Below are 51,029 nucleotides of genomic sequence, written 5' to 3'. Positions count from 1 at the left end.
TCTCATCAACGGCGGCCTTGGTTTCTTCGGACAGGCTGCCGGCCTTCTTGGCCTCGGCCAGGGCGTTTTCGGCCTGTTTACTGAAATCGCTGGTCGCCTGTTTGAGCTCGGCGGAAACCTGCTTGAGCAGGTCAGCGGTATTGTCTGCCATGGGATTGTCTCCGGTTACTTGAGGGCTGCTGCCGAGAACCGCGACATGGCGGCCTGTAGTTCGGCAAAGTGGGTGGCCAGATCGGCCTGGTTTTCGGCAGCGCTGCGCGTACCGGAGGGGGCAGCGCCTGGCGTACCACCCTTGAGTTCTTGAATGAGGGACCGCCGCTCGGAGCGTGGCATGCCCTGTTTGGCCAGAATCGCGTCCAATCGGCGAGCTGCGATCTGGTGCGGCGCCCTGGCTTGCGGGTCTTCCTGCGCGGCATCCGATGGGAGAAGGCCGTCAGCGAAGCCGGCGTCGACAGCCGCGCTGCCGCCCATCCACGTCTCGACGTCCATAAGGGCGCGCATCGCTGCGGCCTCATCGCCGGTCCTGACCGAGTAGATGTCGGCCAGGGTGCCGTCGATCTGGTCGAGGAAGTCAGCGACTTCGGTGAAGTCGTTTCGGTCCCCCGCCGCAATGGTCCAAGCGTTGTGGATCATCATGAAGCCGGCTCGGGCGATCTGGATTTCATCGCCAGCCATGGCAATGAACGATGCCGCCGAGGCTGCCAGGCCAAGCACCTGTACGGTCACCTTGCCCTTATGCTCGCGCAGCAGGTTGTAGATCGCCAAGCCTTCGAAAACATCGCCACCGGGACTGTTGATCTTCACGGTGATGTCTTTGTCGCCGATGGTGCGAAGTGCAGCACTGACACGCTTGGCGGTGACGCCCTCGCCCGTCCACCAGTCCATGCCGATCGGGTCGTACATGGTGATGGTGGTGGAGTCGTCACCGGCCGCCGCCTTGATCGCTGGATTCCAGCGCTCCATGGCCTTCGGCAGTAGGTCGGACTCGACGCGCGCGTGCGGTCGCACCGCCGGCGCCGCCGGTAGTGTCTTGAGAGTCATGGGTTACTCCAGGTCAGGCCGCTTTGAGCAGCGGCATCGATATCAGCGCGTGGGCCATCATGGGTCCGTCTGGGTTCCCGGCTTCCAGAGCCTGGGATGCCAGCTCGACCGCCTTGTCGATGGCCTCTCGGTCATCGTTGTTGCGCGCCGAGACCAATCGCAGCATGAATGCCGAGGCCGCCGGCGAGACACCTGCACTCGGCTTCCCGAGCTGATCCAGGGGCACCAGTGCAGACTGGACCGTGTAGGTGTCGCCACCCGGTATAGGCGGCAGGTTCTCCAGTCGGCGCACCTCGTTGCGGGACATCCAGCCATTTTGCAGGGCCGTGTTGTACCAGGCGCCGCGGCCGGCGCTGTCCGCGCGCAGTAGGCCTTCCACCGCAAACTCAGCGAAGTAGTCTTCAGCATCGGCTTCACCGATCAGGCAGCGAGTGATCTCCTGCTCGATGTTGACCAGCAACGGCCGTAGGCTGTTGGTGAGGAAATGCAGGTTCTGCGCCTCAACCGAGGCAGCCCAGCTCGACTGCTTGTCCATGTGCCCAACCATGAACGGTGGCACGCGGAACCAGCGGCACATTTCCTCGATTCCGAATGACCTGGACTCCAGCATCTGGGCCGCCTCAGGGTTCATCGTAATGCCCTGGTACTTGAAGCCCGCTTCCGCCACCATGATCTTGCCAGCGTTCTTCGATCCCATGAACGCCTGCATGCTGGCCCGCAGCTGCTCGCGCTGTTGGGGCGTGATCTTGGCGTCGCTGCTCAGGATGCCGGATGCCTGCATCCCCTGTGCGAACACCTTCGCCGCTGCCTCCTCGATCGCCATGGCCGATCCGAAGATCTCGCGCCCGGTGGTGACCGGAAGCATCCCACACACCCCGTCCAGGCCAAAGCCGCGGATGTGCATCAGGTTCTTCTCGGGAATGTCGCGATCCACGCCATTCTCGTTGTACGTGTACTTCAGGCGCCCGTTTTCCTGCCGCTTCACCCTCATGGACTGGGGCAGAAGCGGTACCAAAGCAATGATCCTGCTGCCGATCATCTTCTTCTCGACGAATGCATTACCTCGCAGGCAAATGCTCGCAACCACCAGCAGCATGAAGCGCTGCGGGGTCATCTCGGCGTTCGGGATACGGCACAGCACGCGGTACAGGGGATGGTCTCTGGCAACCTCCCGAGAACCGTCGGGGAGGCGCCGGTACAGCTTGAGCGGCAACGTGGAGACGGATTCGGACAGCAGCCTCACGCATGCCCACACCGTGGACAGCTGCATGGCTTTGTCGACCGATACGTGCTTACCAGATGCAGAGCTGCCGAACCACTCTTGCCAAAATGCGCCGTCCTTCAGGCCGATGGGCACCCCGAGCCAGTTTTGCAGCGCAGCCTTCACCCGGCCCGGTTTCTTGTCGGCCATCAGATTCCTACCATGATCGGGTTATCAAAGAAGCCCTGGAGATCACCAGAGCCTTCGGGGTTCAGGGCCATCAGGGACACAGCGTCAAACGTCGACATCAGCGGGTCGATCTTTGCCGAGCCGCTGGCCTGCTTCGTGATGGTGATTGCGTTGCCTTGCGGGACGATGCGGGCATTACCGACACACCAGTTCATCATCGCCCTACCGCAGTGAACGAGTTCACCACCGGCAACCTTGCGTTCAGTGGTTTTGATTGCGCCGTTGAGCTTCCAGCCCTGCGAGATGGCCACGATCTGCTCCATGGTGATCGCTCGCTCTTGGGTGGTCAGCTCGTCGACGATGTCACCGATGCCGGCAGAATCGACGCCGATAGCCAGTTTCTCCGGCAACAAGCCGCGATCCCTGATGTCGCAGATGATGTCGGCAACCTGCTGCACATCGTCACCAGGTCGATCAACAACGGTCAGGTCGCCGGCCTTCTCGAAGTCCCTCAGTGCGCTGGCGATATCCTTCCGCCGCTCGAACACGATGTTGTGCGCCCAGGCGTGGGCCCAATGGAGCCATCGACGAGTAAGAGGCTCGCGGCCAAGCACGGTCAGACCAAGCAAGTCGTCAAGACCACCACCGTCTATGCCAACCGTCACCACTTCGGAGCGCTGCAGCAGGCTCTCCAGGGTCAGGCCAGCCTCAGCCGCCGATTCCCAGTGGTCAGCGCCTGCCCAACGGTCTGACCGCAGGTCCAGGCCGATCTCGACGTTGAGGTGCTTCGCTAAGAAGCCGCGTATGGCCCCCTCGCCCTCTGCCTGCGCCTCCTGATACTTCTGCTCGATCACCTCTTGGTCGACAGAAAGCCCCCAGTTGGGGTTGGTCACGTGAGCGTTTGCAAGGTCGCGGTGCTCGTTCCGCTTGATCATCTCTTTCGGGAACTCGTATATGACCGGAAGGAAGCGCCGGTCCTCGATTTCGCCGTCGCGAACTTTGCGCGCGTACTCCAGCTTGGCCTTGAAGGCGCCAGCCGGCGGCTCGTCAGACTGAGTCGTGCAGTAGAAAACGAACCCCTCTGGGCGTGACGCCAGACCACCGGTGGCCTCAACCAGCATCTTCGCCGACTTGGCCTGCTTGCCGAACTCCCAGAGTTCGTCGATGAACACGCCGGTGGCTTTCTTGCCGGTGACGGTGGCCGAGTCAGCCGCCACCACCTTCAGCGTTGCCTTGTTCAGGTTATCGGTGACGATCCGGTTGTATTCCTGCACATGGAACCTAGCCTGCAGATCCTCGTCTGCATCGATCATGTCCCGAATCGGTTTGAACGCGTTGTCTGCCGCTTCCTTCGTCGGCGCCAGGATCAGGAACTCTCCGGAAGGCCGGGTGTTCAGGATCAGCGCCGTCAGCATGATGCCCGCGGCGATCGTCGATTTGCCGTTCTTCTTGCTAACCATCAGGAAGTAGTTGGTGATCAGCCGGCGGCCGGCTTCCGCGTCATAGGCGCCGAACAGCGCGGCCACCACGTCGAGCACCCAACTACGGCAGGTCTCTCCCATCAATGGGCTGCCGTCGGCATCAACCATTCGAAGGTTGCCGAACACGTCGAGAGCATCTTCCGCCTGCTCGGGGAAGATGGGCTCCAACGGAACGAGCGCCTGTCCACGGACGATCCGGCTTTCCCAGTCGGGACACGCGGTAGTCCATTTCTTCATTTGACGGCCTTCAGGTGACGCTCACGCAGCCCGAAGCGGTTGCCACTAGCCCCCACCTTCGCCGCATCTTCGAGCTTCTGTTCTTTCTTGCCCATGCCGGATTTCTTCCCGTGGAAGTACGGCAGCGCCGACTGGGCCGCGTTGCGCCGGTCAAAGATCTTGGCTTGGGAATCATTCATCAGAGCCAGCAACCAAATGAGCGGGTCGTCAGTAATGGGCAAGTTGACCAGGTCACCGGACTCGTCGCCCATCGGCGTGGAGTCAAAGGCTTCGCCCTCTGTCTCCGGCTTAACATTTCGAGGCGCCTTTAACTTTTCCAGCGCGGCAGCAACGTCAGGGTCTTTGGCGAGCCGAGAACCTGCTGCCGAAGCGCTGCCCGCCGCGTAGCCTGCGGCTTCCGCCGCTTCGCGATTCGAGGCACCAGCAGCCTTGGACTCGACAAAACGGCGCTTTTTCGATGTTAACGCCATTAACAAAAACCTCTGAAACGGGGAAAAATTTCACGCGTGCGGGGACGGGTGGTCTGGAAGCGAAAAGCCATGAACTCTCGACCCACCCCTCCCCCTCGAATCGGGGAACTGACGTGCCTCAACCGAAATGAGGCACGCCACTGACGTGCATCAACCGTTCTGGCCGGCGGCCTCCTCGGCAGCCTTCACCACGTCATGGCACGCACGGCAAAGGGTCTGCCAGTTGCCCCGATCCCAGAACAGCTTCATGTCGCCCCTGTGCGGGACGATGTGGTCAACCACCGTGCCTGCGGTCACCCTCCCTTCGCGCTGGCAGTACAAACAAAGCGGGTGAGCTACGAGCCAGCCGGCCCGTGCTACTTGCCACTTGTACCCATAGCCGCGCTGGGCAGCTGTTCCCTTGGCCGTCCGCCATGAGTCCGGGTTGACCGTAGCCAGCCTTGATGGCTGGGCCTGCATGGCTGGCTTGAGGGAGGTCAGCCGGGCCATCAGAGGCCACCGATAACGGGGGCGCCGCTTAGGTAGACCTGGGGCGCAGCGTCAGGGTCAAGGCCTTGGTCATCCGCCAGAGCTTCGATCAGTGCCAGGTTCTGGCTTGCGATCGTCTCCAGCAGGCCGGTCTGCTTCTGCTGCTGTTCCAGGATCTGCTGGAGCAAAGAGATTGCTTGCTCGTTCACGGGCCACCCTCATCCATTTGTTGATCCATTCGCGCCGGGCGGCGCATCCACTACAGGGCATCACATACCACGCCGAGTCAGTCCGTAGACCTCCAAGGCGCCTGCGATCTTCTCGCCCTCGACTTGGCTGATGGTGTTGACCACCTCGACGCAAGCCGCGGTGTTGGGCTCCATGCGAATGGTGATGGAGGTGATCTTCGATGCGTCCAGGCCAAGCACCTCGCAGACGGCCTGGCCAAGCTCTTGGCCCAGAATCAGTGGTTTCATTTCCATGGTGGTTCCTCGCGCCACGAAATGGCGCACGTAGATTTCGTGGCGCGGATCATTCAACCCGCACAATCTTGGCGACGTTGCCCTTAGCCCGGCACACCAGCATGGCGGCCAGCAGGTAGAACGCAGTGTTGAACCAGGACACGTCGGCGAACTCGTCATGCAGCACCATGCGGCCTATGAGGCTCACGCACTGCATTCCCGTGACCGCGCATGCGGCCCAGGCCATCAGGGACACGCCCAGCTTGTAGCGGGCATCGGGATACGGCCGGTAGCGCAGACCGATCATCACGAAGATAACGGCGCACAACACGGCCTGGATTACGGCAGCCATTCAACCCTCCTTCCTGGCCCGGAGGCGGAAGAACCAAGCCCACCACCTTGGCGGTTGGCCGGTCTGCATCCACTCGATGAGGCCAGAGAACGTGATCACGCATAGAGCGCCGCACACGAAGGCGCTGAACCCTGCTGTCTTGGTCCAAGCCCAGCCCATCAATTCGGCAGCACCGAAGTAGCCACCGATCCAACCAGTCAGCAAGTAGCCGACCCGGCGCCAAGTGCTCATGTCCTTGGCGAAGACGACGTAGAAGAAAGCCCCACCGAAGGACCCGACCAGCGTGGCGAGGTCCAACTGCGGGAAGGCAGCACCCAGGCCGACGCTGGCAAGTAAGCCGGTCACTGCAAGGGCGCCGGTACTTGGCTCGGCCATATGGGTGCTCCACAAAAAAAGAAACCCGCTCAAGGCGGGCATTGGGTCAGCGGCGATGCAGCATCCCGCCCGGCTTGAGTTCGTCACCCAGCAGATTGCGGACTGCGTCAACCAGGTGAGAGCCGAGGTGCAGCTGTGGATCGGTGTTCAAGTTGAATTTGATTTGGAACTTGGACGGGTCGATGGCAGAGTTTTCGACCGTCGACTTGGCGATGAAGACTTGCCCGTCGATCACAACGAAAGGTTCGCCTGGTTCGTTGGCGCGCTTCACCACTTCCAACTGGCCGGCACCTTCCTTACTCAGAACAGTCTGTGCGACCCGGATCTGCCGGGCAGTCTCGCCGTGGAAGATTACCTTGCCCATGCGCAGAGGCTGGACTGCCTGACCGGCATCGACAAGCAGATCTGCGGGCTCGCAGCTGGTCACGCGGCTCGTCAGGCTTGTGATAGGACGGGCTTCCGCGATCCCATTGGTCAACGCCGAGGCGGCCGTGGCGTCCGCCTTCGTTGCAACCTGACAGCTTAACGCACTCACCTGTGTCTGAAGGCTGGCAACCGAAGCTGACAGGGACGTGATTGCCGCGAGAGCTTGATCGGACATTTGCTTGCTCCAGAAACGAAAAAGGCCCGCCGTGATGGCGAGCCTTAATGCGGAAAAGTTAAATCAAACGGTACCCAATGCGAAGCCGGTGACATCCTCGATCTTCCCACGCCATAGGAACCCCTCCCCTGACGGGGGAACCGATCCGCTTCCGTCTAGATGCCTGGCGTTTTTCAAATGAATGAAGGGGTCTACACCATCTTCGCTGGATTTGAACCGATCGCCACGATGCTCACCCCACGCAGCAAACCCCTTTCGCAATTCCTCGTTGGGGCCGTGTGGCCAAGCGCCTGAAAAACTGGCGGCAAAGCTGGTGAAGAATTCGCTAGTCGAGATCAGTGTGCCGGTGATAGTGCCTCCCGGAGTGGTCAGGGTGACCGAAAAAGTCAGCGAGTGGTTGTGAACGGTATCAACGAGGGAAGTCAGGAACGGATCTTTCATCAGTCAGTCCTTTGTGGGTGATGGTGGCGATTGAATACTACATCGGCACTAAGTCACAAAGCACATCCTAATATCGATCAGCTCACTTGAACGGAAAAACCCCAGCACAATGGCCGGGGTTTTCGGTATCGCGTTGCTTGCAAGCTGGACACGCTGCTATGAAAACAGGTGCTTATCCGTCCGGAAAGAACTTTTTACGCGGCTTCGCGAAATTGTTCCAAGAACGAGTCAACCCAGGCCACCCCCTGCTTGACGATTTCGCGGGCTGATCGCTCGGACATCCTGGACATTTCGCCGATTCGAACCATCGTCCACTTCGATCCGAAGTAAAGCCACACGAAGTCGCCCATCTGCTGGTTGCGCTTGGTCAGCTTGGCCACCGCCAAATCAATCACCAGAGCATGATCGTCGGTCAAGGAGTACTGGCAACCACCGCCAGCCGCTGCCGCCGTGATCGACGGCGAGACGTAGCGGGGAACTCCCATGCCATCCATGCGCCAACTGCCCCATTGCTCCAGCAGCCACTCGGTATCGCCCAGCGGTTTGTCCATGTAGGTGCGTTTCTTCATGCAGCCCTCCGGGGCGTTGGGTCAGTGTCCAGGCCGAACAGTTCGCGCAGCAGCTTGTCAGCGTATTTGTTCTTGGCGTTGCCTTCGGTGATCCAGCCCTTGGCGAACTGCTCGAACCCCACATTGGCGCGGGCGGCGTGCCAGTCGGCAACGATATCCATCAGGGCTGCCGAAGCGATCCGGCCGTTGTTTTGCTCCAGTAGCATGCGGTTTCCCACCTTGAGGAACTTGCACTCAACAGCGGTCAGGCTCTTGCGCGGCAGCGCCGCAGTAACGTTGCTCATCGCATCATCTCCAAATCCTCATCCACAACCCGCACGCACTCGTCGAACACCTCCTTCGGCACCCGGGCGTTCAGTTCGCGCAGGATGGCCTTGTCGCGGGCCTGCCACGCTGGGCAGTCGCGGCGGGCCTCAATGCGCAGGGACCGCATGTGGACCATCAGGCGCTGGCGGTCCCGGTTGATGTGCTTGAGCGCCGCCTTTGCCCGGTGGTACCAATCAGGGTCGGCGTACTTGCCTTCCGTTACCGCCCTGCCCTTTGCCTGGCCGATCTGGCATTCCAGGCGGATGCCGTCGCGGGCCAGGGTTTCCTCCAGCGCCTCGCACTCGACAAGAGTGGATGGCGGTTCAACTGGCCCGCGCGGGGCATTGCTGGACACCGGGGTATTGCCAGTGGCAACAGGCTGCTCGGCGCCAGCGCGCTTGGTGACGATTACGGACACGACCGAGGTTGCAGGGGTGCGTGCCGGCGGCTTGCAGCCTGGCCACAGATCAGAAAGTTTCATGGTGCTTGCTCCCCTTACGGTGCTTGGAGATATTCACGACGCGGCCCATCTCGACCTCGTCGTCACTTGGCGGACGGCCGCCGAACGGCACAAAGCGAACGTATTGGCCCTGGGCCTGGACAAGGCAGGTGCCAGGCTTGCCGTGGCGGCACTTGCCCACGATCAGCTCGGTGACGCCGTTCTGGCCTTCCTCGCTGTCAGGGTCACGGTGCACAAGGATCACGGCGTCGGCGTCCTGCTCGATCTGGCCAGAGTCGCGGAGGTCGCTCGGGCGTGGTCGCTTGTCGGGGCGGTTTGCAGGCCCGCGGTTCAACTGCGCCAGCACGATCACCGGCACACCGAGCTCCTTGGCCAGGTTCTTGAGGGCGGTGCTGATCTTGCCCACTTCAAGGGCGCGGTTTTGGCCACCCTCGGATACGATCAAAGTCAGGTAATCCACCACCAGCACATCTAGCCCTTCACGCTTCTGGCACTGCCGAGCGATAGAGCGGATGCGAGGCATGGTCATGCCGGCCTGGTCGTTGGCGTACAGCTTGGCGCGATTCAGCAAGCTCACAGCGCTGGTGATCTTCGGCCAGTCGTCATCCTGCAGGGTGTTACCCGCGTCGATGCGCGACAGGTTCACGGCGCCAAGGGAAGCAATGCCCCGCGCGGCCAGTTCTTCCTTGGTCATTTCCAGACTGAACATGAGGCCAGCGTGGCCCAGCGAAACAGTGATGTGCTGGGCGATCTGCTGGCCGAGGATCGTCTTGCCAGACCCGGGCAGGCCGGCCACGACGATCATGTGACCAGGTCGAAGACCGCACAGGATGTTGTCCAGATCTGGTATGCCTGTACTAAGGCCTCGCGAGACAGTGCCGTTGAACCGTGCGTCGATGCCGTCGATCACTGCGGGCAGCACGTCTCCGATGCGGTGATACTCAGGCTCTGCGCTGTCGAGGTTGCGCAGATCTGCGGTGGCCTGCTGCGCCAGCGCAATCACTTCCTCAACGGGCTTGTCGTCGTGGACACTGCCCCGTATCAGCTCAGCCACCTCTACCACGCGGCGCAGCGTGGAGCGCTCCAATACCGTACGCAGATAGGCCTTCCAGTTCGCCGTGCTGGGCGTGTTCTTGGCGATGGTACCGGCGTAGTAGATCGTGCTCTCGCCGCTGGGTAGCGTCGGGTATCGCGATCCAACCGTAACAGGGTCGACCGAGTAGCCGGCGGCGTGAGTATTGCAAATAGACTGATACAGCGCAGCGTTCTCCAGGTCACTGAAGTCCTGGGTGGTCAAATTGCTGGTGATATCGTCATACAGGCTGACATCGAGCATCAGGGCGCCCAGTAGCGCGTGCTCGGCCTCAATGCTGAACAGGTCGCGACTCATGCTGCACCCCGCACTGACTTCCAGCGCAGCACCAGCACTTCACCCCCGTTGTCGCACAGGCGGTCAACCACTCGGTCGCCGATGAACTTGCGCACCTCGGGGAGACTCAGGTTCGAGATCATGATGGTGGGCAGCTTGCGACCATAGCGGCCGTTGATGACTTCGAAGATCACCTGGCGCTCGAAGTCGGTACCGTGCTGGGCGCCTACTTCGTCCACCACCAGCAGGTCGTAGCTGCACAGATCGGCGTAAACCTCAGCTTCGCTCCGGCCCGACTTACCGAACGTCTCCTTGACGCTGCGGATGATATCCGACGCGGTGGTATACAGCGCATTGGCACCGCCAAGGTCATCAGCCTGGATCACAGCCTGGATGATCGCAGAGGCCAAGTGCGTTTTCCCGGTACCCATGGTGCCCAGCAGGATCAGCGAGCGACCCGCTTCCCAGTTCCGATCGAACTTCTCGGCATAGTCTCGGCATCGCGCCAGCACACCAGGCTGCTCGCCCGGGGCGAAGTCAGTGCGGTAGCTGTCGAAGCCCAACCCACGGAACCGCGGTTGCACTTTGCTGGCCATCAGCAACGCGTTGGTCGTCCGGCTATCCAGCAGATCCACAGCCTGCTGGCGCACCTGCGGGTCAGCAGAGTGACGGGCATCAAACTCGCAACGCGGGCACCCAGTCCAGATCGCCGGGCCGGTGAACTGCTCCACCAGCTTGGCGTCGTAGCCGCCGTGATCAGCGCAGATGGTGCGCTGAGTTTTCAGGATGAAGTCGTTCATGGGTACTGCCTCGCAATGCGATAGGAGCCATCGGGCTGGCGCTCAAGGCCTTCCTCGTGGTCGATCTGGTCCAGGTCTAGGTGTGGGGATTGGTGATGCGCGCCGGCATTTGGAAGCTCGTCCTCCCAGCGCTTGCCGTTCAGCCACGTAGCTGCGTGCGGGATGAACTGGCCGCCATCCTTGGTCCAGTCTGAAGACTTGCTCCAGGCAGCCAGGGCGGTACCCATGCGGTTGAACAGTGCGGTGTCCACCTTGAGCTTTTTCCAGGCCTTTTCAGCATTGGCCTTTCCGACCTTGCGCGGGTAGATCTTCCAGAAACGATCGAACTCGACCTGCTCGGGAGCGTCAGCGACCGTTGGTGTTTTCTTTATTGATTGAGTAATAGAATCCTTTATTAAGTAGTTGTCGGTTTGCCCACAGTTCGGTAAACCCACACTTCGGTTAACCGAATATTCGGAAACCTGTAGGTTCGGTTCGTAGTGGACGATGACGCGACGGCCGAGCACCTTGCCGGTCCCCTCCTCGCGCACGACTTCATGGCTTACGAGCCCCAACTCCTTGAGACAGGCCATGGCCTTTGAGTAGCGCTCACGACCGATTGCGAACCTGTCTTGCAGGTGTGAACCAATGACCTTCCAGTCACTGGATCGGGTCTGTAGGTAGGTCCAGATAGCCAGGGCATCGGGATTGATGATCATGGCCACCACATCGTTGCTCAACGAACTGTACGGCGCCTGCTTGGCGTAGAACGTTGTGGGGGTAGCTTTTTCCACGTTCACTGGCTTGCTCACAGCTGCAGCTCCTCACAGACGCGGCGCACGAAGGCGTCGTAGCTCTCGGCCATCTCGAAGCCGTTGTCTTCCATCGCCTGGCGCCCGGCCTTGGCCAGTTCGTAGATCGTCCAGCGCTCGCGCTCTGGAAAGCCCTTGAACTGGGTGTAGGTTGGCCATGGTCCAGTGATGATCGTCGCGCCAGCGCGCTGCGGGAGCGCCTGGGCGGGGCTCGGCCCTTTGTTCATTGAAGAGTCTCCGATGAGGGACCAGAACTACCCGTCACCGGATCAATGTGAACGAGCTTGGCTTCGGCGAAGGGTGAGCCCGGCCCGAACAGCTCAGGCAGATCTTCCTTGGGTGCCGTTCTCAGCCAGTTGGATACAGTGGCAAAGCAAGCCTCGAACAGTGGGCCGCCCTCCCCCCAACGGTCAGAGGCCCGATCTGCGCTGTTTTCCAGGCGTTCGACGTAAATCAGATCCGAGAGGCCGCGATCCAATCCACTGACCTCTATTCCTTGGCGATGAACAGGGTTGACGCTGAGCAGATCAAACAGCGTGTCAAGGCCAATCTTCTCGAAAGCCTCGCCGCGGTCCTGCAGCAGCATATTTCCGATGCCAGTCAGAAGCCCCTCGACCTGATCAAGCTCTTGTCGACGGTGGTCACTAGCGCGCTGCTTGAGCTCAGCGAGCTGCATAGTGGCGCTAGGCATTTCAACCTCAAAGATCCCAGCTTGACGGCTGAATGTCCGGCGCTCGGCCCAAATTTCCTTACGGTGTTGCCCAGCATTGCGAGCTACGTGCTGGATCAAGATGAACTTCACCTTTTCAGAAACATCCGGCTTGGCACAGATCTCCGCCATCTTGCGGACTTTCGCAGCGTTCAGTTTCAGCATGGTTGTTCTCCAGCAGCGCCGAACAGGTCGGCCAGGTCAATTTGGTAAACGGCCGCCCATGCGGCAGCAGGCCAGGAGCGAACCCAGCCGAATCGAGGGTCTTGGACTTTCGGGGCTGCCACGCCGTGGCTGTCACACCACTTCTTGAGCGGGCGGAAACCCTGGCCACCGAAGCTCCGCTGGGCAGCCTTTTCAACTGCCGTCACGGTGGCGTGCTGGCAACCACGACCCAGTTCGTTCTCCAGGTGCATGACTTTGCGTACGGCGGCTGATGCGGTGGCCATAGCCGTGGCTTCGCGTCGAGTGCCGATCTCTGCCTTGGTGGCGATCGCATGGTCACGCTGTTCCAGCGCCAACTGCTCAGAACGCTTGGAGGCCAGCAGGTGTTCCAAGGCCGTGATGTAGTCGGTGGGGAGCGCGGGAGCCGGCGCAGGTGCTGGCCTGAAATACCGCTCCACCAGCTGCTCCTGAACCTCCCATGCCAGGTCGTCGGTAAAGGCCTTCACCAGCATGAGGTAGCCGCGCTCGGTCATCAGGACGCCCTTCGGCGCGTATGGGCTGAAGGTTGCTTCAGGGAGGTCAGTACGAATTTCGTCCCGACCTACTTCGAAGCAATGGCGCCCATCAACAAACCGCCGGCGGTTCTCCGTAAAGTTGCGCTTGGCAGTGCCTTCAGGCCGGCCATGCACCTGATCGATCATTGCCAAGGTGACGACGCGCAGGCCGTGATATTCGACGACGGGCAGCTGCGTTTTGTGGATGGTAACCAGGTTCATTCCACACCTCCCACATCCTTTGCTTCGTGAAAGGCAGCCGCATTGCGGTGCGGCCACAAGAAATTTCTCGTGTCGAAAACGACTCGTTCAAAAAGGCGCTCAAGCTCCCCAGCTACGGGGTTGTCGAAACCTCCGAGCGAAGGCACAACATGGGCCCAGTACAAGGCTTTGATGGCCCGGAAGGCCTCGCGAGCCTCGTTGAACTTCGCGACCTCTTCTGCTGAGAGGGTCACGTCCTGCACCAGGCAGCCTGCAGCTGGGATCACCGTCAGCTCGGTTCGTACTGTCAGCACGCCGCACCTCCCGCGCCACGAACTGGCGAGGCGGCATTCTGTGGCGCGCCTTCCAACTGAGGGTCAACGCCGGCATGAGCCGCATAAACAAGCGCCAGCGCTGATTCAGCGGCATAGAAGACGAGCGTTGCATGGTGGGTGACGGCTGGCTCCTGCATCAGCTCACGCAGGCCGGCCACAACGGCCTCAAGACGATCGGTGGCGGCGCCCAGGGATTCATGAATGGGAATATCGCCAGCAGCCTCAAGCACATCGTGTAGGCCATACGTGGCGAAAGGGCTCGAAAGAGTTTCGGCTTGAGGTCTCATTGCTCACCCCCGCGGCCCGCAGCGGCGGCGACGCTCTTCTCAACCGACCAGACCAGTGCGCTGACGGTCTCTCCGAGGAAGCTAAGCGCCGCCATTCCGTCGCAATACACAAGTTCGCCCATGTTCGCGCTGTCGTGAATGTGGCGGGAGATCTGACTCAGACCTGAAGCAAGCGTGCGGGCCGCGCGCAGCGCATCTTCTGCGTTCGTACCAGCCGCCACGCTGAGCAACTGCACCCCTCGGTTATCGACGGGTGCTTCAAAGAAGCCGATCTCGGCAGTGAGGATGGGTTGCGCCAGTGATGGCGCGGTGGTATTTTTCGGGTGCGACATAGCGCATCTCCTATTTGCATAGCGATGTGTATCCAAGACCTCCTGGCAGAGGTCGGTTAAAGAACCCGCCTGGCAGCGGGTTTTTTGTTGCCCGGAGAAAACTCAGCCGGACAACAAAAACTGGGATGGGGCGTGCTGGCTCATGCTGTGTTCCTTTTTATTGGGCAGGCAAAAGCCAACCATTGGAAGTCCCTGAAGAGGGACTAGCGGGGGCCTTCCTTTTGCACTTCAAATGTGCGTGTTCGGAAGATACCCATTAAACGAGGGCCTCAGGAGGGCCAAATTTCTGCCCGTGATGAATACTGGATGGATTCACAGAGGGTTTGCCCGTCTGAACGGCCAAGGCCAGATGGCGTATCGTTTCATCCAAGGTCGGGCCGCAGTCAGCCTCCCGATCATGCCGGGCAGGGAACAAACGGAACTCGACGGCAGCAAAAGAACCGTCATCTTGCTGCGTGACGTAGACCGTACGTCCAATGCGGATAGCCTTACTCAAGGCACCCTGTGTCATTCCAAGTAGGGATGCGGCGAGTGGCTGCCCGTGACCCTTGGCAAAATCTTTCAGGTTGACCATGGTCATGGCCTGCCTCCAGTTAGTACTTTGCCTGGATAGTACCTTTGGCATTTATTGATAGCAATACCTTTGGCATTTGTGCAGTATTACTAACGGGAATATTATTGGACGATGAAAAAGCCCATCACCCCGGATCGCAAGGAAGAGTGCCTTCGCCTGAAGGCGATCTTCAACGCCAAAAAGAAAGAGCTGCACCTCACACAGGAAAAGCTCGCAGAGCTGCTTGGCATCAACCAAAGCTCGGTCAGCCATTATCTGAATGGCGTCAACCCGCTTAACGCGTCAGTAGCCGCAGCTTTCGCCAAAATTTTGGGGGTGTCCGTTTGGGATTTCAGCCCGCGCCTAGCGGAGGTCATTGAGTCGTTCGCGGCCATGCAGGTGACTGCGACTGCCGAGTCATTCAAGGAGACCTGGTCACGGGCCGCGAAGGTTTTGGACGCGGTACCCCATGAGCAATATGTGCTTATCCCACAGTTCCTTGATGACAATTCTTTCGTGCCTGGGGTGAATGACGAGTACATCGGGCTGACCGAAGGAATGGTATTCAGGAGGGGCTGGGTTCGGAGCATGGGCCTAGCAATTTCGCAACTCCGTATTCTCTACGCGGCCGACGACAGCATGGCGCCTCACATCTGCAAAGATGACGTAATCATGATCGACACATCTGCAAAGCAGCTTTGTGATGGTGAGGTCTTCCTAATCAGGCGACCCGATGGACGGACTAGCGTCCGGAGAACCGCTCAGCTCATCTCAGGTGATTGGGCTTTGCGATCAGATAACCCTGACAAGCAAATGCACCCTGATGAGGTGGTCGGAAACGAAGCTGCTGCAGGCCTCCCAGTGGTTGGGAGAGTCGTGTGGCGAGGCGGAGGCATTAGAGTCAGCAAATCGTGACTTGATCAAAGGCCGCTCGGAAGCGGCCTTTTCTTCATCCGCCGAAAATAATATTACCAAAGGCATTTACAAAATAAATTGCCTTTGGTAATTTTTATTCATCGAGAGCGCATGGAGCATTGCCAAATGACCACCAACACCATCACCGCCAGCGGCTGGACCGGACGCCTCGACATGGGCCTGGCCCCGCGCGAACTGGAAGCCACTTTGCTTGCAGCGGCTGACCTGACCGTGAAGCAGGTTGCCCAGGTGATGGGGATTGCTCCGAAGACCGTCGAGAAACGCCTGGAAGCTGCTCGCCTTAAACTCGGCAGCAAGACGATCCGCGGCCTGGTTCTCGAGGCGTTCAAGCGCCAGATCATCAGCCCCGCCGTCATGGCCCTTATCGCCCTTCTGACCACCCATGCGGTACTCGGTGACGATCAGGCAATGCGGGTTCGCCGTGGCGGCAACAGCGGCGAGCGAAAGATTGAAATCCGTGTAGCAACCCGGCGCGCCGAATGCGCCTTGGCGGTGGCGTGACGCTGCCCGCCTGATCTGATCCAACCCTGATTTTGCGAAAGCCAACAACCGCGGCAGGCCACCGGCTTGCCCTAAAAATGGAGTTTGACCATGTTGATCCTGACCCGTCGTGTAGGCGAAACCATCCGTATCAACAGCGACATCGCTGTCACCGTTCTCGGCGTAAAAGGCATGCAAACCCGGATCGGGGTCGAAGCCCCGGCCGGCGTGCCCGTGCATCGCCAGGAGATCTTCGAGCGCATTCGCGCTCAGGGCGACGGCCTTACCTCCAATGCGCCAAGTTCCGAGGCCGCGCCAGCGGCGGTCGATCCTCGCGACCTGTTCATTGCCGCCAACCCGATCGGCGCCAGCGAGGCTGAACTGGAGAAAGGTCCGGTGAGTGGCTTCGTCGATGACCGCACCCACAGCGACTATCTGATTTTCTTGGCCGGCCTCCAGGCCGCCACCGGGGGTGCGTATGTCGGCTCCTGATCGCATCACCCTGGTGCTGCGCGCACCTGAGGGCGGAAGTCTGGAGCAGGTCTTGCCGTTCGCCCTGCTCGGCGCCCATGTTTCGATCGAACGCGGCCTGGCAGTGATCGCAGGCGCCAGTGAGGGTGATCTGCAGGTGGACGTTGAGCGCCTGGAGGAAGCGCTGAGCGTGGATCAGCACTTGTCCTTGGCTGCGCCGGAAATGGCGAACCTGCTCAAGCAAATCGATGTGAAGGTAGGTGGGTTCATGGCTGTCTCCGGGCACGGAATGACGCCCAGCGAGGAGATGTGGAGCGAGGCGGAGGATGCACTGGCTGAAATTGAGCTGGTGCTCAATCTGTCCCAGGGTAGGCCGCAAGCGCCTTCTCATCTGATAGACGGACCATCGACAGAAGAATTTAAGGCTGAGGAGAAAAAAATCTCACAGCCTCCAACTGATGGCGCCAGATTCAACATCGACGCCCACGTTCGCATGGCTGCTGACGCAAAGCGCTATCGCTTTCTGCGTGACCGCGAGCGCATCAAAGACCCAGACGAAGACCTGCTGGTGGTGCGCGGCGACAACTGGCTATCAGCCGAAGAGCTGGATCAGGAGATTGACACCGCACTGCGCGTGCAGGCCATGCAGCAGCAGGTGGTGCAGGAGCGGCAGCCATGACCCAGGCCGGCCTGCTTCTGCTGCTGTGGGATGCCCTGCAGCAGCGCCAAACCACCTTTGGCCAAGTGCTCGACCTGTCTGCCGCTTGTGGCCTGGATGGGCGCCGGGTGCTGGCTGATCACTTCCGGAGACTGCCATGATCAAGCGCCGATCAATCAACCCCGCCGCCCTCCCCGCCATCGGCCAGCCCTTGGGCGGCGGCTTCTTCGCCGGCCGCCTCTTCTTCGATGGGGCTGAGCACGCAGTCATCGACGCAGGCCGGGAGTTCGAAGTGGCTGGCCACTGGTGGCAGGAGGAAGGCCCGCGCCCACGCATCCGGGGTGCCACGTCGCGTTTCGACGGCCTGGCCAACACCCAGGCCATGGCCGCCGAGGGCAGCGCTATCGCCCGCAAGGTGCTGGGCATGAACATCCGTGGCACCTGGGGCTGGCACATCCCGTCGATCGAGGAGCTGCAGGTGCTGCGCTGCAATCTCTTGCAGTTCCCAGATTGGGGTCACGACGGGTCGTACACAATCAGGGGTGCGGTCCAGGCGTTCGGCCTGAGCGAGTACTGGACCAGCAGCCAGAAGGCGAATGCGGCAACTGCGTGGTGTATGCACATGCTGCCCTGGTGCGTGCCTGATACGAACTGGGTGAGCAAGTGCAAGGGCATCAGGCCGGTGCGCACCTTGCTGATCAGCCAGGAGGCTTTCGTGCACGAGCCATCGACCGACGCGGCCGTGACCAGCGCCGATCTGCGCGGCCTGGCCAACCAGCAGGCGGTAGCCACCGTCCTTGAACGGTTCGTGAACGAGGACACCGGCAAGTTCTACGGGCGTGCCGATGCGCTGGTGGCTGAGTTGGCGGCGCTAGCTGCATCTGGCGTGACAGTTCAGCGTGACGACGAAAGCCTGACGCGTCAGGCGTCGAATCACATTGTCGATTGAGGCTCAGCCATGGCTAAAGTTATAGCTCAGATCACCGCCAGCCTACCCAGGCTAATGGAGGTGGGCGAATATAGGAAACTGCGCTACGCCGGCGGAAAGCCGAGCTTGCAGCAGCTCAAGAAATGGATTGATGACGGGGAACTGGCGGGTGAAGTCCGTGGCGGCATGTACTTCGTCGACCTTCAGTCCGCCGTGATCGGCTCGAACGACCCGCTATTGGCTCAGATGCTGGATATTTGAAATGGCACCACGACCGCGCAGCCTGAAGAACAAGACGCTTCCGCCCAACCTGTACGCCAACGGGAAGTATTGGCGGTACAAGAACCCGATCACGGGGAAGATGACCAGCATCAATAAGCCCTATGACGAGGCGGTGCGCCTGGCCAAAGCCGCCAACGCCAAGCTGGCGTTCCTGATGACCGACAACGGCGAGATGCTGGCGACCATCACCGGGGACCGCCTGCCCACTATCGGCGCCCTGATTGATCGCTTCGAAACCGAATGGCTGCCCGAGCGCGGCTATGCGCGTTCGTCTCTGGACGAGATCGGCTACAAGCTCAAGCGGTACCGGACGGACATCGGACAAATGCTGGTGGGACAGTTCGACGTGTTGGCGGCAGCGGAATACCTGGACCAGTTCAGCAACAATGCCTACACGAAGCACCGCGCCCTGTTGGTCAGCCTGCTGACCTTCGCTATCGCCAAGGGCATGGCGGAGCGCAACGCCGCCGACATGACCCTGCTGAAGAAGGAAGCCAAGAAGAAGCGCCAGCGCCACACGCTGGAGGGCGTACGGAAGATCCTCGACGCCGATACAACTCCGGGGTGGCTAAAACGCGCCATTCGATTGGGCCTGACCAGCCTGCAGCGCCGTGAAGACATCGTGACCTGGAAGAAGTCGGCAGTTGACCTGATCAAGAACACCATCAAGGTATCCCCAGGTAAGACCGACAACTACGACACGCCGATCCACCTGCAGATCATCATGGGCAAGGCACTACGCGAGACAGTGAACGAGTGCTTTCGGTCCCCAATTATTTCTCCCCTCCTGATCCATTATCGCCCGAAGGCGCGCCGTCAGGACCAGATCGAGGCGAAGGAGCACTGGACGGCGGTTACCCCGGACTACCTGTCCAAGAGCTTCAGGAAGGCCAGGGACGCTGCGAAGGCCTACGATCACCTAGACTTCGATGAGCGCCCAACTTTCCATGAGATCCGGGCCCTGGGCGCCTGGCTTTACGAGCAGCAAAAATTTTCAACCGAATACGTCCAGTTGCTGATGGGGCACGCCACTGCCGAGATGACAGAACGCTATCAAGACGGGCACGAACCGAAGGGCATTCAGTACGTCGAAGTGAAGGCTGACCTGGCCATCTGACAGGCGGTAAAGCTCACAAAGACCAGATAGAGGTGGGTGGTTTTGCAAAAATTTTGCAAAAGTTTTGCAAAAGCAAAAAGGGCGACCCTCTCGGATCGCCCTTCAAGTGCCCGAAAACCGGGGCTTTTGTTTGGTAGGCACAATTGGACTCGAACCAACGACCCCCACCATGTCAAGGTGGTGCTCTAACCAACTGAGCTATGTGCCTGTCGTGTGGTGCGCATTCTACGCATTAGAAAAACCATGTCAACACTTTTTTTCGAGCTAACCTACTGAATCTTAAACTCTTTATATAGAGAGGCGCCGGCGGGTCCGCCGTAAAGGATTTTCACCAGACGACTAGCGGGTGTTTATTATTATTGATAGCATCGGTACATTCGTTAAAAATATAAAACACGAGGTTCCTGCAGCATGGCTAACACCCCCTACCCCCAGTCCTACTACGCCGCCTCGGCCAACCCGGTGCCGCCACGTCCGGCGCTGCAGGGTGAGGTGGAAACTGATGTGTGCATCATCGGCGCCGGCTACACCGGCCTTTCCAGCGCCCTGTTCCTGCTGGAGAACGGCTTCAAGGTGAGCATCGTCGAAGCGGCCAAGGTCGGCTTCGGCGCATCGGGCCGCAACGGCGGCCAGATCGTCAACAGCTACAGCCGCGACATCGACGTCATCGAACGCACCGTCGGTCCCAAGGAAGCGCAACTGCTGGGCCACATGGCCTTCGAAGGCGGGCGCATCATTCGTGAGCGCGTGGCCAAGTACAACATCCAGTGCGACCTGAAAGACGGTGGCGTGTTCGCCGCCATCACCAGCAAGCAGATGGGTCACCTGGAGTCGCAAAAGCGCCTGTGGGAACGCTTCGGTCACAACCAGCTCGAGCTGATGGACCAGAAGCGCATCCGTGAAGTGGTCGCGTGCGACAGCTATATCGGCGGCATGCTGGACATGAGCGGCGGCCACATCCACCCGTTGAACCTGGCCCTGGGTGAAGCTGCTGCGGTCGAGTCGCTGGGCGGCATCATCTATGAGCAAACCCCGGCAATCCGCATCGAGCGCGGTGCCAGCCCGGTCGTGCACACCCCACAAGGCAAGGTGCGCGCCAAGTTCATCATCGTCGCCGGCAACGCCTACCTGGGCAACCTGGTGCCGGAACTGGCCGCCAAGTCCATGCCATGCGGCACCCAGGTGATCACCACCGAACCGCTGGGCGAAGAGCTGGCGCGCACCCTGCTGCCGCAGGACTACTGCGTCGAGGACTGCAACTACCTGCTCGACTACTACCGCCTGACCAGCGACAAGCGCCTGATCTTCGGCGGTGGCGTGGTGTACGGCGCGCGTGATCCGGCCAACATCGAGGCGATCATTCGTCCGAAGATGATCAAGGCCTTCCCGCAGCTAAAGAACGTGAAAATCGACTACGCCTGGACCGGCAACTTCCTGCTGACCCTGTCGCGCCTGCCGCAGGTTGGCCGTATCGGCGACAACATCTACTACTCGCAGGGGTGCTCGGGCCACGGCGTGACCTACACCCACTTGGCGGGCAAAGTGCTGGCCGAGGCCCTGCGCGGCCAGGCTGAGCGTTTCGACGCCTTCGCCGGCCTGCCGCACTACCCGTTCCCGGGTGGCCAGATGCTGCGTGTGCCGTTCAGCGCCATTGGCGCCTGGTACTACAGCCTGCGTGATCGCCTAGGCTTCTGATGTAAGCAGGCCTGGCCTATCGCCGGCAAGCCAGCTCCCACAGGTACCGCACAGGCGTCGAACCCAGTGCGCTACCTGTGGGAGCTGGCACCGCTATTTGTTCAGGCTGCTGATAGCCTGCTTCGCCGCAATTTCCTGCCCCGCCCGCGCCAGATCATCCGCAGCCTGTAACCACCGCTGGCGGTCCACCTGGGCCGGCAACTGCCGCGGTGGCTGCACCAGCACCGCCCAACTCCCCTGCTTCGCCCACGCCGATGCAAAGTCATCGAACGCCATCACCTGCCGCCGGTGCATGCCCGAGCGCAGCAGTACACGCTGCTTGTAGCGGTCATAGCCGATCAGCACCGCATAACGTGGCTCACCCCACCAGGCCGAACCCTCCTCGTAACGCAGCAACACCGGGTTGCCCGCCGCCACCTGGGCCAGCAGTGCGTCCAGTTGTTTGTCCAACGGGTACACCACCATGCCATAGTCCCGCGCCACGCGAGGGATGCCAGTGTCCAGCGCTTCGGCGCCCTGTGGCAGGTTCAACGGTTTGTCCAGCAGGCCCGGGGTGATGGGTGCGCCCTGTTGCGACAGCACCGCTGCCAGCGCCATGGCACCGCTGTGGTTGGCGTTGCCGCGGTAGAACGGCACGCTGCTGATCTCGACCCGCTGCGGCAGGCCTTTGAGGTTGGCAGGCGGTGCGCTGGCACAGCCGGCCAAGGTGGCCGCCATCAGACAGGCGACCAACAGCCGCCGTGGGGCAGCTTTGATGGAATGTTGCTGCATGGACACTCGCTTGTTCCAACGCCAGGCAGGCAGCGCCCGGCTCTGGCCACCGATCATAGGTCCGACAGCGGCGCGGGTATAGTCCGACAGCGGCTTGGAGCGAATCGGACTCAGAGATAGACCTTTGTTCGATGGAACGTCACAGGCGAAGGGCTAGACTAAAGCAGTGTCTGGAAGGCAGCGCTGGCCAATCGAGCGCTTGCCGTAGAGATGGAGGCACAGATGAGCCTGACCATGGCAATTTTCATGCTGGTAGGCATGTGGCTAAGCGTTGCAGCCGCCATGCTGTGGGGCGTACTGCGCATCGTGCGGCGCCATTCCCACCACCACCTGCCACCGCAGGCCCCTGCCAAGCCGCAACCTGTGCGCCGGGCACGGCGGCCAGCCGGGGTGCATTAAAACTTCAGAAAACGCGAACGGGGCGCAATGCGCCCCGCCTTTTGCATCAACCTTCTTTACATCAACCTTCAGCCGCCTCACGCTTCAATCGCGCCCGGCGAGCAAAAATGTTGAGCATCTCGATCACGGTCGAGAACGCCATGGCCGCATACACATACCCCTTCGGTACATGAGCGCCAAAACCTTCGGCGATCAGCGTCATGCCGATCATGATCAGGAAGCCCAAGGCCAGCATGACCACCGTCGGGTTGTCATTGATGAAGTTGGCCAGCGGGTCGGCGGCCACCATCATGACGATGACTGCCGTGATCACGGCAATGATCATGATCGGCAAGTGCTCGGTCATGCCCACGGCGGTGATGATGCTGTCAACCGAGAAGACGATGTCCAGCAGCAGGATCTGGAAGATTGCCGCTGCAAAGCCCAAGGTAACTGTCGAGCCGACCTTGGCTTCTTCCTTGGCGCCATGCGGGTCGACGCTTTCGTGGATTTCCTTGGTCGCCTTCCACAGCAGGAACAGGCCACCGGCAATCAGGATCATGTCCTTCCAGGAGAAGGCGTTACCGAACACTTCGAACACCGGGTCGGTCAGCTGTACGATCCAGGCCACGGTACTGAGCAAGGCCAGGCGCATGACCAAGGCCATGCTGATACCGATACGCCGTGCCTTGGAGCGGTACTCCACCGGCAGTTTGTTGGTCAGGATGGAGATGAAGATCAGGTTGTCGATGCCCAGCACAACTTCCATGGCCACCAATGTAGCCAGGGCAACCCAGGCGGTAGGGCTAGCGGCGAGTTCCAGCAAGTATTCCATTGTTCAAATCCTGCAGCGGCGGTTTAGGGTCAGATTTCCTGGGTGTCTTTTTTCTTGTCGGCATCTTCAGGCTTTTGCCCTTCGCCGCCGATGGCCTCGTTCAACGCCTGCTGAGCGGCCTTGTTGGTGTCGTCAATGGCCTGCTTGGCCGACTGTGCGGCCTGGTCGAGCATCTGCTGGGCGGATTTCTCAGCCTGGTCGCAGCCTGCCAGGGTAAACAGGGCCAAAGCCAGCACCAATGGGGTACCGATGGATTTGAGTTGGAGCATGGTGTCCTCGCTTGAAATGTCCCGTCGGCGCATGGCGCCTGATGCGGTGCATTCTAAAGACGCTGATAGTTCAGGAAAATTCGTATTTTCATGGCGTATACTTCGGTTTTTACGAATCGGGACGACCGACGGTGCTTAACTATCGCCAGCTGCATTACTTCTGGGCCGTGGCCAAGACGGGCAGCATTACCCGCGCCAGCGAACAACTGAACCTTACACCGCAGACCATCAGCGGGCAGATCAGCCTGTTCGAGCAAACCTACGGCCTTGAATTGTTCCAGCGCGCCGGCCGGCAGCTGGAGCTGACCGAGACCGGCCGCCAGGCGCTGGTATATGCAGAGCAGATGTTCCAGATTGGCGGCGAGCTGGAAGCCATGCTGCGCGCAGGCCCGCAGGAGCAGATCCTGTTCCGCGTGGGGGTGGCCGACGTGGTGCCCAAATCCATCGTCTACCGCCTGCTGGCACCGACCATGGAGCTGGATGAAGTGCTGCGCATCAACTGCCGCGAAGACAAACTTGAGCGGTTGCTGGCCGACCTGGCCATCCAGCGCCTGGACCTGGTGATTTCCGACAGCCCCATGCCCAGCAACCTGGACATCAAGGGCTATAGCCAGAAGCTGGGCGAGTGCGGGCTGAGCTTCTTCGCTACCCCGGCGTTGGCACAGTGCCTGGACGGCCCCTTCCCCGCCTGCCTGCAGGATGCGCCGTTGCTGGTGCCCGGCCAGGAAACCGTGGTGCGTAGCCGCTTGCTGCGGTGGCTAAGTGAGCAACAGGTGCAGCCACGCATCGTCGGCGAGTTCGATGACAGTGCCCTGATGCAAGCGTTCGGCCAGTCGGGCAGCGGCATATTCGTCGCCCCCAGCGTGATCGCCGAAGAAGTGTGCCGCCAGTATGGCGTGACGCTGATCGGCCAGACCGAGGCCGTGCACGAATCGTTCTATGCCATTTCGGTGGAGCGCAAGGTCAAGCACCCGGGGATCGTGGCGATTACCGAGGGGGCGCGGCGGGAGTTGTTTCATTGGTGATTGTGGCGGCCTGTTCGCAGGTTTACCCGCGAACAGGCCGTAACAGCCCCACAAGTACTCTATGGTAAAGTCGCGCCCTTTCCAGATTCCGAGATACCGCTGCACATGACCCCCCTTCTCCGCCTCCTCAACCGCACCAGCCTGGTGACGCAGATCGTCATCGGCCTGCTCGCCGGCATCGCCCTTGCCCTGCTCGCGCCGGCCATCGCCCGCGACATGGCCTTTCTCGGCAAGGTGTTCGTCAGCGCCCTGAAAGCCGTGGCGCCCGTACTGGTGTTCGTCCTGGTCATGGCGTCTATCGCCAACCACCGCCACGGCCAGGAAACCCATATCCGCCCGATCCTCTGGCTGTACCTGCTGGGCACCTTCGCCGCAGCGGTGGTGGCTGTAGTTGCCAGCATGCTGTTCCCGTCCAATCTGGTGCTGAGCACTGGCGAGGCAACGTTGAGCGCGCCGGGCGGCATCACCGAGGTGATGCAAAACCTGCTGCTGAGCGCGGTCGACAACCCGATCAATGCCCTGCTCAACGCCAACTTCATCGGCGTGCTGACCTGGGCAATCGGCCTGGGCGTGGCCCTGCGCCATGCTGGCGAAACCACCCGTACCGTGGTCGAAGACTTGTCCAATGGCGTGACCCTGATCGTGCGCGTGGTCATCCGCTTCGCCCCGCTGGGCATTTTTGGCCTGGTCAGCTCCACGCTTGCCCAGTCGGGCCTTGACGCACTGCTCGGCTACCTGCACCTGCTGGCTGTGCTGATCGGCTGCATGCTGTTCGTGGCGCTGGTGATGAACCCGCTGATCGTGTTCTGGAAGATTCGCCGCAACCCCTACCCGCTAACCCTGCTGTGCCTGCGCGAAAGCGGTATTACCGCGTTCTTCACCCGCAGCTCGGCGGCCAACATCCCGGTCAACCTGGCACTGTCGGAGCGCCTTGGCCTGCATGAAGACACCTATTCGGTGTCGATCCCGCTGGGCGCAACCATCAACATGGCCGGTGCAGCAATCACCATTACCGTGCTGACCCTGGCTGCGGTGCATACCCTGGGTATCCCGGTTGACCTGCCGACGGCCGTGCTGCTCAGCGTGGTGGCGGCGGTGTGCGCCTGCGGCGCCTCGGGTGTGGCCGGCGGCTCGCTGCTGCTGATTCCGCTGGCGTGCAGCCTGTTTGGCATCCCCAGTGAAATTGCCATGCAGGTGGTGGCGGTGGGCTTCATTATTGGCGTGTTGCAGGATTCGGCCGAGACAGCGCTCAATTCATCGACCGACGTGCTGTTCACAGCGGCAGCTTGCCAAGCCGAAGAGCGGCGTAACGCTTGAGGAACAAGGGGCCGCTGTGCGGCCCCTCGCAGGCAAGCCTACCAGCGTTGATGTCAGTGATTGCTTAAGCCAGGCGCATTACCTAGGCTAGTGGCCTTTCCCCAGTAATGAGACAGGGCCATGTCAGAACACGAAACCGCAGGTGAAGGCCGCTTCAACAGCGTTGAGATCCGCATTCTCGGTTCGCTGATCGAAAAGCAGGCCACCAGCCCGGAAAGCTACCCGCTGACCCTTAATGCCCTGGTCCTGGCCTGCAACCAGAAGACCAGCCGCGAGCCGGTGATGAACCTTACTCAAGGCCAGGTCGGGCAGGCGCTTCGCGCCCTTGAAGGGCAGGACATGACCCGCCTGCAGATGGGCAGCCGTGCCGACCGCTGGGAACAACGGGTGGACAAGGCAATGGAGCTGGTGCCAGCGCAGCTGATACTGATGGGCCTGATGTTCCTGCGTGGCCCGCAAACCCTCAACGAACTGCTTACCCGCAGCAACCGCCTGCACGACTTCGACGACACCGAGCAGATACAGCACCAACTGGAGCGCCTGATCTCGCGCGGTCTGGCATTGCACCTGCCACGCCAGGCCGGCCAGCGTGAAGACCGCTACACCCACGCCCTGGGCGACCCGGCTGAAATCGAAGTAATCCTCGCTGCACGCCAGCAGGAAGGTGGCGCGCGCAGCAGTGGCGGCAGTGTCTCGGAAGACCGCATCGAAGCCCTTGAAGCCCGCATCGCGGCGCTGGAGGCGCGCTTGGCCGAGCTGGAAGGCTGAGCCTTTACGGCTCGCGGTCGGGGAAGTTGCGGCAGCTCTTGCGTTCGGCCAGCTCCCGGTCACTGGGGCGCTGGTCGACGAACACGGTGCGGCCGTCGGCGTAGATTTCCAGGTAGCCCCAGTGCAGGTCCTGCTCTTGCTGACCGGGCTTTGGGGGGACTAACCACCAGGGTTCGCGGCTGATCAGGGTCATGGGTGTGATTCCTGAGGGGATCTGCACTAATCATAGACACCCTCAGCCTTCGAAGGCCCTATCGCCGGCAAGCCAGCTCCCACAGGTGCACCACAGTTTCGAATTCTGTGATCACCTGTGGGAGCTGGCTTGCCGGCGACAGGGCCAGCGCAGGCTTATGCCGGAGCCGAAGTACGGATCAGGTGATCGAAGGCTGCCAGCGAAGCCTTGGCCCCTTCACCCACAGCAATCACGATCTGCTTGTACGGCACGGTAGTCACGTCACCGGCGGCAAACACGCCCGGGATGCTGGTCTGGCCCTTGGCATCGACGATGATCTCGCCACGCGGCGACAGCTCGACGGTGCCCTTCAGCCAATCAGTGTTCGGCAGCAGGCCGATCTGCACGAAGATGCCTTCCAGCGCCACGTCGTGTTGTTCATCCGTAGTGCGATCCTTGTAGCGCAGGCCGCTCACTTTCTCACCATTGCCCAGCACCTCGGTGGTCAGCGCGCTGGTGATCACTTTCACGTTCGGCAGGCTGTGCAGCTTGCGTTGCAACACCGCATCGGCACGCAGCTGGCTGTCGAATTCGATCAGCGTCACCTGGGCAACGATACCGGCCAGGTCGATCGCCGCTTCCACGCCTGAGTTACCGCCGCCAATCACCGCCACGCGCTTGCCTTTGAACAGCGGGCCGTCACAGTGCGGGCAGTAGGCCACGCCACGGCCGCGGTACTCCTGCTCGCCCGGTACATTCATTTCGCGCCAGCGGGCACCGGTGGCCAGGATCACGGTCTTGGCCTTGAGCGAGGCACCGCCGGCCAGTCGTACTTCATGCAGGCCGCCATCGATGGCCGGAATCAGCGTTTCGCCGCGCTGCAGGTTCATGATGTCCACGTCGTATTGCTTGACGTGTTCTTCCAGTGCCGTGGCCAGCTTCGGCCCTTCGGTTTCCTGCACCGAGATGAAGTTTTCGATGGCCAGGGTATCGAGCACCTGGCCGCCGAAACGCTCGGCGGCGACACCGGTGCGGATGCCTTTACGTGCCGCATAGATGGCCGCTGCAGCGCCGGCTGGGCCACCGCCGACCACCAGTACATCGAAAGCGTCCTTGGCATTGATCTTCTCGGCCTGGCGAGCGCCGGCATTGGTGTCGATCTTGCCAAGAATTTCTTCCAGGCCCATGCGGCCCTGGCCAAACACCTCGCCGTTCAGGTACACGCTTGGCACCGCCATGATCTTGCGCGATTCCACTTCGTCCTGGAACAGCGCACCGTCGATGGCCACATGGCGCACATTAGGGTTGAGCACTGCCATCAGGTTCAGCGCCTGGACCACGTCCGGGCAGTTCTGGCACGACAGCGAGAAGTAGGTTTCGAAGGTGAACTCGCCTTCCAGCGCCTGGATCTGCTCGATCACTTCGGCACTGGCCTTGGACGGGTGGCCGCCGACTTGCAGCAGCGCCAGCACCAGCGAAGTGAATTCGTGGCCCATGGGTATGCCGGCGAAGCGCAGGCTGATATCGCTACCCGGGCGGTTCAGCGAGAACGACGGGCGACGGGCATCGGTACCGTCCGCGCTGAAGGTAATGAGGTTCGACAAACCGGCAATTTCCACCAGCAGGTCGTGCAATTCGCGGGACTTCGCGCCGTCGTCGAGGGAGGCTACGATCTCGATCGGCTGGGTGACCCGCTCCAGGTAGGTTTTCAGTTGCGATTTAAGCGTGGCGTCCAACATACGGGCGATTCCTTTTTTTCAAAACTCGGATACAAAAACGCCCAGGCGATGTCGCCCGGGCGTTTGACGGGGCGGTAACAACTTCAGCTTTGGCGGCTGAGTACCGCCCGCGACTGGCTCACAGCCTTAGATCTTGCCAACCAGGTCCAGGGACGGGGCGAGAGTCGCTTCGCCTTCTTTCCACTTGGCCGGGCACACTTCGCCCGGGTGGGCGGCCACGTACTGGGCAGCCTTCACTTTACGCAGCAGTTCGGCAGCATCGCGGCCTACACCACCGTCGTTCAGTTCGACGATCTTGATCTGGCCTTCCGGGTTGATCACGAAGGTACCGCGATCGGCCAGGCCGGCTTCTTCGATCAGCACGTCGAAGTTGCGCGAAATGACGTGGGTCGGGTCACCGATCAGCGGGTATTGGATCTTGCCGATGGTGTCCGAGGTGTCGTGCCAGGCTTTGTGGGTGAAGTGGGTGTCGGTGGACACGCCGTAGATTTCCACACCCAGTTTCTGGAACTCGGGGTAGTTGTCGGCAAGGTCACCCAGTTCGGTCGGGCAGACGAAGGTGAAATCGGCCGGGTAGAAGAACACGACAGACCACTTGCCTTTCAGGTCGGCTTCGCTGACCTGGACGAACTCGCCCTTGTGGTAGGCGGTGGCGTTGAACGGTTTGACTTGGCTGTTGATGATTGGCATGAGAGACGCTCCTTCATGGGGTTGGAATCAGTTGATGGATAGAATCCTAACTAATCATCCCGCTGAAGGCTCATTGGCAAAGCTCATGCTTGCGATTGGTTTTGGCTATAACCGGGGTTAATTAATAGAAGGGAATGGGCTGAGCAAAGGATTGCGCTGCATTCATTGGCCCCATCGCCGGCAAGCCAGCGCCCACAGGTACAGCGCAGGCCCATGGACTTGTGCAATATCTGTGGGCGCTGGCTTGCCGGCGATGAGGCCAGTGGCGTTAACGAGTGACTGTACGCATGGTCACGAACTCTTCGGCGGCCGTCGGGTGCACGCCAATGGTTTCGTCGAACTGCTGCTTGGTCGCACCGGCCTTCAGGGCAATGCCCAGGCCCTGGATGATCTCGCCGGCGTCAGGGCCAACCATGTGGCACCCCAGCACCTTGTCGGTCTCGGCATCGACCACCAATTTCATCAGGGTCTTTTCCTGAATGTCGGTCAGGGTCAGCTTCATGGCGCGGAAGCGGCTTTCGAACACCTGCACCTTGTGCCCGGCCTCCAGCGCCTGCTCCTCGGTCAGGCCGACAGTACCGATAGGCGGCTGGCTGAACACCGCCGTCGGGATGTTCTGGTAGTCCACCGGGCGGTACTGCTCCGGCTTGAACAGGCGCCGCGCCACGGCCATGCCTTCGGCCAGGGCCACCGGGGTAAGCTGCACACGGCCGATCACATCGCCAATGGCCAGGATCGAAGGCGCAGTCGTCTGGTACTGCTCGTCGATACGAATGTAACCACGCGCATCCAGCTCGACGCCGGTGTTTTCCAGGCCCAGGTTGTCCAGCATCGGGCGCCGCCCTGTGGCGTAGAACACACAGTCTGCAACCAGCTCGCGGCCATCCTTGAGGGTGGCCTTGAGGCTGCCATCTTCAAGCTTGTCGATACGCTGGATATCGGCATTGAACTGCAGGTCGAGGCCGCGCTTTTCCAGTTCTTCCTTCAGGTGTGTGCGCACCGAGCCATCGAAGCCGCGCAGGAACAGGTCGCCACGGTACAGCAGCGTGGTGTCGGCCCCCAGGCCCTGGAAGATGCCAGCGAACTCGACGGCGATATAACCTCCGCCCACCACCAGCACCCGACGTGGCAGGTCTTTGAGGTAGAAGGCTTCGTTGGAGGTGATCGCCAGTTCCTTGCCCGGGATGTCCGGGATCTGCGGCCAGCCACCGGTAGCGATGAGGATGTGCTCGGCGGTGTAGCGTTGGCCTTCCACTTCCACTTCATTGGCGCCGGTCAGGCGTGCGTGGCCTTGCAGCAGGGTGACGCCGCTGTTGACCAGCAGGTTGCGGTAGATGCCGTTGAGGCGCTCGATCTCGCGGTTCTTGTTGGCAATCAGGGTGCCCCAGTCGAAGTGCCCTTCTTCCAGGGACCAACCGTAACCTGCGGCCTGCTCCAGTTCATCCGCGACATGCGCGCCGTACACCAGCAGTTTTTTCGGCACGCAGCCGACGTTGACGCAGGTGCCACCCAGGTAGCGGCTTTCGGCCACTGCCACTTTTGCGCCGAAGCCCGCGGCAAAGCGCGCTGCGCGCACACCGCCGGACCCGGCACCAATCACGAACAGATCAAAATCGTAGGCCATGTATTCAGTCTCCTAGGCAGGCGCACAGCATAACGCCGTTGGCCACCGCAAACAAAAAAGCCACCCCGAAGGGTGGCTCTCGTACCAGCTGGGCTAATCAGTAAGCCTTGCCAGCCTTGTAGAAGTTCTCGAAGCAGAAGTTGGTCGCCTCGATGTAGCCTTCGGCACCACCGCAGTCGAAACGCTTGCCCTTGAACTTGTAGGCAATCACGTTACCTTCGGCCGCTTGCTTCATCAGCGCGTCGGTGATCTGGATCTCGCCACCCTTGCCCGGCTCGGTCTGCTCGATCTTCTCGAAGATATCCGGGGTCAGGATGTAGCGGCCGATGATGGCCAGGTTCGACGGCGCATCTTCAGGCTTGGGCTTCTCGACCATCGAGTCCACACGGAAGATACCGTCACGGATCTCCTCGCCGGCAATGACACCATATTTGTTGGTTTCCTGCGGGTCGACTTCCTGGATCGCGACGATCGAGCAGCGGTATTGCTTGAACAGCTTGACCATCTGCGCCAGCACACCGTCACCGTCAAGGTTGACGCACAGGTCGTCCGCCAGCACCACTGCAAACGGCTCGTCGCCAATCAGCGGGCGGCCGGTGAGAATCGCGTGGCCCAGGCCTTTCATTTCGGTCTGGCGGGTGTAGGAGAACGAGCACTCGTCGAGCAGGCGACGGATACCCACCAGGTATTTTTCCTTGTCGGTGCCCTTGATCTGGTTTTCCAGCTCGTAGCTGATGTCGAAGTGGTCTTCCAGGGCGCGCTTGCCGCGACCGGTCACGATGGAGATTTCGTTCAGACCGGCGTCCAATGCTTCTTCAACGCCATACTGGATCAGTGGCTTGTTGACCACCGGCAGCATTTCCTTGGGCATGGCTTTGGTAGCGGGCAGGAAGCGAGTGCCGTAGCCGGCCGCCGGGAACAAGCATTTTTTGATCATATACGTCCTTAACAAAGGCTAGGCCTGTAGAATTCGGCGCAGTCTAATCAGGCGGCACTTACCTTACAATGCCCCTGATAGCGACCGATGCCATCATAGAGATAACCCAGTGTAGATAGTTCCGGGGGATCGTAAATATTACCGTCATACATGACGGGCGGATGACAGCAAAATCAGGGTGCCTGTACCGGCCCTTTCGCGGGTAAACCCGCTCCCACAGGTACCACATCAGGCTTGAGCTCTGCGCACATTCTGTGGGAGCGGGTTCACCCGCGAGGAGGACGGCACAGACGCTGCATCAGCTACCGGTGCCCTGCCCGATCAGCACCCCATCTACCTTCTGACCATACAGGTTCACGCCGTCATTGGCATGGAACTTCACACGCGTCCTCTCGATGGAGCCTTCCACCAGTCGCGGGTCCTGCGGCCGTTCATGGCGGTTGACCCACGCGGCAACGTCCCAGGCCTGCTGATCGCTGAGGCTGCCCGGCTTGCCCAGCGGCATGTTGTACTTGATGAACGACGCCGCCGTGTTGATGCGATGCATACCAGCGCCCCAGTTGTAGGAGTCCTTGCCCCACAGCGGCGGCATCACGTACTCACCGGCCACCTTCTGCCCTTCGCCGTTGTCGCCATGGCAAATCGCGCATTGCTCGCCGTACACCTGCTGGCCCCGCTTGAAGTCATAGCCGCCCTCGGGCTGCGACACCTCCGGGTAACCACGCCCGGCAATCTCCACGCCAGTGGGCGCCTTGGTCGACAGCCAGTACGCATAGGTCGCCAGTGCCGTCATCTGCGGGCTATCGGCGGCAGGTGGCTTGCCGTTCATGCTGAACTGGAAGCACCCCTGGATGCGCTCTGCGTAGGTATTCACCTTGTCGTTCTTCTTGCGGTACGCGGGGTACATCGGGTACGCGCCCCACATCGGCGCGGAATGGGCCAGGCGCCCCTGGTCGAGGTGGCAGTTACTGCAATTCATGCCGTTGCCTACGGCCTCGGGCATCAGCCGGCGGGTATCGACGAACAGGGCATGGCCCTCGCGCACCATCTTGCCAAAGGCATTGTCGGGCAACTCGCTTTCAGCGGGCGGCACAAACTGCGGCGCGGCCTGCCCGCCGGGTACCTTCAGCTGCGACTGGTCTTCCATGGCGATCGGGGCGGCTTGGGCGCTGCTCATGGCCACCAGTAAAAAGGCTGGAATCAAGGGTTTCATGGCGTGACCTCCTGGCTGGCGGAGCGGGCGAAGAACTCGGCGACAGCCTTGATCTCGTCATCGGTCATGGCCTTGGCCACGCCGACCATCAGCTGGTTGGGGTCATTGCTGCGGCTGCCGTCGCGCCAGGCATTGAGCTGTGCCACCAGGTAACTGGCAGGCTGGCCGGCCAAAGGCGGGAAGTGTTCGCCAACCCCGCCGCCGCCAGGGCCATGGCATTGCACGCAGCCCGGTATTTGCCGGTTCCAGTCGCCATATAGGGCCATGCGGGTGGTCGGGTCATCGGCAATCTGCTGGCGCCACAGGTTGCCGGCGGGGTCTGCCGGCAAGCTGGCCAGGTAGGCACTCACCGCCTTGATTTCATCTTCGCTCAAGGCCTTGGCGAGCGGTTCCATCACCGGCTGCTTGCGGCTGCCATTGCGCCAGTCATGCAGTTGCTTGCTGAGGTAACCAGCCGGTAGCCCGGCCAAGCGCGGAAAACCGGCGGCGGCAATGCCCTTGCCGTCGGGGCCATGGCACCCGAGGCAAGCCATGGCAGCGGGGTTGGCCCCGCCCTGGGTGAAGACTTTCTGGCCATCGGCGGCATGCGCCATGGGCCAGGCCAGGATCAGCAGGCTGCCGATCACGACGCGTCTCAACGGTGTCATCACGAATCTCCCTTTTTTTTGTTATATGTTTAGGCTTAAAACATATAAGCAAAGACAGGAAGGTCCGTTGCCTCAGATCAATGTCCGGAGATGCATTGGGTGGCGGCCGTGCGCACATCGCCCAGGCGCAGGGGGAAGTTGTTCAGCCGCTCATGAAGTTTGATGCTGCTGCCGCTGCCACGCTTGTCGATGTCCACCAGCGCAGCCGGGCCCGCCCCGGAGCTGAGCTTCTGTGGCACGATCAGGCGCAGGCCATCGCCACGCGGCTCTTCCACCAGCGGATCGCGCGTATCGGCCAGTTTCTGCTTGATGCAGTCGGCATATTCACGCGGGGTCTTGCCAGAAATCACATCCAGCGTTTCGTGCGATTGCTCCAGCTCCGAAACGCTGACACAACCGCCCAGCGCCGCCACAGACACCAACGCCACCATCCACTTCATTTAGAGCACCTCAGCCTTCAAGAATCCTGTTCGACCGCAGCCAGGCAGTTTTGCTCCCTGCATTGGCAGATTTATCGGGGCCTGGCCATCGAGCGCGCCAGTGTAACGGCACATCGTGGTATCTTTTGCCTTTACAGATCCAAACCTTGCGGAGCATCACATGAAATTCGTACACCAGCGCGAGCACCTCAACGAGGACGACATCGTCGTTATCGAATGCTCCCAGCGCTGCAACATCCGCCTGATGAACGACGCCAATTTCCGCAGCTTCAAGAACGGCGGCCGTCACACCTACCATGGCGGCCAGTTCGTTGACTTCCCGGCCAAGATCACGGTACCCAGCACCGGCTTCTGGAACATCACCATCGACACCGTGACCACCCGCCCGATCTCGGTAACGCGCAAGCCCACCTTGAGCCACAAGATCAAGATCATCCGTCGCTCGTCGTCGAAACTCAGATAAGACTGCCATGACCCAGAACATCAAGTACGTCATCAAATACAAGCTCGACGGCCAGCGCCGCTGGGATTTCTCCGTCATGCCCGACGCGTCGCAGGAACAGGCACTCGATGCCCTGCGCAAGATCCACGGCGACGACGCCGACAAGATCAGCGATATTCAGGTGAGCAAGGCACTTTAAGGCTGCGCGCCAAGGAGAACTGCATGAGCAACTGGCCCGACCGTCGTATCCTCGATCTGCTGGGCATCGAGTTGCCCATCCTCCAGGCGCCCATGGCCGGTGCCAGCGGGTCGGCGATGGCCATCGCCGTGGCCAACGCCGGAGGGCTTGGCGCCCTGCCCTGCGCCATGCTCACAGGCGAACAAGTACGGGGCGAGATCGCAGCCTTTCGAAACGCTTGCCCGGGCCGCCCGCTGAACCTGAACTTCTTCTGCCACCAGCCGCCAGCCCCCGATGCCGAGCGCGATGCCCGCTGGAAGCAGGCCCTCAAGCCTTATTACAACGAAACGGGTGCTGATTTCACGGCCCCCACGCCCGTGTCCAACCGTGCGCCGTTCGACGAACAAAGCTGCCAGCTGATCGAGCAACTGCGCCCGGAGGTGGTGAGCTTCCACTTCGGCCTGCCCAAGGCTGACCTGCTGCAACGGGTGAAGGCCAGTGGTGCCAAGGTACTGTCCAGCGCCACTACGGTAGAAGAAGCGGTTTGGCTGGAACGCAATGGCTGTGACGCGATCATCGCCATGGGGTATGAAGCCGGCGGCCATCGGGGCATGTTCCTCAGCGACGACATTAGCAGCCAGATCGGCACCTTCGCCCTTGTGCCGCAGGTGGTGGACGCGGTCAGCGTGCCGGTGATTGCCGCAGGCGGTATCGGCGACCACCGTGGCCTGGTGGCGGCGCTGGCACTGGGCGCTTCGGCAGTGCAGATCGGCACGGCTTACCTGTTCTGCCCCGAGGCCAAGGTTTCGTCGGCGCATCGCCTGGCGCTGGACAGCGCGCCCGCGAGCGACACGGCGTTGACCAACCTGTTTACCGGCCGCCCGGCGCGCGGCATCAACAACCGCATCATGCGCGAGCTGGGGCCGATGAGCGACCTGGCACCGCGCTTCCCGCTGGCGGGTGGAGCGTTGATGCCATTGCGGGCGATCACCGATCCGCAAGGTAACAGTGACTTCAGTAACCTGTGGTCGGGGCAGGCGTTGCGGCTGGGGCGGCACGTGCCTGCGGGGGAGCTGACCCGGGATATTGCCGAAAAGGCACTGGCCCTGGTTAATCGTTAGGCATCTTCATATACACGTTCGGCCCCTTCCCGGCAAATGGCCTATCGCTATATAGTTCAGAACATAACGATAACCCCAAGGAGCTGTCTTCATGCGTATCCGCCCATCCCACCTGGCCGTCACCGCCCTGGCCACCCTGTTCTCCTTCAACACTGCCTGGGCCGATGAGGTTCAGGTCGCGGTCGCAGCCAACTTTACAGCCCCGATCCAGGCCATCGCAAAAGACTTTGAAAAAGACACCGGCCACAAACTGGTCGCAGCCTACGGCGCCACTGGGCAGTTCTACGCACAGATCAAGAACGGCGCACCGTTTGAAGTGTTCCTCGCCGCTGACGACAGCACCCCGAAGAAGCTTGAAGAAGAAAAGGAAATCGTCCCTGGATCGCGCTTCACCTACGCCATCGGCACCCTGGCCCTGTGGTCGGCGAAGGAAGGCTACGTAGATGCCAAGGGTGACGTACTGAAGAAAAACGATTACAAACACCTGTCCATCGCCAACCCGAAAGCGGCACCTTACGGCCTGGCCGCCACTCAGGTGCTGGACAAGCTGAAGCTCACCGAAGCCACCAAAGGCAAGATCGTCGAAGGGCAGAACATTACCCAGGCCTTCCAGTTCGTCTCCACCGGCAATGCCGAGCTGGGCTTCGTTGCCCTGTCGCAGATCTACAAGGACGGCAAGGTAACCAACGGCTCGGCCTGGATCGTGCCGTCCAACCTGCACGACCCAATCCGCCAGGACGCGGTGATCCTCAACAAAGGCAAGGACAATGCGGCCGCCAAGGCGCTGGTCGAATACCTCAAAGGCCCGAAAGCCGCTGCGGTGATCAAGTCCTACGGCTATGAACTCTGATGCCACTGGACGCCAGTGACCTGGGTGCAATCTGGCTGACCGTCAAACTGGCCAGCCTGACCACCCTGATCCTGCTGGTTATCGGCACCCCCATCGCCTGGTGGCTGGCGCGTACGCGCTCATGGCTACGCGGGCCGGTGGGTGCGGTGGTGGCTCTGCCGCTGGTATTGCCACCCACGGTGATCGGCTTTTACCTGCTGATCGCCCTCGGGCCGCACGGCTGGTTCGGCCAGGCTACCCAGGCGCTGGGCCTGGGCAGCGTGGTGTTCAGCTTCACGGGCCTGGTGATCGGTTCGACGGTGTATTCCATGCCATTCGTGGTGCAGCCGCTGCAGAATGCATTTGGCGCGATCGGCCAGCGCCCGCTGGAAGTCGCCGCCACTTTGCGCGCCAGCCCATGGGACACCTTCGTTCATGTGGTGCTGCCGCTGGCCCGCCCCGGTTTCGTCACCGCCAGCATCCTCGGCTTCGCCCATACCGTGGGCGAGTTTGGCGTGGTGCTGATGATCGGTGGCAACATCCCCGACAAGACCCGCGTGGTCTCGGTGCAAATCTTCGATCACGTCGAGGCCATGGAGTATTCGCAAGCCCACTGGCTGGCCGGTGCCATGCTGGTGTTTTCCTTCCTGGTGCTGCTCCTGCTGTACGCCGGACGCCGCGGCAAAGCTGGCTGGAGCTGACATGACCGCATCGATAGTGGCGCGCCTGAACCTGGCGCGCGACGACTTTACCCTGGACGTTGACCTGCACCTGCCCGGGCGCGGCATCAGCGCGCTGTTCGGCCACTCGGGCTCCGGCAAGACCAGCTGCCTTCGCTGCCTGGCCGGCCTGGAACGGGCCGCCAGCGCCTACATCGAGGTTAACGGCGAAGTCTGGGAAGACAGCGGCCGCGGCCACTTCCTGGCCCCGCACCTGCGGCCGGTGGGCTACGTGTTCCAGGAGGCCAGCCTGTTCCCGCACCTGTCGGTGCGCGGCAACCTGGAATTCGGCTGGCGCCGGGTGGCGGCGGCTGAACGCAAGGTGAGCCTGGACCAGGCCTGCCAGTTGCTGGGCATCGGCCACTTGCTGGAACGCCGCCCCGCGACGTTGTCTGGCGGCGAGGCGCAGCGGGTGGGCATTGCCCGTGCCCTGCTCAGCAGCCCACGCCTGCTGTTGATGGACGAGCCACTGGCGGCCCTCGACGGACCGCGCAAGCGTGAGATCCTGCCTTACCTTGAGCGCCTGCACGATGAACTGGACATTCCGCTGGTGTATGTCAGCCACGCCCAGGATGAAGTGGCGCGGCTGGCCGACCACCTGGTGTTGCTGGAGCAAGGCCTGGTGGTCGCCAGCGGCCCGATTGGTGAAACCCTGGCCCGCCTCGACCTGCCGCTGGCCCAGGGCGAGGACGCTGGCGTGGTGTTCGAAGGCCTGGTGGTCGGCCACGACCCGCACTACGACCTGCTCGACCTGCGCCTGCCCGGTGGCTCAGGGCCGGTGCTGCGCATCGCCCACCCGGCCCACGTGATGGGCAGCACCTTGCGCGTCAAGGTGCAGGCCCGTGACGTCAGCCTGGCGCTGGCGGCCGACAGCACATCGAGCATCCTCAACCGCTTGCCGGTGCAGGTGCGCGAAAGCCGCCCGGCCGACAACCCAGCCCATGTGCTGGTCAGCCTGGATGCCGCCGGCAATGCCTTGCTCGCGCGCATCACGCGCTTCTCTGCAGACCAGCTCGGCCTGCACCCGGGCCAACTGCTGTTCGCCCAGATAAAGTCGGTGGCGTTACTGGGCTGAGCATCCTGCGCGCGGGTGTTGTCCATTGATCAACGACCTGATCGAGGCCTGCCCGCCATGCTCGACTGCCCCCTGCCGCGCAGCTTGCACTACGTTGACGACAGCCAGCCGGGCCTGACCCGGCGACGCTGGCGCGACCGCTTCATTTACCTGGATGCCGATGGCCAGCGGGTGCGCGACAGCGCCACCCTTGCGCGCATAGCCGCGTTGGTGATTCCGCCTGCCTACACAGATGTGTGGATCTGCACCGACCCGCAGGGGCATTTGCAGGCAACCGGTCGCGATGCCCGTGGCCGCAAGCAGTACCGCTACCACACGCAGTGGCGCGAACTGCGCGACCAGCACAAGTACGGGCGCATGCTGGCCTTCGCCGAGGCCTTGCCAAAACTGCGCGCGCAACTGGAAACCCACCTGGCACGGCCAGGCCTGGACCGGGAAAAGGTCATGGCGTTGGTCGTGAGCCTGCTGGACCACACCCTGATCCGCATCGGCAACCAGCGCTACCTGCGCGACAACCAGTCCTACGGGCTGACCACCCTGCGCAACCGCCATGTTCAGGTCAAGGGCAGCAGTATCCGTTTCCAGTTCCGCGGCAAGCGGGGTGTCGAGCACGACGTCACCCTCACCGACCGGCGCCTGGCCAGCCTGCTCAAACGCTGCATGGAACTGCCCGGCCAAGCGCTGTTCCAGTACCTGGATGAAAACGGCCAGCGCCACAGCATCGGCTCCAGCGAGGTCAACCAGTTCCTGCAGGAGCTGACCGGCGCCGACTTCACTGCCAAGGACTACCGCACCTGGGCCGGCAGCAGCCTGGCCCTGAACCTGCTCAGGCCCTTGGCCTGGGAGCCCGAGCCCGAGGCAAAGCGCCAGGTCGCTGCCATCGTCCGCCAGGTGGCTACACGGCTGGGCAACACGCCCGCGGTCTGCAGGCGCTGCTACATTCACCCGGCCGTACTTGAACACTATGCCCTGGGGCGGCTGGGCAACTTGCCGAAGCGCCGTATGCGCAAAGGCCTGGACCCGGAAGAAGTGGCCTTGTTGCTGTTTCTTCAGGCACTTGAGGAACAGGATGGCCATTAAGCCTGTCTATTTAGTCCATGATGCGAAGAAATTTCCCATTGGCCGCCAAGCCCCCTATTCTTGCCATCGAGCACCTTGGCCGACAAACCGCTGGCGGTTTGTTTCGGCACCTGCAACTGAAGATACGCAACAGAATTTGTCTGTCGGGGAATTACTATCCGCCGAAAGCGTCTTTAATGAGAAGGAAGAGGGACACGCTCCCACCGCCGCGGCAACTGGCCCAGCGGTTTTTTACATCACCAAGGAGAACTACATGCTGATACTCACCCGCAAGGTTGGCGAAAGCATCGTCATCAACGATGACATCAAAGTCACCATTCTGGGCGTCAAAGGGATGCAGGTGAGGATCGGGATCGATGCACCGAAAGATGTCCAGGTCCATCGCGAAGAAATTTTCAAACGCATCCAGGCCGGTAGCCCAGCCCCGGAAAAGCACGACGACTCACACTGAGCCTACCCTCTCCAGCGTGCAAGGACGCGCTCGACCGCCAGCCTCAGGTGCCCAGTAGCTGACGCACCTTGGCGATCATCTCGTCCATGTCGAACGGCTTGTCGAATATTGCGGCGAACAGGGCCGGGCATCCTTGGCTGGCCTGCGCGCCGCTCATCAGAATGACCGGCAACTCGCATAGCGTCGGGTCTTCGCGCATGGCACGTACCAGTTCCTCACCGTTGAGCAGCGGCATCATGTAGTCGGTGATCACCAGCTCAACGCGTTTCTCCCTCAACGCCTCCAGCGCCTTGCTGCCGTTGCTCGCCTTTTCCACCAGATAGCCTTCGTCCTCCAGCGCAAAACCGAGGATATCGGCAATCAGGTATTCGTCATCTACGATCAGGATGGTGTTCATTGGCTCATCCGTCACCCACTCCCCTGTGGTGTCGGCGTACCCGAGAGCACACCGCAGGCACCTTCGAATGCCCTGCGCAGGGTAATGCCCTGCGGCCCGATCAGCAGCTCGTGCAAGGCAGGGTCGTGGTGACTGTCACGCACTTTGAGGATCGACAGCATGCGCCGTAGTTGCGAATCCAGCTCGACGAAGCGCATCAGCATCAGGTTGTCGACAATGCTCGACAGGTCCGGGGCCGGGGCGCTGATCTCGGAGCCGAAGATGTCGCGCATTTCCCAGGTCAGCATCACGCTCACATCACGCGCACGCAGCTCGCCAGCGATGGCACGGAAAAACGCATTGAGCCGCGTCGGGTCGACAGCGAGGCGACTGAACGCCCCGAGGCTGTCAATCAATACGCGTTTGCTGCCATGGGCCTCCACACGCTCAAGCAGGCGCGCACCGATCTGGTCCAGCAGCCCCTCGGTAGTCGGTTGCCAGCACAACTGCAGGCTACCCTCCTGCTCCATGGCTGCAAAGTCGTAACCCAGCGATGCGGCCTTGTTGCGCAGGCGGTCGGGCGTTTCGTAAAAGCCGAAGTGCAACCCCGGTGCCTGCTTGGTGCTGGCGCCAAGAAAGGCCAGCCCCAGTGAAGTCTTGCCGATACCCGACGGCCCGATCAACAGACTGACCGAACCCATGGCCAAGCCACCATCGAGCATCTCATCGAGGGATGGCACACCGCTGCCGATGCGCGCCGGAGTGGCGCTGCCCATCTGGCTGGGGTGGCTGAACAACGCCTCCAGGCGCGGGTAGACGTGCATGCCGCTTTCATCGATAAGGCATTCGTGGCGCCCCGACAACGCCCCACTGCCGCGGGTCTTGCGCAACTGGATATGGCGCACGGCGCGGCTGCCCACCAGTTGCTCACCCAGCTCGATCACCCCATCGACCATGGTGTGCTCCGGGCTGCCCTCGTCCAGCCGTGCGCTGGTAAGCAGCAGCACGGTGCAGCCGGCAAAGGCCGCATGGCCCTGCAGCTCGGAGACAAACTTCTTGGTATCTAGCGCGGTTTCGGCGCGCACCCGGGCATTGAGCACGCCATCGACAATCAACAGGCTGGCCTGCTGCCGGGCGATTTCCTGGCGCAGCAGCCGCACCACGGCATCCAGCCCTTCCTGCTCAAGGGTGTCGAAGGCACTGACGAACTGGATCTGGTCGCCGACCAGCGTCGGGTCGAAAAAGTCCAGGGTGGACAGGTACTGGAACAGCCGTTCATGCGACTCGCTCAGCAAGGTGGCGACCAGCACCCGGCCGCCCGTACGCACGTGCCCGCAGGCCAACTGATTGGCCAGGATGGTCTTGCCGGCACCCGGCGGGCCTTGAATGATGTAGGAGGCGCCGGCTACCAGGCCGCCCTTCAGCAGCGCATCGAGCCCTTCGATACCTGTCACCAACCGCCTGAGTGCCTGCGCCATGATGCTTACCTGTCGAGTGGGCTGTTGGTCTTGTCCTGATACGTTGGCAAGTAAAGCTGCATGGAAGTTCCCTGGCCGAGCTCACTGGCGACACAAATGGCGCCACCGCTCTGCCTGGCAAAACCATACACCTGGCTAAGGCCCAGGCCAGTGCCCTTGCCAAAGGGCTTGGTGGTGAAGAATGGCTCGAAGATGCGCGGCAATACTTCTGGTGCAATCCCTTCGCCGCTGTCTTCCACCACAAAGCGCACGAAGCTGCCTTGCAGCCCTTCCACCTCGCCAGCCAACTCGACCACCTCGGCCGTCAGGCCTATCCGGCCCTCCCCGGCGATGGCATCGCGGGCATTGAACAGCAGGTTCAGCAGCACCATCTGCAACTGCCCGGCATCCACTTCGATCAACGGCAAGCCCGCTTGCAACTGCACCTGCAGTTCAATCGAGCTGGGCAGTGCGTGCTCCAACAGGCCACGGGTGGCGGCGACAAGGTCTTGCGGTGCGACGCACGCCACATCGAGGCGGCGGTGACGGGCAAAGCTGAGCAGCTGCTGGGTCAGTTCGGTGCCCCGCTGCCCCGCATCGAGAATGTGCTGCAGCATGCGCTGGATACGCGCCGGGTCCTGACTGGCCAGCGCCAGGCGCGCCGAGCTGATGATGATGGTGAGCATGTTGTTGAAGTCATGCGCCAGCCCCCCGGTCAATTGGCCCAAGGCTTCCAGCTTCTGCGCCTGGAACAGCTGGGCGCGCACGGCGTCCAGTTGCGCCGCCGACTCGCGACGGTCGGTGATGTCTCGCGTGACCTTGGCCAGGCCGATGATCTGGCCCTGGTCATCGCGGATCACGTCCAGCGCCGCCAGCGCCCAGAACTGTGTGCCATCCTTGCGCACCCGCCAGCCCTCATCCTGCGCCACACCCTGCTCCAGCGCCTGGCGCAGCAAGCGCTCGGGGCGGCCGTCGGCACAATCCTGGGGGGTGAAGAATAGCGAGAAATGCTGGCCGATCACTTCATCGGCGCGGTAGCCCTTGATCCGTTGCGCGCCGGCATTCCACGACACCACATGGCCGGTTGGGTCGAGCATATAGATGGCGTAATCCACCACCGACTGCACCAGCTGTTCATAGCGCTGGGCAGGTATGGCGGGGTGATCGAGACAGTCAGCTGAAACCATGAAAACTCCACTGGCACAGCAGGAGGGACGATGTGAGCTTAGCCGAGGGTAACCGCCAACGGCCCCCTGTGGCTACCAATGGTCAGCGTTCAGGCTCGACCAACGCAGGGCTGATACGGCGTGGCATGGCAACTTTCAGCAGCCACAGGCCAACCAGCATGATCCCCCCGCCGCCAGCCAGAGCCATCCACCGCTGCGGCTGTGGGTGCTCGGCATCGAAACCGAGCATCAACAGGTAGCCACCCAGGCTGATCAGGCTGAGGTAAAGAAACGCCCCCAACACGATCACCAGCGCAAACAGCAGCCGCCAGAACAGCCGTGGGCGCACGACACGCTCGCTAGCGTCGGACTGAGCCATCGCCGCATACTCTTGGATCCAATAAAGGGGGCAACAGTGGCGTAATGACAGCAAGGTGTCAATTATCCAGTGGTTCGACCCTTCATTCTGTTGATCATAGGTGCTGCAGTTGACTCAAATATAACAATGGGTTATAAAGCGCGCTTGATTGCAAAGCCCTTCTGCTTAGAAGCGAGCTGGTCGTTGCGGCCCTTTCAAGCGTGCGAGTGTGGTGGAATTGGTATACACAGCAGACTTAAAATCTGTCGGCGTGAGCCTTGCGGGTTCGAGTCCCGCCACTCGCACCAAACTTCGTTGAAAAGGCGCCCTTGCGGCGCCTTTTTGCTGCCTGCCAGCAATGTCTTGCGCAGCTGCTAAAGTGGAACTTGTCCCCGTCCACTGGAACGCCACCATGCGCTACTCCCTGTTCGATGGCCAACGCGACATCATTATCCTGATCGCCCGCGTACTGCTGATGATCCTGTTCGTCTTGTCTGGCTGGGCCAAGCTCACCGGCTTTGATGGCACGGTTGGCTACATGACGTCGTTGGGTGCCCCTGCCCCCATGCTGGCGGCTGCAATTGCCGTAATCATGGAGTTTGTCGTCGCCATCCTGCTGATCCTGGGCTTCTACACCCGTCCGCTGGCGTTTCTGTTCGCGCTGTTCGTGCTGGGCACGGCGCTGCTGGGCCACCCGTTCTGGAACATGGTCGACCCCGAACGCAGCTCCAACATGACCCAGTTTCTTAAAAACATGAGCATCATGGGCGGCCTGCTGTTGCTGGCCGTGAGCGGCCCAGGGCGTTTCTCGGTGGACGGGCGCTGAGTCAGTCGTCTTCGCAGTCATCGAACCAGGCAGGGTGATCACGCTCCTCGTCATCGAGGTCATCCAGCGTTTCCTCGTCTTCTTCCACTTCATCCTCGGCGCCTTGGGCATCCGCCTCGGGCTCCATGTCGTCGTAGAGAAATTCATGGTCAAGCAGGTGATCGTGCTCGGGTTCGTGCAGGTCGTCTTCGTCGTGCATGCTGGCTCCTGGGGTGATGGCAGGCCTGTATAGGCGTATCAGGTTCCGAGGTCAATGTGTTGCCGCTTAATCCTGGGTTAACCGGCCACGCGCAGCCTGCAGTCTCTCCCTTCAAACGTCTTTTGCCCGCCTTTCATGGCGGGCTTTTTTATGGCTTTGGGAGCATGACAGCCTCATGACCTGAGCTTCACGAAATACTGACAACCGGATTGGCACACTGGCCCCGCTCCGTACGTTTTTGCAGCCCGCCGCATCATTGCCGCGGGGTTTTCTTTTTGCGACGTGTTCTTGAAGCATGACCTGAAGCAGTTTTGCCCGACCCGGCAAGGGCTATGCTAACCCAGCCATAACCCAAGCTCACTCGGATAGACACGGAGGCTCTTATGAAAGCTGCTGTTGTTGCACCAGGCCGTCGCGTGGACGTGGTAGAAAAAACCCTGCGCCCCCTCGAACACGGCGAAGCGCTGCTGAAGATGCAATGCTGCGGTGTCTGCCACACCGACCTGCACGTGAAAAATGGCGATTTCGGTGACAAGACCGGCGTTGTGCTGGGCCACGAAGGCATCGGCGTGGTTCAGGAAGTCGGGCCGGGCGTCACCTCGCTCAAGCCGGGCGACCGTGCCAGTGTTGCCTGGTTTTACCAGGGTTGCGGGCATTGCGAGTATTGCAACAGCGGCAACGAAACCCTGTGCCGCGAGGTGAAGAACTCCGGGTACACCGTGGATGGTGGCATGGCCGAAGCCTGCATCGTCAAGGCCGACTACTCGGTCAAAGTACCCGACGGCCTCGATTCCGCTGCCGCCAGCAGCATCACCTGCGCCGGCGTCACGACCTACAAGGCGGTGAAAATTTCCAACATCCGCCCAGGCCAATGGATTGCCATCTACGGCCTCGGCGGGCTGGGCAACCTGGCCCTGCAATATGCCAAGAACGTCTTCAACGCCAAAGTGATTGCCATCGACGTCAATGAGCAGCAACTGCGCTTCGCCAGCGAAATGGGCGCAGACTTGGTGGTCAACCCGCTCAACGAAGACACCGCAAAGGTTATCCAGGCCAAGACCGGTGGTGCCCACGCCGCCGTGGTGACTGCCGTCGCCAAGGGCGCGTTCAACTCGGCCGTCGACGCCCTGCGCGCTGGCGGGCGGCTGGTTGCCGTCGGGCTTCCGTCGGAATCCATGGACCTGAACATTCCCCGCCTGGTGCTGGACGGGATCGAAGTGGTGGGCTCACTGGTAGGCACACGCCAGGACCTGCAGGAAGCTTTCCAGTTTGCGGCTGAGGGCAAAGTGGTGCCCAAGGTGACTCTGCGGCCAATCGAGGATATCAACCAGATCTTTGACGAGATGCTGGAAGGCAAGATCCAAGGCCGCATGGTGATCCAGTTCGAAGGTTGATAGCCTCAAAGCTGATCATTTCGCACGACCACAACGCCCGTAGATGATCCTCTACGGGCTTTTTGCCTTCTCAACAGTCAAGGAACAGACCATGAGCTTCGACTGGCACGCCGGCCCGATCACCAGAGCCACCCCGCTGGACAAGCATTACCGCAACACGCAGAAGGTTCGTCAGTTTCTGCTCAGTGAATGTGGCGCGTCATTCAAGTTCGACCGTGCCTTTATGGCATGGATCAAAACCGGGGCACCCTCAACGATGGGCGAAGTCGCGGACGAATGGCAGCGAATCCATCGATGACAGCCGGCACCTGATGCCTGCAAGCCGGATTGTGCTGTAGCCGCGTCTTTGAGCATCTTGTCCAACGATTCAACCATGCTGGAATAATCCATTTCCTGACTCCATCAATGTTGGATTGGGCTTGAGTTCACCATAGCTTGAGAACGTTTCAATATTTGATGAGGGCGCCGACACGATATCACTCGCCCTCCTGCTGATGACCATCGCCTCAGAGATGAGGTTCAAGATAAGTGCTCAAGACGCCGTGTGGGGCCTGGCATAGACTGACGGGATCCATTTGGCCACAGCGCGCTGTGCCAGCATCGGGTTTTCACTGTCATCAAGTTGAACACGCAGCGGGGGCAGTGACCGAGTGCTCGATCTCCTGCGACTAATCCTGATCTCAGACGCTTTGTGCTGTTTGACTTCAGATTCCCTTCAGATTCGCCCCTGATAATTCTCTCCGTCGAACCCAATCGGGGGAGTTTTATGAGCGAATCTGAATGGAGCAGCCTGCTCCCGCTTCCTATAGGCAGTCATGCCGACCACCACGCGCAGTTGTCGCTTCATCTGGCAGGCGACGCTTCACGCGAGGATCTGGAGCACTTCATCCACCAGTGCTTTGCCACCGTGCACCAAGCGGATGTGCAGCACTACTTGCCAGAGCTGCTGGCATTGCATGACAGCCACGGACGCCTGATCGCAGCGGCCGGCATGCGATCAGCCTGCGACGGGCCTCTGTTTCTCGAGCGGTATCTGGACGCCCCTTTGGAGGTCGCTGTTTCGCGGGTCGCCGGTGTTGCCCTGGACCGTACAGGCATGGTCGAAGTGGGCAACCTGGCCTCACTCAGCCCTGGCAGCGCCCGAATCATGATCATTGCCGTGACTTGGATGTTGGCTTCGCGTGGCCTGGAGTGGGTGGCATTCACCGGCGCGGCGACACTGATCAACAGCTTTCAACGGCTGGGCTTGATGCCTACCGTTTTGGCTGCGGCTGATCCTGAGCGCTTGCAGGGGCAGTCTAATCAGTGGGGAACGTACTACGACCAACGACCACAGGTGTTCGCCGGCAACATCGGCCATGGCTTCGATGCCCTGACCCGGGCGGGGGTGTTCCAACGCCTTGGGTTTCCCAAGCTGGCCCAGGAGACCGGTCATGCCGCATGAACTGCATCTCTTTCACGCGTTGTTGCTCCAGCATGCCCAGCAAAAACCCGATTTTGTAGCTGTTCGGGGCCTGGGGCAGTGTTTCACCTACCGGCAATTGCTTGACGAGGTGGAATTGCGTGTAGCCCGCTTGCTGACCAGGCCAGCGGGCACGTTCGTCATGGTGCTGGATAACGGGCCTGAACTGCTTTTCTGGGACTTGGCGGCTCTTTTCGCCGAGCGCACTAGTGTGATCGTACCGCCGTTCTTCAGCGCGGCTCAGTTCCGGCACTGCCTGCAGCAGAGTGGTGCCACGAGCGTGCTGTGCGAGACGCAGTGGACCGCCCAGCTTCTTGAGCAAGGGTTTACCCAAAAGCTGGCAGAAGGCTTCCTGACGCGTAATGACGTCGTCGCGCCTGAATTGCCGGCGGGCACCGCAAAAATCACCTACACCTCCGGTAGTACCGGGAGCCCCAAGGGCGTATGCCTGGGCGCCGAGGCCATGCTGCGGGTAGCGCGGGAGCTGGAAGCTGCAAGCCGACCAACCGAGCCTCAGCAATACCTGGCGGTACTGCCACTGGGTGTATTGCTGGAGAACCTCGGCGTATATGCCGCGCTCATGGCGGGCGCCTGCGTCAAGCTCTACCCGCAGCAACAGTTGGGCATGGGCGGCGCAAGTCAGGTGGATTTCAAGCGCTTGCTCGCTGCGATTGCCCTAAGCGGTGCACAAAGTCTGATCCTCGTGCCGCAACTGCTGATGGGGCTGGTCACCGCTATCGAGCGCAGGCTCATGGGGGTTGGCCCACTGCGATTCGTGGCCGTGGGCGGCGCCCGGGTATCACCCAACCTGCTGGCTCGGGCCGATGCCGTGGGCTTGCCAGTATTCGAAGGCTATGGCTTGTCCGAATGCACCTCGGTGGTTGCGCTGAACCGACCGTGGGCCGTTCGCCCTGGCAGCGTCGGTAAGCCCTTGCCCCATGTGCAGGTGCGCATTGCTGACGACGGCGAGGTGCTGGTGGCTGGCTCGACCTTACTGGGTTATCTGGAAGAGGCGCCGGTCACCGGCGAATGGTGGGCGACGGGCGACCTCGGTCACCTCGACGAAGAGGGCTACCTGTACCTTGACGGGCGCAGTAAGCACCAGTTCATCACCAGCTTCGGTCGTAACGTCAACCCGGAGTGGGTTGAGTCGGAGCTGACTCAGGGCGGCGTGATTGCACAGGCATTCGTGCATGGCGAAGCCTTGCCGCACAACCTGGCGCTGCTCTGGCCACTGGACCCCGCCGCCAGCGACGAGGCTATCGAGCAGGCCGTACGGCACTGCAACGCGCAACTGCCCGATTACGCGCATGTGCATGCCTGGCGCCGTTTGCCGGCCCCGCTAAGCCCCATTGATGAAACCCTGACTGCCAACGGCCGCCCACGGCGCGAGGCGATCCTGCAGCGTTACCAAACCCTGTTATCCGACATCGCGTTGTGAGGTTCACCATGTCATTTTTCGATGCTTTGCAAACACAAACTGCCGAAGAACGTCAGGCGTTGTTCGCAGTGCCTGTAATCCGGGACGCGTTGGCCGGCCAGGTCAGCCTGGACAGCTACGTCGCCTTCTTGACCCAGGCCTACCACCACGTCCGCCATACGGTGCCGCTGATGATGGCCTGTGGCGCGCGTTTGCCGTCGCGCCTGGAATGGCTGCGCGGTGCCGTGTGCGAATACATCGATGAGGAGTACGGCCACGAACAGTGGATCCTCAACGACATCAACGCCTGCGGCGGCGACTGGGAAGCCGTGCGTGATGGTCGGCCAGCGCTACCAATCGAGCTGATGGTCGCCTACCTCTACGACCTGATTGCCCGCGGTAACCCTGTCGGGCTGTTCGGCATGGTCAACGTACTCGAAGGCACCAGCATCGCCCTGGCCACGCAGGCGGCGGCCACCATCCAGAGCACGTTGGGCTTGCCTGGCCAGGCGTTCAGCTACCTCAGCTCCCATGGTGCGCTCGACCAGGACCACATGGTGACCTACAAGCATTTGATGGACCGCCTCGATGACGAGGGCGACCAGCAGGCTGTGATCCACGCTGCAAAGGTCGTCTACCGCTTGTACACCGAGATGTTCCAGGGCTTGCCGCGCGCCGCGCAGCACGAGGTGCGTCATGCGCTTGCCTGAATCCGTGGTGGTTCTCACCGGCGCCAGTGGGGGTATTGGACTGGAGCTTGCCGGGCAATTGTGCGCTGCCGGTGCCCAGGTGCTGGCGGTCAGCCGGCACATGGGCAAGCTGGCTGGCCTGATGAATCGGTATCCGGACCGTTTGCGTTGGCAAGAAGCTGACCTGCGTAGCCAGGCAGGGCGCGAGCAAGTGGTTGGTCGAGCCCGCGAGATGGGCAATGTCAACGTTCTGATCAACGCTGCCGGGGTGAACCGCTTCGCCTTGCTCGATCAGTTGGGCGAGCACGAGCTCGATGAGCTGCTGGACATCAATCTGAAGGCGCCGATGCAACTGACACGTGGCTGCCTGCCGTTGCTGCGCACCCAGCCCAAGGCGCTGGTGGTCAATGTCGGGTCCACCTATGGCTCGATCGGCTACCCCGGCTATGCCACCTACTGCGCCAGCAAATTCGCCCTGCGTGGCTTTTCGGAAGCGCTGCGGCGCGAGTTGGAGGACACCACGGTGAATGTGCTCTATGCAGCGCCCCGCGCGACCCGCACCGCCATGAATAGCAGTGCTGCGACAGCGCTCAATCAAGCGTTGAAAGTCGGCATGGACGACCCGGCGGATGTCGCTCGTGCAGTGCTTCAGGCCGTGGAGTCTGAACGCAGCGAGCTTTACCTGGGCTGGCCGGAAAAGCTCTTCGTGCGCATTAACGGCATGTTGCCGGGTGTAGTCGACCGCGCACTGCGCAAACAATTGCCTGTCATTCGCCGCTACATCGGCAGCCACTCCAAGGAGTCGATCAAATGAAGCGACTGCTCATCGCCAGCTTGCTGGCATTCGCACCCTTCACCTGGGCACTGGATCAGACCGGCACACAGCACCTGAGTGAGCTGCAGCAGCGCTGGGCGCAGATCCAGTACCAGTTACCCAAGGACAAACGTGCTGACGCCTTCGAAAAGCTGGCGAGTGACGCGACGGCCTTCGTTCACCAGTATCCCGGTACCCCAGAGCCATTGATCTGGGAGGGCATCATCAACAGCAGCTGGGCGGGGGCCACCGGTGGCCTTGGCGCGCTAGGCAAGGTCAAGGCCGCGAAGGCTAGCCTGGAGCAGGCCATGAAACTGGACCCCAACGCCCTGCAGGGTTCGGCCTATACCAGCCTGGGCACGCTGTACGACCAAGTGCCCGGTTGGCCGATTGGTTTCGGTGATGCCGAGATGGCCGACAAGATGCTGCGCAAAGCCCTGCAGATCAACCCCGGCGGTATCGACAGCAACTATTTCTGGGCTGATCATCTGTATCGGCAAAAACGCTACCCGGAGGCTACCGCAGCCCTACACAAAGCCTTGCAAGCCCCACCGCGGCCGGGGCGTGAGCTGGCTGATCAGGGTCGTCGCGCGGATATCGATGCTTTACTCAAGGCGATCAAGGACAAACAGGACTGAACATGCGGCTTTTGCTGGTTGAGGACGATATCGCACTGGGAGAGGGGATCTGCGACGGTTTGCGCCAGCAGGGCTACACCCTCGACTGGTTGCGGGACGGTGTCAGTGGCTTGCATGCGTTGCAGCACGAGAGCTTCGACCTGGTGATCCTGGATCTTGGATTGCCGCGCATGGATGGCATTGAACTCCTGCGAC

At 61.3% G+C, this 51,029-nt stretch carries 70 protein-coding genes, 2 tRNA genes and 1 pseudogene (2 of these 73 only partly in view); 31 read left to right on the top strand and 42 right to left on the bottom strand.

Annotation, left to right across the window (positions count from 1 at the left end; all coding sequences use genetic code 11):
• The 25 genes from ACN6NG_RS09230 to ACN6NG_RS09110 all read right to left on the bottom strand — a co-directional run.
• Positions 1-151: the 5' end (the start) of a phage major capsid protein gene (locus ACN6NG_RS09230; RefSeq protein ID WP_103446284.1), read on the bottom strand. The gene continues 1,064 nt to the left of window position 1, outside the view; the window shows 151 of its 1,215 coding nt (coding positions 1-151); its start codon is at positions 149-151; the stop codon falls past the left edge of the window.
• A gap of 14 nt (positions 152-165) precedes the next feature.
• A complete protein-coding gene (locus tag ACN6NG_RS09225) occupies positions 166-1,041 on the bottom strand; it encodes a head maturation protease, ClpP-related (protein WP_474313638.1) in 876 nt (291 codons plus the stop codon).
• A 13-nt stretch (positions 1,042-1,054) separates the two neighbouring features.
• Positions 1,055-2,452, bottom strand: coding sequence for a phage portal protein (locus tag ACN6NG_RS09220; RefSeq protein WP_474313636.1), 1,398 nt, complete (start codon positions 2,450-2,452; stop codon positions 1,055-1,057).
• Positions 2,452-4,149 carry a terminase large subunit gene (locus tag ACN6NG_RS09215; protein ID WP_474313633.1) on the bottom strand — a complete coding sequence of 566 codons (1,698 nt, stop codon included), beginning with the start codon at positions 4,147-4,149 and terminating at the stop codon, positions 2,452-2,454. The genes ACN6NG_RS09220 and ACN6NG_RS09215 overlap by 1 nt, the downstream gene beginning before the upstream one ends.
• Positions 4,146-4,619: a terminase small subunit gene (locus ACN6NG_RS09210; RefSeq protein WP_474313630.1), complete on the bottom strand. Its 474-nt coding sequence runs from the start codon at positions 4,617-4,619 to the stop codon at positions 4,146-4,148. The genes ACN6NG_RS09215 and ACN6NG_RS09210 overlap by 4 nt, the downstream gene beginning before the upstream one ends.
• A 150-nt stretch (positions 4,620-4,769) precedes the next feature.
• The gene (locus ACN6NG_RS09205) at positions 4,770-5,108 is read right to left on the bottom strand and encodes an HNH endonuclease (RefSeq protein ID WP_474313627.1); all 339 of its coding nucleotides are present in this window, start codon (positions 5,106-5,108) and stop codon (positions 4,770-4,772) included.
• Positions 5,108-5,296 carry a hypothetical protein gene (locus ACN6NG_RS09200; RefSeq protein WP_474313624.1) on the bottom strand — a complete coding sequence of 63 codons (189 nt, stop codon included), beginning with the start codon at positions 5,294-5,296 and terminating at the stop codon, positions 5,108-5,110. Before ACN6NG_RS09200 ends, ACN6NG_RS09205 begins: the two co-directional genes overlap by 1 nt.
• Before the next feature lie 60 nt (positions 5,297-5,356).
• Positions 5,357-5,569 carry a hypothetical protein gene (locus tag ACN6NG_RS09195; RefSeq protein ID WP_474313622.1) on the bottom strand — a complete coding sequence of 71 codons (213 nt, stop codon included), beginning with the start codon at positions 5,567-5,569 and terminating at the stop codon, positions 5,357-5,359.
• A gap of 49 nt (positions 5,570-5,618) precedes the next feature.
• Positions 5,619-5,900, bottom strand: a complete 282-nt coding sequence (locus ACN6NG_RS09190; RefSeq protein WP_070085884.1) for a phage holin family protein — start codon at positions 5,898-5,900, stop codon at positions 5,619-5,621.
• A complete protein-coding gene (locus ACN6NG_RS09185; RefSeq protein WP_474313619.1) occupies positions 5,901-6,275 on the bottom strand; it encodes a putative holin in 375 nt (124 codons plus the stop codon).
• A gap of 46 nt (positions 6,276-6,321) precedes the next feature.
• Positions 6,322-6,876 (bottom strand): hypothetical protein, encoded by a 555-nt coding sequence (locus ACN6NG_RS09180; protein WP_474313616.1) that lies wholly within the window; start codon positions 6,874-6,876, stop codon positions 6,322-6,324.
• Positions 6,877-6,939: 63 nt separating this feature from the next.
• The gene (gvpU, locus tag ACN6NG_RS09175; RefSeq protein ID WP_474313614.1) at positions 6,940-7,317 is read right to left on the bottom strand and encodes a gas vesicle accessory protein GvpU; all 378 of its coding nucleotides are present in this window, start codon (positions 7,315-7,317) and stop codon (positions 6,940-6,942) included.
• Positions 7,318-7,511: 194 nt separating this feature from the next.
• Positions 7,512-7,886, bottom strand: a complete 375-nt coding sequence (locus ACN6NG_RS09170) for an antiterminator Q family protein (RefSeq protein WP_474313611.1) — start codon at positions 7,884-7,886, stop codon at positions 7,512-7,514.
• Positions 7,883-8,170 carry a hypothetical protein gene (locus tag ACN6NG_RS09165; protein WP_474313609.1) on the bottom strand — a complete coding sequence of 96 codons (288 nt, stop codon included), beginning with the start codon at positions 8,168-8,170 and terminating at the stop codon, positions 7,883-7,885. The genes ACN6NG_RS09170 and ACN6NG_RS09165 overlap by 4 nt, the downstream gene beginning before the upstream one ends.
• Positions 8,167-8,673: a hypothetical protein gene (locus tag ACN6NG_RS09160; protein ID WP_474313607.1), complete on the bottom strand. Its 507-nt coding sequence runs from the start codon at positions 8,671-8,673 to the stop codon at positions 8,167-8,169. Before ACN6NG_RS09160 ends, ACN6NG_RS09165 begins: the two co-directional genes overlap by 4 nt.
• Positions 8,660-10,042 carry a replicative DNA helicase gene (locus tag ACN6NG_RS09155; RefSeq protein ID WP_474313605.1) on the bottom strand — a complete coding sequence of 461 codons (1,383 nt, stop codon included), beginning with the start codon at positions 10,040-10,042 and terminating at the stop codon, positions 8,660-8,662. The genes ACN6NG_RS09160 and ACN6NG_RS09155 overlap by 14 nt, the downstream gene beginning before the upstream one ends.
• The gene (locus tag ACN6NG_RS09150) at positions 10,039-10,821 is read right to left on the bottom strand and encodes an ATP-binding protein (protein WP_474313603.1); all 783 of its coding nucleotides are present in this window, start codon (positions 10,819-10,821) and stop codon (positions 10,039-10,041) included. Before ACN6NG_RS09150 ends, ACN6NG_RS09155 begins: the two co-directional genes overlap by 4 nt.
• Positions 10,818-11,612: a hypothetical protein gene (locus ACN6NG_RS09145; protein WP_474313601.1), complete on the bottom strand. Its 795-nt coding sequence runs from the start codon at positions 11,610-11,612 to the stop codon at positions 10,818-10,820. Before ACN6NG_RS09145 ends, ACN6NG_RS09150 begins: the two co-directional genes overlap by 4 nt.
• A complete protein-coding gene (locus ACN6NG_RS09140) occupies positions 11,609-11,839 on the bottom strand; it encodes a hypothetical protein (RefSeq protein WP_474313599.1) in 231 nt (76 codons plus the stop codon). Before ACN6NG_RS09140 ends, ACN6NG_RS09145 begins: the two co-directional genes overlap by 4 nt.
• Positions 11,836-12,486, bottom strand: a complete 651-nt coding sequence (locus ACN6NG_RS09135) for a hypothetical protein (protein ID WP_474313597.1) — start codon at positions 12,484-12,486, stop codon at positions 11,836-11,838. Before ACN6NG_RS09135 ends, ACN6NG_RS09140 begins: the two co-directional genes overlap by 4 nt.
• Positions 12,480-13,262, bottom strand: coding sequence for an ORF6N domain-containing protein (locus tag ACN6NG_RS09130; RefSeq protein ID WP_474313595.1), 783 nt, complete (start codon positions 13,260-13,262; stop codon positions 12,480-12,482). Before ACN6NG_RS09130 ends, ACN6NG_RS09135 begins: the two co-directional genes overlap by 7 nt.
• Complete coding sequence (locus tag ACN6NG_RS09125; RefSeq protein ID WP_474313594.1) at positions 13,259-13,555, bottom strand: hypothetical protein; 297 nt, start codon at positions 13,553-13,555, stop codon at positions 13,259-13,261. Before ACN6NG_RS09125 ends, ACN6NG_RS09130 begins: the two co-directional genes overlap by 4 nt.
• Positions 13,549-13,863, bottom strand: a complete 315-nt coding sequence (locus tag ACN6NG_RS09120) for a hypothetical protein (protein WP_474313592.1) — start codon at positions 13,861-13,863, stop codon at positions 13,549-13,551. Before ACN6NG_RS09120 ends, ACN6NG_RS09125 begins: the two co-directional genes overlap by 7 nt.
• A complete protein-coding gene (locus ACN6NG_RS09115; RefSeq protein ID WP_474313591.1) occupies positions 13,860-14,195 on the bottom strand; it encodes a hypothetical protein in 336 nt (111 codons plus the stop codon). Before ACN6NG_RS09115 ends, ACN6NG_RS09120 begins: the two co-directional genes overlap by 4 nt.
• Positions 14,196-14,451: 256 nt before the next feature.
• On the bottom strand, positions 14,452-14,775 hold the full coding sequence (locus ACN6NG_RS09110; RefSeq protein WP_474313588.1) for a Cro/CI family transcriptional regulator: 324 nt from the start codon (positions 14,773-14,775) through the stop codon (positions 14,452-14,454).
• A gap of 105 nt (positions 14,776-14,880) precedes the next feature.
• On the opposite strand from ACN6NG_RS09110, the gene ACN6NG_RS09105 reads away from it, so the two are divergent.
• From ACN6NG_RS09105 to ACN6NG_RS09070, 8 genes and pseudogenes are all read left to right on the top strand, one after another.
• A complete protein-coding gene (locus ACN6NG_RS09105; RefSeq protein ID WP_474313586.1) occupies positions 14,881-15,663 on the top strand; it encodes a LexA family transcriptional regulator in 783 nt (260 codons plus the stop codon).
• A gap of 126 nt (positions 15,664-15,789) precedes the next feature.
• Complete coding sequence (locus ACN6NG_RS09100) at positions 15,790-16,185, top strand: LuxR C-terminal-related transcriptional regulator (protein ID WP_474313584.1); 396 nt, start codon at positions 15,790-15,792, stop codon at positions 16,183-16,185.
• A 90-nt stretch (positions 16,186-16,275) separates the two neighbouring features.
• A pseudogene (gene csrA, locus ACN6NG_RS09095) lies at positions 16,276-16,434 on the top strand (carbon storage regulator CsrA); the annotation flags it as partial.
• A gap of 208 nt (positions 16,435-16,642) precedes the next feature.
• Entirely contained in the window at positions 16,643-17,314 is a 672-nt protein-coding gene (locus ACN6NG_RS09090) for a hypothetical protein (protein WP_474313583.1), read from the top strand.
• Complete coding sequence (locus ACN6NG_RS09085) at positions 17,311-17,454, top strand: hypothetical protein (protein ID WP_177411265.1); 144 nt, start codon at positions 17,311-17,313, stop codon at positions 17,452-17,454. Before ACN6NG_RS09090 ends, ACN6NG_RS09085 begins: the two co-directional genes overlap by 4 nt.
• The gene (locus ACN6NG_RS09080) at positions 17,451-18,242 is read left to right on the top strand and encodes a hypothetical protein (protein ID WP_474313581.1); all 792 of its coding nucleotides are present in this window, start codon (positions 17,451-17,453) and stop codon (positions 18,240-18,242) included. The genes ACN6NG_RS09085 and ACN6NG_RS09080 overlap by 4 nt, the downstream gene beginning before the upstream one ends.
• Positions 18,243-18,251: 9 nt before the next feature.
• Positions 18,252-18,482: a hypothetical protein gene (locus ACN6NG_RS09075; RefSeq protein WP_274148395.1), complete on the top strand. Its 231-nt coding sequence runs from the start codon at positions 18,252-18,254 to the stop codon at positions 18,480-18,482.
• A gap of 1 nt (position 18,483) precedes the next feature.
• A complete protein-coding gene (locus tag ACN6NG_RS09070) occupies positions 18,484-19,620 on the top strand; it encodes a tyrosine-type recombinase/integrase (RefSeq protein WP_474313577.1) in 1,137 nt (378 codons plus the stop codon).
• Between the two features lie 131 nt (positions 19,621-19,751).
• Here ACN6NG_RS09070 and ACN6NG_RS09065 read toward each other — a convergent pair.
• Positions 19,752-19,828 (bottom strand) — tRNA-Val (locus tag ACN6NG_RS09065).
• Between the two features lie 203 nt (positions 19,829-20,031).
• Between ACN6NG_RS09065 and ACN6NG_RS09060 the strand changes: the two genes are divergently transcribed.
• Complete coding sequence (locus ACN6NG_RS09060) at positions 20,032-21,315, top strand: NAD(P)/FAD-dependent oxidoreductase (RefSeq protein WP_353456123.1); 1,284 nt, start codon at positions 20,032-20,034, stop codon at positions 21,313-21,315.
• A gap of 93 nt (positions 21,316-21,408) precedes the next feature.
• On the opposite strand, the gene ACN6NG_RS09055 is transcribed toward ACN6NG_RS09060, so the two are convergent.
• Entirely contained in the window at positions 21,409-22,143 is a 735-nt protein-coding gene (locus tag ACN6NG_RS09055; RefSeq protein WP_016498972.1) for a peptidase C39 family protein, read from the bottom strand.
• A gap of 165 nt (positions 22,144-22,308) precedes the next feature.
• On the opposite strand from ACN6NG_RS09055, the gene ACN6NG_RS09050 reads away from it, so the two are divergent.
• Positions 22,309-22,485 (top strand): hypothetical protein, encoded by a 177-nt coding sequence (locus ACN6NG_RS09050; RefSeq protein WP_016498971.1) that lies wholly within the window; start codon positions 22,309-22,311, stop codon positions 22,483-22,485.
• Between the two features lie 61 nt (positions 22,486-22,546).
• Here ACN6NG_RS09050 and ACN6NG_RS09045 read toward each other — a convergent pair whose 3' ends face one another.
• Positions 22,547-23,299 carry a TerC family protein gene (locus ACN6NG_RS09045; protein WP_019473607.1) on the bottom strand — a complete coding sequence of 251 codons (753 nt, stop codon included), beginning with the start codon at positions 23,297-23,299 and terminating at the stop codon, positions 22,547-22,549.
• A gap of 29 nt (positions 23,300-23,328) precedes the next feature.
• Positions 23,329-23,568, bottom strand: coding sequence for a hypothetical protein (locus tag ACN6NG_RS09040; RefSeq protein ID WP_019473606.1), 240 nt, complete (start codon positions 23,566-23,568; stop codon positions 23,329-23,331).
• Positions 23,569-23,699: 131 nt separating this feature from the next.
• Between ACN6NG_RS09040 and nhaR the strand changes: the two genes are divergently transcribed.
• From nhaR to ACN6NG_RS09025, 3 genes are all read left to right on the top strand, one after another.
• Positions 23,700-24,593 carry a transcriptional activator NhaR gene (gene nhaR, locus ACN6NG_RS09035; RefSeq protein WP_474313575.1) on the top strand — a complete coding sequence of 298 codons (894 nt, stop codon included), beginning with the start codon at positions 23,700-23,702 and terminating at the stop codon, positions 24,591-24,593.
• 105 nt (positions 24,594-24,698) lie between these two features.
• Entirely contained in the window at positions 24,699-25,910 is a 1,212-nt protein-coding gene (gene sstT, locus ACN6NG_RS09030; protein WP_063425590.1) for a serine/threonine transporter SstT, read from the top strand.
• Positions 25,911-26,030: 120 nt separating this feature from the next.
• Positions 26,031-26,678: a YceH family protein gene (locus tag ACN6NG_RS09025; RefSeq protein ID WP_474313573.1), complete on the top strand. Its 648-nt coding sequence runs from the start codon at positions 26,031-26,033 to the stop codon at positions 26,676-26,678.
• Positions 26,679-26,682: 4 nt separating this feature from the next.
• Here ACN6NG_RS09025 and ACN6NG_RS09020 read toward each other — a convergent pair whose 3' ends face one another.
• The 8 genes from ACN6NG_RS09020 to ACN6NG_RS08985 all read right to left on the bottom strand — a co-directional run bounded on the left by ACN6NG_RS09020 (position 26,683) and on the right by ACN6NG_RS08985 (position 34,140).
• Positions 26,683-26,871, bottom strand: coding sequence for a hypothetical protein (locus ACN6NG_RS09020; protein ID WP_016498965.1), 189 nt, complete (start codon positions 26,869-26,871; stop codon positions 26,683-26,685).
• 155 nt (positions 26,872-27,026) lie between these two features.
• The gene (gene ahpF, locus ACN6NG_RS09015; protein WP_474313570.1) at positions 27,027-28,589 is read right to left on the bottom strand and encodes an alkyl hydroperoxide reductase subunit F; all 1,563 of its coding nucleotides are present in this window, start codon (positions 28,587-28,589) and stop codon (positions 27,027-27,029) included.
• Between the two features lie 126 nt (positions 28,590-28,715).
• Positions 28,716-29,279: an alkyl hydroperoxide reductase subunit C gene (gene ahpC, locus ACN6NG_RS09010; protein WP_474313567.1), complete on the bottom strand. Its 564-nt coding sequence runs from the start codon at positions 29,277-29,279 to the stop codon at positions 28,716-28,718.
• A gap of 268 nt (positions 29,280-29,547) precedes the next feature.
• Complete coding sequence (gene gorA, locus ACN6NG_RS09005; protein WP_474313564.1) at positions 29,548-30,903, bottom strand: glutathione-disulfide reductase; 1,356 nt, start codon at positions 30,901-30,903, stop codon at positions 29,548-29,550.
• Between the two features lie 97 nt (positions 30,904-31,000).
• Positions 31,001-31,840, bottom strand: coding sequence for a UTP--glucose-1-phosphate uridylyltransferase GalU (gene galU, locus ACN6NG_RS09000; protein ID WP_016487927.1), 840 nt, complete (start codon positions 31,838-31,840; stop codon positions 31,001-31,003).
• 298 nt (positions 31,841-32,138) lie between these two features.
• On the bottom strand, positions 32,139-33,053 hold the full coding sequence (locus ACN6NG_RS08995) for a c-type cytochrome (protein WP_474313561.1): 915 nt from the start codon (positions 33,051-33,053) through the stop codon (positions 32,139-32,141).
• Entirely contained in the window at positions 33,050-33,700 is a 651-nt protein-coding gene (locus ACN6NG_RS08990) for a c-type cytochrome (protein WP_197899599.1), read from the bottom strand. Before ACN6NG_RS08990 ends, ACN6NG_RS08995 begins: the two co-directional genes overlap by 4 nt.
• Positions 33,701-33,777: 77 nt before the next feature.
• Positions 33,778-34,140 (bottom strand): hypothetical protein, encoded by a 363-nt coding sequence (locus ACN6NG_RS08985; RefSeq protein WP_474313560.1) that lies wholly within the window; start codon positions 34,138-34,140, stop codon positions 33,778-33,780.
• 160 nt (positions 34,141-34,300) lie between these two features.
• Between ACN6NG_RS08985 and ACN6NG_RS08980 the strand changes: the two genes are divergently transcribed.
• The 8 genes from ACN6NG_RS08980 (at position 34,301) to csrA (ACN6NG_RS08945) (ending at position 40,035) form a co-directional block, all read left to right on the top strand.
• Positions 34,301-34,603 (top strand): DUF1883 domain-containing protein, encoded by a 303-nt coding sequence (locus ACN6NG_RS08980; RefSeq protein WP_016487931.1) that lies wholly within the window; start codon positions 34,301-34,303, stop codon positions 34,601-34,603.
• Positions 34,604-34,610: 7 nt separating this feature from the next.
• Positions 34,611-34,781 carry a hypothetical protein gene (locus ACN6NG_RS08975; RefSeq protein WP_474313558.1) on the top strand — a complete coding sequence of 57 codons (171 nt, stop codon included), beginning with the start codon at positions 34,611-34,613 and terminating at the stop codon, positions 34,779-34,781.
• A 23-nt stretch (positions 34,782-34,804) separates the two neighbouring features.
• Positions 34,805-35,881 carry an NAD(P)H-dependent flavin oxidoreductase gene (locus ACN6NG_RS08970; protein ID WP_063425575.1) on the top strand — a complete coding sequence of 359 codons (1,077 nt, stop codon included), beginning with the start codon at positions 34,805-34,807 and terminating at the stop codon, positions 35,879-35,881.
• A gap of 91 nt (positions 35,882-35,972) precedes the next feature.
• Positions 35,973-36,731 carry a molybdate ABC transporter substrate-binding protein gene (gene modA / locus ACN6NG_RS08965; RefSeq protein ID WP_197898227.1) on the top strand — a complete coding sequence of 253 codons (759 nt, stop codon included), beginning with the start codon at positions 35,973-35,975 and terminating at the stop codon, positions 36,729-36,731.
• The gene (gene modB / locus ACN6NG_RS08960) at positions 36,731-37,411 is read left to right on the top strand and encodes a molybdate ABC transporter permease subunit (protein WP_059395919.1); all 681 of its coding nucleotides are present in this window, start codon (positions 36,731-36,733) and stop codon (positions 37,409-37,411) included. The genes modA and modB overlap by 1 nt, the downstream gene beginning before the upstream one ends.
• Position 37,412: 1 nt before the next feature.
• The gene (modC, locus tag ACN6NG_RS08955; protein WP_197898228.1) at positions 37,413-38,504 is read left to right on the top strand and encodes a molybdenum ABC transporter ATP-binding protein; all 1,092 of its coding nucleotides are present in this window, start codon (positions 37,413-37,415) and stop codon (positions 38,502-38,504) included.
• Positions 38,505-38,561: 57 nt separating this feature from the next.
• Complete coding sequence (locus ACN6NG_RS08950; protein WP_474313554.1) at positions 38,562-39,584, top strand: DNA topoisomerase IB; 1,023 nt, start codon at positions 38,562-38,564, stop codon at positions 39,582-39,584.
• 253 nt (positions 39,585-39,837) lie between these two features.
• Complete coding sequence (gene csrA, locus ACN6NG_RS08945) at positions 39,838-40,035, top strand: carbon storage regulator CsrA (protein ID WP_004375914.1); 198 nt, start codon at positions 39,838-39,840, stop codon at positions 40,033-40,035.
• Positions 40,036-40,078: 43 nt separating this feature from the next.
• On the opposite strand, the gene ACN6NG_RS08940 is transcribed toward csrA (ACN6NG_RS08945), so the two are convergent.
• The 4 genes from ACN6NG_RS08940 to ACN6NG_RS08925 form a co-directional block, all read right to left on the bottom strand.
• Complete coding sequence (locus tag ACN6NG_RS08940) at positions 40,079-40,432, bottom strand: response regulator (RefSeq protein WP_016498954.1); 354 nt, start codon at positions 40,430-40,432, stop codon at positions 40,079-40,081.
• 11 nt (positions 40,433-40,443) lie between these two features.
• Positions 40,444-41,889: an ATPase domain-containing protein gene (locus ACN6NG_RS08935; RefSeq protein WP_016498953.1), complete on the bottom strand. Its 1,446-nt coding sequence runs from the start codon at positions 41,887-41,889 to the stop codon at positions 40,444-40,446.
• A gap of 5 nt (positions 41,890-41,894) precedes the next feature.
• Positions 41,895-43,055, bottom strand: a complete 1,161-nt coding sequence (locus tag ACN6NG_RS08930; RefSeq protein ID WP_049276981.1) for a two-component system sensor histidine kinase NtrB — start codon at positions 43,053-43,055, stop codon at positions 41,895-41,897.
• A gap of 82 nt (positions 43,056-43,137) precedes the next feature.
• A complete protein-coding gene (locus ACN6NG_RS08925; RefSeq protein ID WP_174370149.1) occupies positions 43,138-43,413 on the bottom strand; it encodes a hypothetical protein in 276 nt (91 codons plus the stop codon).
• Positions 43,414-43,615: 202 nt separating this feature from the next.
• Between ACN6NG_RS08925 and ACN6NG_RS08920 the strand changes: the two genes are divergently transcribed.
• A tRNA-Leu gene (locus ACN6NG_RS08920) sits at positions 43,616-43,700 on the top strand.
• Positions 43,701-43,804: 104 nt separating this feature from the next.
• On the top strand, positions 43,805-44,218 hold the full coding sequence (locus tag ACN6NG_RS08915) for a DoxX family protein (protein ID WP_353456265.1): 414 nt from the start codon (positions 43,805-43,807) through the stop codon (positions 44,216-44,218).
• A 1-nt stretch (position 44,219) separates the two neighbouring features.
• On the opposite strand, the gene ACN6NG_RS08910 is transcribed toward ACN6NG_RS08915, so the two are convergent.
• Entirely contained in the window at positions 44,220-44,417 is a 198-nt protein-coding gene (locus ACN6NG_RS08910) for a hypothetical protein (protein WP_063425561.1), read from the bottom strand.
• A gap of 383 nt (positions 44,418-44,800) precedes the next feature.
• On the opposite strand from ACN6NG_RS08910, the gene adhP reads away from it, so the two are divergent.
• The 8 genes from adhP to ACN6NG_RS08870 form a co-directional block, all read left to right on the top strand.
• Entirely contained in the window at positions 44,801-45,811 is a 1,011-nt protein-coding gene (gene adhP, locus ACN6NG_RS08905) for an alcohol dehydrogenase AdhP (RefSeq protein ID WP_474313551.1), read from the top strand.
• Positions 45,812-45,902: 91 nt separating this feature from the next.
• Positions 45,903-46,109 carry a DUF6434 domain-containing protein gene (locus ACN6NG_RS08900; protein WP_059395924.1) on the top strand — a complete coding sequence of 69 codons (207 nt, stop codon included), beginning with the start codon at positions 45,903-45,905 and terminating at the stop codon, positions 46,107-46,109.
• A gap of 468 nt (positions 46,110-46,577) precedes the next feature.
• Positions 46,578-47,255 carry a thermostable hemolysin gene (locus ACN6NG_RS08895; protein ID WP_474313549.1) on the top strand — a complete coding sequence of 226 codons (678 nt, stop codon included), beginning with the start codon at positions 46,578-46,580 and terminating at the stop codon, positions 47,253-47,255.
• Positions 47,245-48,714: an AMP-binding protein gene (locus tag ACN6NG_RS08890; protein ID WP_474313547.1), complete on the top strand. Its 1,470-nt coding sequence runs from the start codon at positions 47,245-47,247 to the stop codon at positions 48,712-48,714. Before ACN6NG_RS08895 ends, ACN6NG_RS08890 begins: the two co-directional genes overlap by 11 nt.
• 8 nt (positions 48,715-48,722) lie before the next feature.
• Positions 48,723-49,403, top strand: coding sequence for a TenA family transcriptional regulator (locus ACN6NG_RS08885; protein ID WP_474313544.1), 681 nt, complete (start codon positions 48,723-48,725; stop codon positions 49,401-49,403).
• Positions 49,390-50,196 carry an SDR family oxidoreductase gene (locus ACN6NG_RS08880; protein ID WP_474313542.1) on the top strand — a complete coding sequence of 269 codons (807 nt, stop codon included), beginning with the start codon at positions 49,390-49,392 and terminating at the stop codon, positions 50,194-50,196. Before ACN6NG_RS08885 ends, ACN6NG_RS08880 begins: the two co-directional genes overlap by 14 nt.
• Complete coding sequence (locus tag ACN6NG_RS08875) at positions 50,193-50,834, top strand: hypothetical protein (RefSeq protein WP_016498942.1); 642 nt, start codon at positions 50,193-50,195, stop codon at positions 50,832-50,834. Before ACN6NG_RS08880 ends, ACN6NG_RS08875 begins: the two co-directional genes overlap by 4 nt.
• 2 nt (positions 50,835-50,836) lie before the next feature.
• Positions 50,837-51,029, top strand: the start of a protein-coding gene (locus tag ACN6NG_RS08870; protein ID WP_474313539.1) for a response regulator. The gene runs 470 nt beyond the window's last position; 193 of the gene's 663 nt are visible here — the first part of the coding sequence; it begins with the start codon at positions 50,837-50,839; its stop codon lies off the right edge, out of view.

The sequence above is a fragment of the Pseudomonas sp. TSO6 genome (assembly GCF_056098905.1).
This window is presented reverse-complemented; position numbering and strand designations above follow the sequence as displayed.

What these genes read in the sequence shown, in the direction of transcription:
- ACN6NG_RS09225 (WP_474313638.1), bottom strand. Translation starts at nt 1,041, where the DNA reads ATGACTCTCAAGACACTACCGGCGGCGCCGGCGGTGCGACCGCACGCG.
- ACN6NG_RS09220 (WP_474313636.1), bottom strand. Translation starts at nt 2,452, where the DNA reads ATGGCCGACAAGAAACCGGGCCGGGTGAAGGCTGCGCTGCAAAACTGG.
- ACN6NG_RS09215 (WP_474313633.1), bottom strand. Translation starts at nt 4,149, where the DNA reads ATGAAGAAATGGACTACCGCGTGTCCCGACTGGGAAAGCCGGATCGTC.
- ACN6NG_RS09210 (WP_474313630.1), bottom strand. Translation starts at nt 4,619, where the DNA reads ATGGCGTTAACATCGAAAAAGCGCCGTTTTGTCGAGTCCAAGGCTGCT.
- ACN6NG_RS09205 (WP_474313627.1), bottom strand. Translation starts at nt 5,108, where the DNA reads ATGGCCCGGCTGACCTCCCTCAAGCCAGCCATGCAGGCCCAGCCATCA.
- ACN6NG_RS09195 (WP_474313622.1), bottom strand. Translation starts at nt 5,569, where the DNA reads ATGGAAATGAAACCACTGATTCTGGGCCAAGAGCTTGGCCAGGCCGTC.
- ACN6NG_RS09190 (WP_070085884.1), bottom strand. Translation starts at nt 5,900, where the DNA reads ATGGCTGCCGTAATCCAGGCCGTGTTGTGCGCCGTTATCTTCGTGATG.
- ACN6NG_RS09185 (WP_474313619.1), bottom strand. Translation starts at nt 6,275, where the DNA reads ATGGCCGAGCCAAGTACCGGCGCCCTTGCAGTGACCGGCTTACTTGCC.
- ACN6NG_RS09180 (WP_474313616.1), bottom strand. Translation starts at nt 6,876, where the DNA reads ATGTCCGATCAAGCTCTCGCGGCAATCACGTCCCTGTCAGCTTCGGTT.
- gvpU (WP_474313614.1), bottom strand. Translation starts at nt 7,317, where the DNA reads ATGAAAGATCCGTTCCTGACTTCCCTCGTTGATACCGTTCACAACCAC.
- ACN6NG_RS09170 (WP_474313611.1), bottom strand. Translation starts at nt 7,886, where the DNA reads ATGAAGAAACGCACCTACATGGACAAACCGCTGGGCGATACCGAGTGG.
- ACN6NG_RS09165 (WP_474313609.1), bottom strand. Translation starts at nt 8,170, where the DNA reads ATGAGCAACGTTACTGCGGCGCTGCCGCGCAAGAGCCTGACCGCTGTT.
- ACN6NG_RS09160 (WP_474313607.1), bottom strand. Translation starts at nt 8,673, where the DNA reads ATGAAACTTTCTGATCTGTGGCCAGGCTGCAAGCCGCCGGCACGCACC.
- ACN6NG_RS09155 (WP_474313605.1), bottom strand. Translation starts at nt 10,042, where the DNA reads ATGAGTCGCGACCTGTTCAGCATTGAGGCCGAGCACGCGCTACTGGGC.
- ACN6NG_RS09150 (WP_474313603.1), bottom strand. Translation starts at nt 10,821, where the DNA reads ATGAACGACTTCATCCTGAAAACTCAGCGCACCATCTGCGCTGATCAC.
- ACN6NG_RS09140 (WP_474313599.1), bottom strand. Translation starts at nt 11,839, where the DNA reads ATGAACAAAGGGCCGAGCCCCGCCCAGGCGCTCCCGCAGCGCGCTGGC.
- ACN6NG_RS09135 (WP_474313597.1), bottom strand. Translation starts at nt 12,486, where the DNA reads ATGCTGAAACTGAACGCTGCGAAAGTCCGCAAGATGGCGGAGATCTGT.
- ACN6NG_RS09130 (WP_474313595.1), bottom strand. Translation starts at nt 13,262, where the DNA reads ATGAACCTGGTTACCATCCACAAAACGCAGCTGCCCGTCGTCGAATAT.
- ACN6NG_RS09120 (WP_474313592.1), bottom strand. Translation starts at nt 13,863, where the DNA reads ATGAGACCTCAAGCCGAAACTCTTTCGAGCCCTTTCGCCACGTATGGC.
- ACN6NG_RS09115 (WP_474313591.1), bottom strand. Translation starts at nt 14,195, where the DNA reads ATGTCGCACCCGAAAAATACCACCGCGCCATCACTGGCGCAACCCATC.
- ACN6NG_RS09110 (WP_474313588.1), bottom strand. Translation starts at nt 14,775, where the DNA reads ATGACCATGGTCAACCTGAAAGATTTTGCCAAGGGTCACGGGCAGCCA.
- ACN6NG_RS09105 (WP_474313586.1), top strand. Translation starts at nt 14,881, where the DNA reads ATGAAAAAGCCCATCACCCCGGATCGCAAGGAAGAGTGCCTTCGCCTG.
- ACN6NG_RS09100 (WP_474313584.1), top strand. Translation starts at nt 15,790, where the DNA reads ATGACCACCAACACCATCACCGCCAGCGGCTGGACCGGACGCCTCGAC.
- ACN6NG_RS09090 (WP_474313583.1), top strand. Translation starts at nt 16,643, where the DNA reads ATGTCGGCTCCTGATCGCATCACCCTGGTGCTGCGCGCACCTGAGGGC.
- ACN6NG_RS09085 (WP_177411265.1), top strand. Translation starts at nt 17,311, where the DNA reads ATGACCCAGGCCGGCCTGCTTCTGCTGCTGTGGGATGCCCTGCAGCAG.
- ACN6NG_RS09080 (WP_474313581.1), top strand. Translation starts at nt 17,451, where the DNA reads ATGATCAAGCGCCGATCAATCAACCCCGCCGCCCTCCCCGCCATCGGC.
- ACN6NG_RS09075 (WP_274148395.1), top strand. Translation starts at nt 18,252, where the DNA reads ATGGCTAAAGTTATAGCTCAGATCACCGCCAGCCTACCCAGGCTAATG.
- ACN6NG_RS09070 (WP_474313577.1), top strand. Translation starts at nt 18,484, where the DNA reads ATGGCACCACGACCGCGCAGCCTGAAGAACAAGACGCTTCCGCCCAAC.
- ACN6NG_RS09060 (WP_353456123.1), top strand. Translation starts at nt 20,032, where the DNA reads ATGGCTAACACCCCCTACCCCCAGTCCTACTACGCCGCCTCGGCCAAC.
- ACN6NG_RS09055 (WP_016498972.1), bottom strand. Translation starts at nt 22,143, where the DNA reads ATGATCGGTGGCCAGAGCCGGGCGCTGCCTGCCTGGCGTTGGAACAAG.
- ACN6NG_RS09050 (WP_016498971.1), top strand. Translation starts at nt 22,309, where the DNA reads ATGAGCCTGACCATGGCAATTTTCATGCTGGTAGGCATGTGGCTAAGC.
- ACN6NG_RS09045 (WP_019473607.1), bottom strand. Translation starts at nt 23,299, where the DNA reads ATGGAATACTTGCTGGAACTCGCCGCTAGCCCTACCGCCTGGGTTGCC.
- ACN6NG_RS09040 (WP_019473606.1), bottom strand. Translation starts at nt 23,568, where the DNA reads ATGCTCCAACTCAAATCCATCGGTACCCCATTGGTGCTGGCTTTGGCC.
- sstT (WP_063425590.1), top strand. Translation starts at nt 24,699, where the DNA reads ATGACCCCCCTTCTCCGCCTCCTCAACCGCACCAGCCTGGTGACGCAG.
- ACN6NG_RS09025 (WP_474313573.1), top strand. Translation starts at nt 26,031, where the DNA reads ATGTCAGAACACGAAACCGCAGGTGAAGGCCGCTTCAACAGCGTTGAG.
- ACN6NG_RS09020 (WP_016498965.1), bottom strand. Translation starts at nt 26,871, where the DNA reads ATGACCCTGATCAGCCGCGAACCCTGGTGGTTAGTCCCCCCAAAGCCC.
- ahpF (WP_474313570.1), bottom strand. Translation starts at nt 28,589, where the DNA reads ATGTTGGACGCCACGCTTAAATCGCAACTGAAAACCTACCTGGAGCGG.
- ahpC (WP_474313567.1), bottom strand. Translation starts at nt 29,279, where the DNA reads ATGCCAATCATCAACAGCCAAGTCAAACCGTTCAACGCCACCGCCTAC.
- gorA (WP_474313564.1), bottom strand. Translation starts at nt 30,903, where the DNA reads ATGGCCTACGATTTTGATCTGTTCGTGATTGGTGCCGGGTCCGGCGGT.
- galU (WP_016487927.1), bottom strand. Translation starts at nt 31,840, where the DNA reads ATGATCAAAAAATGCTTGTTCCCGGCGGCCGGCTACGGCACTCGCTTC.
- ACN6NG_RS08995 (WP_474313561.1), bottom strand. Translation starts at nt 33,053, where the DNA reads ATGAAACCCTTGATTCCAGCCTTTTTACTGGTGGCCATGAGCAGCGCC.
- ACN6NG_RS08990 (WP_197899599.1), bottom strand. Translation starts at nt 33,700, where the DNA reads ATGACACCGTTGAGACGCGTCGTGATCGGCAGCCTGCTGATCCTGGCC.
- ACN6NG_RS08985 (WP_474313560.1), bottom strand. Translation starts at nt 34,140, where the DNA reads ATGAAGTGGATGGTGGCGTTGGTGTCTGTGGCGGCGCTGGGCGGTTGT.
- ACN6NG_RS08980 (WP_016487931.1), top strand. Translation starts at nt 34,301, where the DNA reads ATGAAATTCGTACACCAGCGCGAGCACCTCAACGAGGACGACATCGTC.
- ACN6NG_RS08975 (WP_474313558.1), top strand. Translation starts at nt 34,611, where the DNA reads ATGACCCAGAACATCAAGTACGTCATCAAATACAAGCTCGACGGCCAG.
- ACN6NG_RS08970 (WP_063425575.1), top strand. Translation starts at nt 34,805, where the DNA reads ATGAGCAACTGGCCCGACCGTCGTATCCTCGATCTGCTGGGCATCGAG.
- modA (WP_197898227.1), top strand. Translation starts at nt 35,973, where the DNA reads ATGCGTATCCGCCCATCCCACCTGGCCGTCACCGCCCTGGCCACCCTG.
- modB (WP_059395919.1), top strand. Translation starts at nt 36,731, where the DNA reads ATGCCACTGGACGCCAGTGACCTGGGTGCAATCTGGCTGACCGTCAAA.
- modC (WP_197898228.1), top strand. Translation starts at nt 37,413, where the DNA reads ATGACCGCATCGATAGTGGCGCGCCTGAACCTGGCGCGCGACGACTTT.
- ACN6NG_RS08950 (WP_474313554.1), top strand. Translation starts at nt 38,562, where the DNA reads ATGCTCGACTGCCCCCTGCCGCGCAGCTTGCACTACGTTGACGACAGC.
- csrA (WP_004375914.1), top strand. Translation starts at nt 39,838, where the DNA reads ATGCTGATACTCACCCGCAAGGTTGGCGAAAGCATCGTCATCAACGAT.
- ACN6NG_RS08940 (WP_016498954.1), bottom strand. Translation starts at nt 40,432, where the DNA reads ATGAACACCATCCTGATCGTAGATGACGAATACCTGATTGCCGATATC.
- ACN6NG_RS08935 (WP_016498953.1), bottom strand. Translation starts at nt 41,889, where the DNA reads ATGGCGCAGGCACTCAGGCGGTTGGTGACAGGTATCGAAGGGCTCGAT.
- ACN6NG_RS08930 (WP_049276981.1), bottom strand. Translation starts at nt 43,055, where the DNA reads ATGGTTTCAGCTGACTGTCTCGATCACCCCGCCATACCTGCCCAGCGC.
- ACN6NG_RS08925 (WP_174370149.1), bottom strand. Translation starts at nt 43,413, where the DNA reads ATGGCTCAGTCCGACGCTAGCGAGCGTGTCGTGCGCCCACGGCTGTTC.
- ACN6NG_RS08915 (WP_353456265.1), top strand. Translation starts at nt 43,805, where the DNA reads ATGCGCTACTCCCTGTTCGATGGCCAACGCGACATCATTATCCTGATC.
- ACN6NG_RS08910 (WP_063425561.1), bottom strand. Translation starts at nt 44,417, where the DNA reads ATGCACGACGAAGACGACCTGCACGAACCCGAGCACGATCACCTGCTT.
- adhP (WP_474313551.1), top strand. Translation starts at nt 44,801, where the DNA reads ATGAAAGCTGCTGTTGTTGCACCAGGCCGTCGCGTGGACGTGGTAGAA.
- ACN6NG_RS08900 (WP_059395924.1), top strand. Translation starts at nt 45,903, where the DNA reads ATGAGCTTCGACTGGCACGCCGGCCCGATCACCAGAGCCACCCCGCTG.
- ACN6NG_RS08895 (WP_474313549.1), top strand. Translation starts at nt 46,578, where the DNA reads ATGAGCGAATCTGAATGGAGCAGCCTGCTCCCGCTTCCTATAGGCAGT.
- ACN6NG_RS08890 (WP_474313547.1), top strand. Translation starts at nt 47,245, where the DNA reads ATGCCGCATGAACTGCATCTCTTTCACGCGTTGTTGCTCCAGCATGCC.
- ACN6NG_RS08885 (WP_474313544.1), top strand. Translation starts at nt 48,723, where the DNA reads ATGTCATTTTTCGATGCTTTGCAAACACAAACTGCCGAAGAACGTCAG.
- ACN6NG_RS08880 (WP_474313542.1), top strand. Translation starts at nt 49,390, where the DNA reads ATGCGCTTGCCTGAATCCGTGGTGGTTCTCACCGGCGCCAGTGGGGGT.
- ACN6NG_RS08875 (WP_016498942.1), top strand. Translation starts at nt 50,193, where the DNA reads ATGAAGCGACTGCTCATCGCCAGCTTGCTGGCATTCGCACCCTTCACC.